The sequence below is a fragment of the Xanthomonas sp. WHRI 8932A genome (assembly GCF_035012785.1).
Taxonomy (GTDB): Bacteria; Pseudomonadota; Gammaproteobacteria; order Xanthomonadales; family Xanthomonadaceae; genus Xanthomonas.
In genome coordinates, this window is the sequence record NZ_JAYGQQ010000010.1 from 173,015 (window position 1) to 229,510 (window position 56,496).

Below are 56,496 nucleotides of genomic sequence, written 5' to 3' on the forward strand. Positions count from 1 at the left end.
GTGAAGCGCGAGCATGCAAATGGTAGGGCAGGGCAGCAAGAAGTAGATTATGGATTGCCATAGGTTTCACTGAATTTGGCTTTCATGGCGCTGCCAAATCGACATGTATGGACATACCGACACGTCAACTACAGTTGTCATCATAGTCGTGCCTTTTGCATTTCAAAGATCAAAGTTGGTTGTTCTAGACTGCTAACTTGCAAACACCAAGCTAGAGAATAAAGATATCGCAGAAGTAAAAAATCAAGCCATATCGGCGGCCAGCGCAGGCCAACCAGGTATGACCGATTGACTTCGTGTTCGATCGCACTGCCGAGGGTCGGGTGATCAAGTGTCTGGGGATCGTGGACGACGCGACACACGAAACAGTGGTCATCGAGGTGGAGCACGCAATTTCGGGCCGTGGCGTGACGCGTGCGCTGAACCGGCTGGCGCACGGTCGTGGTCATTCGTACCGACAACGGCAAGGAGTTTTGCGGCAAGGCCATGGTCGTCTGGGCGCATGCCTGTGGCGTGCAGTTGCGACTGATCCAGCCAGACAAACCGAACCAGAACGCCTACGTCGAATCCTTCAAACGCCGGCTACGCGACGAATGCCTCAACGAACAACCGTTCCCAACACTGCTGCATGCGCGCACCGAGATCAAACGCTGGCGATGCGAATACAACGAGCAACGACCCAAGAAGGCAATCGGCGGCATGACGCCGGCCGCTATGCCCAACATTTAGCAAACACCGATATCATCAACTCCAGACTCTAAACCCGACCACTACTCAGGGCGAGGCACGTCGTCGGTGGGTCACTGGAGGTCGCTGAACAATTGTGTTTCAGCGACACACCCAACTTCATCAGGTTGTTCCAGCGCGAGGTGGGCCGTACACCTGCAACGTTCCGTCAACGTCAGGCGCATGCGCGGGTTGCGTAGAGGCTGCAGAGGCGTCACTGCAGTGCTCGCATGCTCGCTACTGCTAGGCGCCTGCCTTCCACAGGCGCCCCGGCACACCTCAGACTACGTTGCAGCGCCCGGCCAGTCCGGAGAGCGCGATACCGCTGATCACCGCGGTCGGCGCAGCGCAGCCCGCGCCGATGATCGTGACGTCAAAGCCCGCTGCGTCCGGCGACAGTGCCGTATGCGTGATGCAGTGCTGGGTCATCATCCCTACCAGTCGAATGGCCGAGACATCCCGGGCCGCGAGTGTTGCGCCCAGCGTAGTGCCAAGGAAGCTGTCGGCTTGATGCTTTTCGATCACCGGGCAGCCCTCCAGCGCCTCCGCAATGGCGGGATGCAGCTCGGCACCTTGGGTGTCTCTCGCCATGAATGGACTATCGCTAGGCGCGATGTGCTGGATCCCCACGACTACGTCACCAGCCTGTTTGGCCTTCGCGACTGCGTCTAGCGCTGCGATCAGGGCCTGTTCGCTGTTTTCCAGCGTGAAGCGGCCGCCCGCGAAGTAGTCGTTCTGGATATCGACAACGATCAGTGCAATGTTCATGTTGTACTCGTTCAAAAGTTGAGGGTTTCGCCATCTTCAGGGATCAGCACGCTGTCCTGGATGGCTTTCTCACTTACGTAGCGGCGCAGGTCTGCGCGGGAGACGGTCATGTGATTCACCGCATCCATATGGACGGCGACGATCTTCGCCTTCGGCGCCAGCGCATGGACACGCGAGGTGTCAGCCACGCCCATGATGATGCCGGCATCAAAGCCCTTGATCCGCGCATCGCCCGTGTTGAGCACGATGACATCCGGGGTATAGCGCTTGATCGCGTCCTGTACGTCGTCGGTCCACACGGTATCGCCGGCGAGGTAGATGGTCGGCTCACCGGCCTTCTCGAACACAAAGCCGGTCACGCTGCCGAGCAGCTTTGCTAGCGGCTCCACCTGGAACATGGCTGCCGTGCCGTGTTGGTCGGCGATGCGCGAAATTTTTACCCCGCCAAAGGTGGCGTGCGCAGGGAGGATACGGACATCAGCGAACCCTTTGCCGCGCAGCAGGGCGGCGTCCGCCTCATGCTGGACGAACATCGGCATCTGCCGTGGGATCAGCGTTTCGGCGGCGGGGTCCCAGTGATCAAGATGGGTGTGGGTCAGCAGGACGGCATCCACATCTTTGAGCACCTGGCCCACATCGAAGGGGAGGTCGACGGTTGGATTGCGCAGTTCGCTGCGATAAGTGTCCGGGAAGCCGGGATAGGCGCCCTTGGCCGCCAGCATCGGGTCCACCAGCAGCACGGTGTCGCCATAGGTGATCTTGGCCGTGGCATTGCGGATCTGCTGGATCGAGGTGGTAGGGGATGCCGGGACTGCCGCGTTTGCGCTGGTCTGGATACCCAGAGCCAACACCGTGGCAAGTGCAAGGGACGGGAGTTTCATGTGGTTCTCTCAAGGTGAGCGGATGGCGCCCAGATTGAGGCGGACGCGAAGCTGTGTATAGTGGCCCGAAAGACCAACATAGATGATATCGGGCCATGGCCAGCCACTGTTCATCCCAGCAACGTAGCGGGCCCATCCGCGTCGTCGTGGTAGCGCCCGAAGGCGTCAGCACCTTCCAACTGTCGGTCCCGCTGACGATCTTCGACGTGCATGCAGATGACCCGCCGCTGTTCCAGCTGCGGATTGCCGCGGAGCGGAGAGGGGTCACGTTATCGGGTGGGCAGGTGGCGGTGATACCTCACGGCGGACTGGAACTGCTTGACCAGGCCGAGGTGGTGATCATCCCCGGCTGGGCCGATCTGGATCACGCACCGAGTGCCGCGCTGAGCGCCAAGCTGATCGCGGCCCACCAGCGTGGCACCCACGTCGTTGGCCTGTGTTATGGCGCCTATGCGCTTGCTTACGCAGGCTTGCTTGACGGACATGCCGCGTCAACGCACTGGCTCGCCGAAGCGGATTTCCACGCGCGCTTTCCGGCAGTCACGCTCGACATGAATGCCCTGTACGTCGACGAAGACCGTATTGTGACGTCGGCAGGCAGCGGGGCGGCATTGGATTGCTGCATGTATCTGGTCAGGAAGCTCTGCGGTGCGCGCGAGGCAAACCGTATCGCCCGCATGATGGTCCTGCCGCCGCACCGCGAAGGCGGCCAATCCCAATACATCGACCAGCCGATACCAGCCTCGCCGCAGGATGCACTGCTCAGCCGATTGTTGGACTACATGCGCGAAAACCTGCAGCGCGATCATTCGCTGGATGAACTCGCCGAACGTGTCGCCATGAGCCGGAGATCGTTTACCCGTCGCTTCCTCAAGACGACCGGCATGACGGTCGGCAGCTGGCTGGATGCCGAACGCCTGCGCAGGGCGAAGGATCTGCTCGAGTCCACCTCGCTGTCCATCGATCAGGTGGCGGAACGATCGGGGTACCGCACGGCCGTATCGTTCCGCCAAAGCTTCAACCGGGCATTCCAGGTGAGCCCGCGCGACTGGCGGCGCGCGTTCTCGCTGGACGGGTAGCGAGCGGGGGAGGCGAACCGTCAACTAGTAGACCTGAGCTGAAATGTCACGCTCAAGCCACTAAGGGGCTCGCATGTCTATGCGCGAAGACCTCACCGTACTGCTGCAGACGCTGGTGTCGAACGGATCAAGCGCTTCAGTCGTCTCGAGGCATAGGGGGCAGTAATGCGCATGCGCCACGCCGCTGGCAGGTGCGTTCTATGCGTTCGAGATTATGATCGGCGCATTTACGCTCGCTACCTTGGCGTTCGTCGCTATCGCAGCGCTTGCAGGCACCTTCGCTGCCGACCAGACGGGCATCCAGTCACATCTTCTGCAGCGGCATCCGTACTCGACGTCTCAGTAATCGGCTTTGCGCTTTAGGGACTGCTTGGATCTGTATGTGCACTGATTGGTATCGGGATTGTGCATAGAAGCGGTGCCCGGCTTCTGTAAGCGAAAGTCTGCACGTGCTGACTCGCCCAACGGTGAGCGCGCCAGGTTTGCCAAACTTGTGCGCAGCCAGGCGTAGACGCTGCGCGTGGTGACACCCAGTCGCTCGGCGACTTCTGCCACCTTGAATCCACGATCGGACACTTGCCGGACCGCTTCGATCTTGAACTCATCCGTATACCGCTTGCTGCTCATGGACACCGCCGAATCAGCCATTTTCCATGGCCTTGAGATGTCTAGGAAACCCTGGGCGTATCAGATGAAGGTGGACAAGGGGAGTAAGTTTTTGCCGGCAGAGCGATGGATAGGTGGGCGTATGAAAACGGAGTGGAGCTGGACCTCTTCTGGCGTGGCACAGCCACTGATAACGCCTTGGTGAAAAGCTTCAACGGACGGGGTAGGTCAGATGCTTTAAATGACAGCCACGCGTTTTCAAAGTTCATAACACGCCTCAAGACGGCTATGGAAATTCTTTGCGCTGCATAAGCATTGCGTAGACTCGGATTACAGGGGTGGTGCTAGCTGGCAAATGGCGCAGCCTCAGCTCTCGGTCATGCCAACGCATTGACTGATCCGCAACGCGTTTGAGATCGCCGAACCAGACGTCATGGTCGCGCTGGTAGTGCGCTCCGTCGAGTAGTCCATCGAGTAACGCAAAGCCACGCTCACGCGTGCCCCCGGCGGGTGCGTACTCAAGGTATCTGAGAGTCTCTATCAGTTGTGCACGTTGTATACGGCCGGTGCCATCGGAGGCCGCCGCCTCGCGCAGCGGGCCGGTCTCGATTTGATCAAGGAATTCCTTGGAAGCAGCGGCTAGCGCGGTGTCACGTAGTGGTTCCTGCCCGACATACCCGAGCAGCTGGGTCCGGACGTTATAACCCGCTTGCCGGATGAGAGACACCGCTGCATCCACTTCCGGCTCTTTCGATGGAGCTGGAGATGCGGGCTCGCTTATCCGATCATTGGGTAGCTCCGCGACGAAACGCTGTTCAAGCAGCCGATGATTGCCAGCCAGGCTCGCAGCACAACGAGGGGCCGACAAGTGCGCCTCAACATAGTCGCGATAGCTTGACCGCAGCTGCGAGTGGACACCAGGGATGCTTTCAACGCGTTGAAGAGCCAGTTGGATGTCCGACGCGACGCTCAGCTCGGTTGCAGTGAAACTGGCGTCATCGCCCCGCGCGCGTACCAGCATCTTCGTCAGGCGCTGCGCAATCGCGGCTTCAGTCGCCGTGGATCTCAGAGGTAATGCAATCACGGACTTTATCGCAGGCGCGATTTCAGCTTCGCTCCGGGCGCGATCAACCTGCCCAAGGAGCAGATCGGCGCTCTGGGAGGCATCGTTGACAGAGAGTGTCGGGAGGAGCGTGTAGATCGGCGTCGGGTCGTCTACATAGTCGCTCTCGCAGTTGGCAACAGCAGGCCTGGGCAACCCCGGCAACTCAGCGCCATTAGGGCGGGCAGGGCGATGCCCTGGCGACCGCCCTAGGTGATAAAGCCCGAGCGCAGGCTGTGACCGCCAAAGTCCCCGTTTAACCCCGCCTGCAAAGCGTCTTCGCCAATGCAGCGCAGGTCCTGGCAGTCAGCCGCCGCGATCTCGCTGCGTCGGCGCCCGCCACTGGCAAAACCAAACAACAGCAGTGCCTTGGTCTTGTCGACGCCGGCGGCCGCAGCGACGCGCTCATGGCGCTGAATCTGCCCGCACACCACCACGCCGACAGGCGCAAAAAACACGGCGCTAATGCCGCGACGCGGCATCACCCACGCTACCGGCTTCGGGCCTGTTCAGCCTCAGCCCCGGCCGCTGCGAGCGCCGGTGGGCGCTGGCGAATGCCGCCGTAGCTCAATCGCCGCCACAGCCACTCCACCGGGCCGATGCTGAAGCGCGCCAACCACCAGCGGCTGCTGATCACCTGCATAGCGAACAGCAGCACGCCCAGCGCCAGCGCCAGGTCGAGCGGCATCCGCCCGTACTGGCCCAGACCGAAGCCGTAGAAGATCCATGTGCAGACCAGCGACTGCAGCAGGTATTGGGTCAGCGCCATGCGACCGAGCGGCGCGAACACACCCAGCCACACGCGCCAGCGTGATCGCTGCAGCAGCAACAGGATGCCGGCCGCATAGCCCAGGGTCAGCGCGAACTTGGCGAAGAAGAAGGTCGCCTTAATCAAGACACGCAGCGGCTGCAGCGCAAGCTGATTCACCCAGGCATGCAGCGCCTCCTGCGGCACTGCGTTGGCCACCAGCCCGAAGCTGAAGCAGAGCACGAAGACCTGCCGCAGCCGGCGCCGATGCGCGTCCGGCGCCGAAAGCCATCCGCTCTTCCAGGCCGCAACGCCGACGATGAAGAACGGCGCCAGGATGACGAAGCGATTGGCGATACGCATCGGGCCGACCACATGCAGCGTTTCCCACCATCGGTATTGCAGGGCGTCGAGCCACCCACCTTGCCCGTAGTGCTGGAGACCAAGGGTGTAGGTTTGCGCCGGCGGCAGATCCGTTGCAAGCGCCTGCATCGGACCGGCAATCACCGCCGAGACGATCAGCACAACCGGGATCGTCCACAACACCCGGCCGGCCGACAGCCGCAGGAAGGGCAGAACCATCAAGCTGATCAGTGCGTAGTCGAGCAGGATGTCGACGTTCCACAACAAGAACGTGTGCACGCTGCCCAGCAGGGCGAGCACCGCGCTGCGACGCAGCGCAAACGGCCAGCGCGACTGACCATTTTCGGACGCACGATCGGCTTGGATGGCGAGACCAGCACCGAACAGGATCGACAGCAGCGCCGCCGCCTTGTTCTCCAACAGCACCCTAACGAGGTCGCCGGCCAAGCCACCGAAGTCTCCCAGCGGATAGGCGACCCCGGCTTCCCGCGCCAAATCGGCACCGCAGAAGTAACCGATATTGACCAGCAGCACGCCGAACAAGGCCAGACCGCGCAGCACATCCAACTGCAACAACCGTTCGCCGCGAGCGACCGGGTCTTGCGACGCAACTTCCGCAGACATAACTACTCTCTCAGTAAGACACTGACTCAGTTCGCCGGCGCGATGCCGAGCACCCGCGCCGCCATGTTTTTTGCCCGCGTGGCGGGGGTCGGATTTCCTTCGCGAACCGCGGTGACCACGGCCCCGTCGAACAGCAGCATGAGATCGCCGGCTGCGCTTTCGTCCAGCCCGGCCGCTCGCAACAAACGGGCGAAGTAGGCCTCGAAGCGGTGCTTGTGCGCAGCCGCAGCCCGATGCAGTGCGTGGCTGGGCGGCGGCGTCTCGGCGATGGTGTTGAGGAAGGCGCAACCGCGGTAGTCGGGGCTGGCCAGGCGCATCGCCAAGGCGTCGAACACTGCCAGCGGCCGCAGATTTGCATCGGGCGCCAAGCGCTCGACCTCCTGCTCGAACCAGGCGCAGAGTCGTTCGTCGCGCCGCTCCAGCACTGCCAACGCCAGACCTTCCTTCGACCGAAAGTGCCGATAGAAGCTCATGCGGGCGACTTCCGCGGTGCTGATGATGGCGTCCACGCCGACCGCCTGAATCCCCTGCCGATAGAAGAGATTGGTAGCGACATCAAGGATGCGCTCGCGAACCTTGCTCATGATCACTCCGGCGGTGGATTCGCCGCGGATGATATAGACCGATCTGTATCATTTCAAGTAGAGCGCAGACCCACGACATCGCCGGGAGCAGACGTGGCATCGCGTTTGGCTTGGCTGGCCCGGCGCCTGAACTCAGGCGGGTGCCATGCTGGCGGCAAAGGTCCAGGCCTTGGCGTGGATCGTGCTGATCCTAGCCATCACGGAGTACGCGAGGCCGGGCCAAACGTTTGATCGGAGTGCAGTGGCCGGAAGGGATGCTCAGGGTTGCGAAGCGATCAGTAGGAACCTCCTGAAGTTCCCTCTTTCGGGCGAGGTCTCGCAGCACTTTCTGAACTTCTTCTTCTGGCCACTCCTCGACCTTGCCGGTCGAGGAGTGGCCTCTTGGGCTTAGACATCCGTTTGCTCGGCGATCTCTGGGGCGTCGTCGACCTCGATGCCTAGGTAGCGCACGGTGCTTTCTGAGGGTTGGCAGGGAATCGTTACAAACACGGCCAGATCTTCGCTAACCGGTTGATGGACAGGTGAAATTCCGCCCTCGGCCGCACTTCTGGGCCCGGCCCTCCCCGGAAGCTGTGGCACCATTCAACCATGGCCACCACCTACTATTTTTTAGACACCGAGTGGGCCGATGTAACCGGCAGCGAGCTGGTGAGCCTGGCGCTCGTGAACGAGGACGGTGATCGCCACTTTTATGCCGAGCGAGCCGATCTGCCCGAAAGCCCTACCGATTTCGTTCGTCAAAGCGTCTACCCGCTGCTAGACCGCGGCAGCGCGGCCCTGCCGGATGCCGCCCTGACGACCGAACTGCGCGCCTTCCTCAGCGAGGCCGACGCGCCGGCTGTGATGGCGGATTTCCCGAACGACCTTCAGCTGCTGAGGTATGCCTTGGATGGGTTTGAGCTCCCTGATGACCAGGTTGCTGCGTGCGGCCCCCGGCCGGCCCCAGTGATGACGCGCATGTCCAAGGAAGGCCTTCCGGGATTGCTGGTGGAAGATTGGTTCGCGGCCCATCCGGAACATAGGGCCAGGCGCCACCATGCCTTGGTGGATGCGCAGGCCTTGCGGATGGCTTGGCTGGTGGCGACCGACCGCATCCCTGCTCCGGCGTGGGCCCACTCCTACCGTCGCGCCCGGGCATAGCGCCATGGCGTCCATCCCCGGTATGCTTGCCCCATGAACCGCCTGAGCCAGCTCGACCCTCGAATACCGGCGTGATCGCATCGATCGATCACGCCCCTGTTGCTCATGTTGGTCAGAGCGCCGGCCTTATACCCCGGTGAGAGCACGCGCCAGATAAGCGCGTACACGTCGGTTCGATTCCGACCAGGGGCACCACCGTCAACGACGGAAGAACCGCTCCACTTGCGCGCCATGGCAGCGCTTGTACTTGCTGCCGCTGCCACACAGGCACGGCGTATGTTCGCGCAGTCCCGCACCGAGTGACTGACCCAGAAAGTCTCTGGCCTGCAGAAGAGGCTGGATTTCATTGGCCGGAACGCTCACTTCGCCATACTGAGATGCGCGCTCGCCACGGTTCATCACCCGTACGATCGCTTCGGACATCTGGATGAAGTGCTTGATCAGCAGGTCATCGCGTAATGGCATGCGGACGTTGTCGATGGCCAGGCCCTCGTAGCGTCTTCGCGGATCCGGCACAAAGAGAATGCGTGTCTCACCTTCAGGCTTTGGCGTGATGTCGACCATTTCCCCTGCGGGACTGACCCACACGGCATGGAATTCTGCCTCAACCAGCACGTGCGGCCATTCCCACAGCTGCCACCCGCACAGCATCTGACCACCGTCGCGCGCGACCTTGGCCTGCACGTTGGGAAAGCACTCGTGCACGATCGCGTCGGCTTCCGGCTGTACATCGAGATACACCGGTTCTGCGCCGCGCACGACCGAATCGGTTAAGCGCCGCACCGCACGGGTGATTTCAGGGGGCGTGGTGGTGACTACGCTCATGGCAAAGCTCCTTGCGATCGTTGCGCCGGGTGTTCTCTTCGCAGGCTATGGCGCCGGCGTCTCTTCCGATGAGATCCGCTTGGCGCCTTTGCCGCCGGCACTGGCCGGCTGTAGTTGGGCCAACAGCGGCTCCAAGGTGCTCAGGCGCACGGTGGCGCGCAGCGTTTCCGCCTCGGCCTGCTCGCGTCGTTCGCGCTCCTGGGCCAGCTCGGTTCTGGCTTGTGCGAGGTCTTGCCGAGCGGTGTCCAAACTCTGAGCGTCTTGGCCCCAGCGCACCTGCAGCGCCTGGTGTTCGGCCGCCGTCAGGCGCAGCGTATCGAGCTCGCCCTGTTGCGTCTGGATGGTCTGACGCAGCTGCGCCACCTCCTTTTCCAGTCGAGTATGACGCTCAAGCCACTGGCCGTTTTCCCGGTTGAGCTGCACAAGATCATGGTTCTTGGCGGTCAATGCCTCGTTGGCCTGGCGCAGGCCGACCTGTAGTTCCTGCACTTGGTGCTCGTGCCGGCGTTGCTCCTGCTCGCGCTGGTCTTTGACCGATGTGCGGTAGTGCTCAAGGGCTTCCCTGGCATGCTCATGCTTCTGCTCCAGGGAGCGCGCGTGGCTTTCGTGCTCTGCCAGCCGCGCCGTGAGGCCGGCAATGCGCTCCTCCAGCTGGGCCAGTTCGGTGGTGCGGCTGGCCACTTCGCCCCTGGCCACTTCACTCGCCTGGCGTTCTGTCTGTAGCAGCGTCTCGGTGCGCTGAAGCTGCGCGCTGAGATTGCCGGTCTCCTGCCGGGCCTGCTCCAAGGCTTGGGTGCGCTCGTGCAGCTCGGCCTGGAACCGCTCTTGCGCTTGAGCGACCACGGTTTCGGCCTCGGCATGCAGCCGCTCGGCCAGACGAGCCACCAGGTCCTGCAGGGCGTCGCTGACGGCAATCTTGGCGCCTACGCCTTGCCCGTCCTCCTCTTCCAGCTCCTTCAGGTAGCGGTGGATGGTGGTTTTGGACCCCGTGTTGCCCAGCGCCACGCGGACGGCGTCTACCGAGGGGTTCTTGCCTTCGGCCCGGAGGCTGTCCCGGGCACGTTGCACATCGCTTTTGTACAAGCCAGACCGAGCCATGCGTCCTCTCCGGTTATTTCGTAATGTATTACATACCATGTAATTACGTACTACTCAACGCCAAAGAAGGCCGAGCCAGCGACCAAAACATCAAGCGGGATAATATTGAATTATCCCGCGTGACAGGCGTTTCCGCCATTTCGAGCCGTCAAAGCAGTACGAAACCGCCCAAGGCCGGCGATCGCTGGGTAGTATGGCCCAGAGCGGAAAGGAGACCAGCCAGGGTGCGGCCAGGCTCCGCCACCGAGCCCGTTGGTCATCAAAGGACTGTGCATGCCGATCGAACGTATCGTCATCGACAACTTCAAGTCGTTTCGGCATCTGGACCTGCCGCTCAACGCCCACATGAACCTGGTGGTGGGCGACAACGAGGTCGGCAAGTCCACCCTGCTGGAGGCCATCCACGCGGTGGTCACCGGGCAGTTGCATGGGCGCAATCTTGCCTACGAGCTAACGCCTCACCTGTTTCACCAGCCCACGGTGCGGGAGTACTTGGCGACGCTTGCTGCAGGGACGCCGGCATCGCCGCCGCGGATTTCCATCGAAGCCTATCTGGGCGGCGACGCCGCGCTGGCCTCGTTGCGCGGCACCAACAACTCGCTGCGCCAAGACACCGCCGGCATCCGGTTGCTGGTTGAGCTCAACGACGACTACCGCGAGGAGTTCAGCGCCTACCTGCAGCAGCACCGGGGCGCGGTCAGCCTGCCGGTGGAGTACTACACGGTGCGCTGGTACTCCTTCGCCAACAATGGCGTCACCGCCCGCAGTATTCCCTTTGACTCCACCATCATCGACACGCACGGCATCAAGACTCTGTCCGGTGCCGATCGCTATATCGCCGGCATCATCGAGCAGGCACTGACGCCAGCGCAACGCGTCTCGCTGTCGCTGAGCTTCCGCCGCATGCGGCAGAGTTTTTCCGAAGAAGCCGATGTGGCAGCGATCAACGCCTACCTCACTGAGCACACCGGGGACATCAGCCACCGGGCGCTCACGGTGGGGGTGGACACATCGCCGCGCTCAACGTGGGAAACCAGCTTGTCACCGTACTTGGATGAGCTCCCGTTCACCCAAGCCGGCAAGGGTGAACAGAGCGCGGTGAAGATGAAGCTGGCGATGCACGCGGCCGGGGCGGCCCACGTGCTGCTGATCGAGGAACCGGAGAACCATCTGTCCTTCTCCAGCATGACCCAGCTGATCGACAAGATTGCGGCGCTTTCCACCGCCCAGCAGGTGATCATCGCCACCCACAGCAGCTTTGTGTTGAACAAGCTGGGCGTGGACAACGTGATCCTGTTCAGCGCGCAGGGCCAGATGAAGCTGGACCAGCTGCCATCCGATACGCACGACTATTTCATGAAGCTGCCTGGCCATGACACGCTGCGGCTGATCCTGGCCAAACAGGCGATCCTGGTGGAAGGCCCGTCCGATGAGCTGATCGTGCAACGTGCCTACCGTGATCACCACGGCGTGGCGCCATTGGCCCATGGCGTGGACATCATCTCGGTCAAGTCGTTGGCGTTTAAACGCTTCTTACAGATTGCGGATCGGCTGAGAATTCAAGCCAAGGTGATCACCGACAACGATGGTGATATCGCCGTTGTGCAGGAACGCTATGCCGACTATCCCAACGCCATCTACTACGATTCCGACGAAAGCGCCCCGTCGCTGGAAGAGCAGCTGATAAAAGCCAATTCCGTGGCCAAGCTCAACACTGTGCTGGACAAGTCATTCGCCGATGAGGTGGCGTTGCTCAAGTACATGAAAGGCCACAAGACTGATACGGCCCTGGCGATCTTCAACAGCCCGCACTCGATCAGGTTCCCGGACTATGTCCAGCGTGCCATCGCCTAACCGGGTACTGCTCTCAGCGGCAGGCTCTGGCAAGACCACGCTGCTGGTCCGGCAGGCCTTGGAGCGGCCGCTGCGCCGCATTGCGATCGTCACATACACGCTGGAAAACATTGAAGAGATCCGGCGCTCGTTTGAGGCCCATGCCGGCGCGGTCCCCGCGCATGTCACCCTGCACAGCTGGTATGGCTTTCTGCTGCGCGAGTGCATCCGTCCGTATCAGGCGGCACTGTGCCCTGAGCCTCGCATCGAAACGATCCTGTTCGTGGAAGGTGTCACCAACAACCGGGCCCCGCGCACCCAGGTCGCGCGACACTATTTGGCCGGTAACCGGATGTACTCCGACCGGGCGGCCGACTTTGCTGTGCGCTGCGATGAGCTGACCCAAGGTCAAGTGATGGCGCGCTTGGCGGCCATGTACGACGAGCTCTACATCGACGAGGTCCAGGACCTCGCCGGCTACGATCTGGATCTGGTCGAACTGCTGCTGAAGAGCGCTATCGCCATTACGTTGGTAGGTGATACGCGCCAAGCTACGTATGCCACCAACTATGCGCAAAGGCACAGTCAATATCGCGGGCCGAACCTGGCGGCGTTGTTCCAGATCTGGGAGTCGGACGGCTTATGCCAGCTCGACCACCGTCTCATCAGTCTGCGCTGCGTCCAAGCCCTGTGCGATATGGCCGACACGCTCTATCCGCAGATGCCCCGCACCGAATCAGGCAATGGCGAGGTCACGGGGCACGACGGCATCTACCTCGTCGCTCCCAGGGACGTTGCTGCGTACATGCAGGAGTTTGCCCCTACCGTGCTTCGGCATGACCGGCGGCAATCCTGCGACGGACTGCCTGCGGTGAACTTCGGGCAGTGCAAGGGCCGCACCTATCCCCGGGTACTAATCTTCCCCAACGGGCCGTTGACGCAGTACCTGCGCACGGCAGATGCGGCGCGTATCACTGCGCCACCGAAATACTACGTGGCCTTTACCCGGGCGCGGCAAAGCGTGGCATTTGTGTACGCCGGCGTGTGTACGCTGCCGGGGCATCAGCTCTATGTCCCTGCCAGGGCAAGCACATAGAGAAGCGTTGGAATTTTTTGGCATTGGCGGTCCTCGGGCCCAGAAATAATTGGCTTGATAGGTGGCGACACCCTCATGATTGCATCCTACAAGGATCGTTGTAGAATTGGCGAATGAACGATGACTCTGCCGTCTCAGCGCTGTCTGCTCTCGCCCACTCCGACCGCCTGGCCGCATTCAGGATGCTTGTCCGCGCAGGCCCCAACGGCATGCCGTCGGGTGAAATTGCCGAGGCGCTCGCGATTCCGCCACCGCGCATGAGCTTCCACCTTGCGACCTTGGAGCGGGCGAGCCTACTGCGCTCTTGGCGCGACGGGCGGCATGTCCTGTACGCCGCCAGCTACGAAGACATGCGTCAGCTTCTTGAATTCCTCACCGAGGACTGCTGTTCCGGGAATCCGGACATCTGCGGCGCCCTCAATAACCTCGTCACTCCTTGTACCGCGGAGACCTGCGCATGAGCTTTCCTCAGCCGTTTAACGTCCTGTTCCTATGCACCGGAAATTCAGCCCGCTCGATACTGGCCGAGAGCGTCCTTCGCAAGATCGGCGATGGCCGATTCAACGCGTTCTCTGCCGGCAGCCATCCCAAGGGAGAGGTCCACCCGTTGGCAATCGAAACGCTGCGTCAGGCCGACTATCCAGTCGAGGGGCTGCGCTCCAAGGCGTGGGACGAGTTCGCCGTGCCAGACGCCCCGACCATGGATTTCGTTTTTACCGTCTGTGACCAGGCAGCCGGCGAGGCCTGCCCACTGTGGCCAGGACAACCGATCACTGCGCATTGGGGCATCGAAGACCCGAGCCGAGAAGCGCGCGGGGACATGTGGCAGCGCGCCGCCTTTCGGCAGGCGCTGGTGTACATGGAGAACCGCATCAAGGCGTTCGTCGCACTTCCTATCCACACGCTAACCCGGACGAGCTTGGCCGCGCAGGTGGGCGAAATCGGGAAGTTCGAGGGCACCTCATCACCCCGACCCGACGTGGCTTGAGGCGATCATCATGACACTGACGGTTTACCATAACCCGGCCTGCGGCACGTCTCGGAATACCTTGGAAATGATGCGCCAGTCTGGTGAAGACCCGGTGGTCATCGAGTACCTGCAGGCGCCGCCCACGCGCGAGAAGCTGGTCGAGCTGCTCGCCGCGATGGGCATGTCCCCTCGTGAGCTCCTGCGCCAGAAGGGAACACCGTACGCTGAGCTGGGCTTGGATAATCCCGCGCTCACCAACGAACAACTGGTGGACGCGATGATGGCGCACCCGATCCTGATCAACCGTCCCATCGTTGTTTCCGACCGGGGCGTGGCGCTGTGCCGACCGTCCGAAAAGGTGCTCGCGCTGCTGGACAACCCGGTGTCCTCCTTCACCAAGGAAGACGGCGAAATCGTGACCGCAGCCGGGGCGTCGACGTGATTGATCGCATTGCCGTAGATCTGCCGAGCATCGACGCAACGCAACTTGCACCGATCGACGTTGACGCACTAGCTGGGCCCGGCGACCCAAGGCACCCACCGCGGATCCTCATCCTCTATGGATCGCTGCGGGAACGCTCTTATTCCCGGCTGCTGGCAGAAGAAGCCGGCCGACTCTTGCGCTGGTACGGCTGCGACGTGCGGATCTTCGATCCGCACGACTTACCACTGCCTGACGGAGCCACCCCGGATCATCCGAAGGTGAGTGAGCTGCGCGAACTCGCGTACTGGTGCGAAGGCATGGTTTGGGTCAGCCCCGAACGCCACGGCGCCATGACCGGAATCATGAAGGCGCAGATCGACTGGATTCCTCTGGTCGACGGCGCCAAGCGCCCAACACAGGGCAAAACCTTGGCGGTGATGCAGGTGTCCGGCGGCTCGCAGAGCTTCAACGCGGTAAACCAGCTGCGCGTACTCGGCCGGTGGATGCGCATGGTCACCATCCCGAACCAGTCCTCGGTGGCCAAGGCCTTCCAGGAATTTGATGAGGACGGGCGCATGAAGCCGTCTGCGTACTATCAGCGCGTTGCTGACGTATGCGAGGAGTTGGTGAAGTTCACCTGGCTGGTGCGTGGACGCTCAGCGTATCTGACCGATCGCTATTCCGAGCGTGTTGAGAGCGCCGAAGAACTGTCCAAGCGCGTGAATCAGCGCTCCATCTAACCCTTGTCGGAGCGCTTCATGCTTGCCCTCGCGATTTTCATCGTCACCCTTGTATTCGTCATCTGGCAGCCGCGCGGATTCGGTATCGGTTGGTCGGCACTCGCCGGCGCCGCAGTAGCGTTGACCACCGGCGTCGTCGGTTGGGGTGACGTCGCCACGGTGTGGGGGATAGTCTGGGATGCGACGTTCACCTTCGTCGCACTCATCATCATCTCGCTCATCCTAGACGCGGCCGGCTTCTTCGAATGGGCTGCCCTACATGTGGCCCGCTGGGGCGGCGGCAATGGTCGGAAGCTCTTTCCGCTGATCGTCTTGCTGGGCGCTGCGATCGCGGCAGTGTTCGCCAACGATGGCGCGGCTCTCCTGTTGACGCCGATTGTCCTGGCCATTCTGTTGCGCTTGAACTTCCCGCCTGCGAGTGCGCTGGCGTTCACTGTGGCATGCGGTTTCATCGCTGATACGGCCAGCCTGCCGCTCGTTGTCTCGAACTTGGTCAATATCGTCACCGCGAACTTCTTTGACGTCTCGTTCGGGCGCTACGCAGCGGTCATGGTGCCGGTGAATTTGGTGTCGGTCGGCGCCACGCTGATCGTTCTGTGGCTCTGGTTCCGCCGCGACATTCCTCGCACCTACCCGGTCCACGATCTTGAAGCACCGCATCAAGCGATCCGCGACAAGGCTGTCTTCCGCGCCGCTTTGCCCCTGCTCGCATTACTGCTCGTTGCCTACTTCGTAACCGGGCCGCTGGGCGTCCCGATCGCCTTGGTGACGGGTGTGGCTGCGCTGGTGCTGATGGCAATTGCAGGTCGCTGGGCGACAGGCGGCCGAGGCGCAACCATGGCCCTGACCAAGATTCTGCGCGGTGCGCCCTGGCAGATCGTGCTGTTCTCGGTTGGCATGTATCTTGTGGTTTATGGGCTTGGCAACGCCTGGCTGACAAAGGCGGCAAGTGCGGTGCTTGAGTGGCTGGCGGCGCAGGGAACCTTTGTGGCCACGATCGGTACCGGCTTCGCAGTGGCGGGCCTCGCTTCGATCATGAACAACATGCCCGCGACGCTGGTGGGCGCGCTGGCCATCGATGGGGCCAATCTTCCGGCCGCCACCCGCGAATTGATGATCTATGCCAACGTCGTGGGCAATGACCTTGGCCCCAAGCTCACTCCGATTGGGTCGCTCGCGACCCTGCTGTGGCTGCACGTCCTCGCCGGCAAGGGCCAACGGATCACGTGGGGACAGTACATGAAGGTAGGGCTAATCCTCACGCCCCCGGTCCTGTTGGCCACGCTCGTCGCCCTCTGGATTTGGCTGCCGCTCGCTCAATGACCCCGTCGGCGCACAGGGCCGCAGGCGATCACATCTTCTTCAAGGGTGCCGCGGTGGGGGGCGGCGGCACCGGACCCGGATCGTTGAAGCACAGCATGACCTGATCGATGCCGAATTGGTCGGCCAGCACGCGGGCGGTCACCGCGTGCACCAAGTCCAAGTCAACTGAGGGGGCAGCGACGGTGATGGTGGCCGCGATCGCACGGCCATCTTCTTTGCCGGGGACCAGGCGTAGGTCGTCTACCGCCTTCACACCCGGGTCGGTAAACATCGCCGCGCGGACCTGTTCCAGGTTGATCTCGTTCATGATTTCGAGGACTCCAAGGCAGTGCGATCGCCGCGGGGAGCTCGGTCGCGATGCAGCCAACGATAGAGCACCGGCAGCACCAACAAGGTCAATGCGGTGGATGACACAATCCCCCCGATGACGACAGTGGCCAGCGGGCGCTGCACCTCCGATCCGGCGCCGACATTCAAGGCCATGGGCAGGAAGCCCAGCGAGGCTACCAGGGCGGTCATCAGCACCGGCCGCAGGCGTCCAAGGGCGCCGTCCCGGACAGCGTCGTCCAGAAGATCGCCCTGTTCGCGCAGACGGCGGATGAAGGCGATCATGACCAGGCCGTTGAGTACGGCCACGCCCGACAGTGCGATGAAGCCCACGCCGGCCGAGATCGACAGGGGAATCCCGCGCAGAGCCAGTGCCAGCACACCGCCGGTCAGCGCCAGTGGCACACCACTGAACACGATGGTCGCATCCTTGGCCGAACCGAAGGCCATGAACAGCAGGGCGAAGATCAACGCCAGTGTCACCGGAACGACCACCCCCAGGCGTTGGGTGGCCGAGATCAGCTGCTCGAATGTGCCGCCGTAGTCGATCCAGTAGCCCTCAGGAAGCGTGACATCTTGGCCGATGCGCGTGCGCAGCTCGCCGACGAACCCACCCAGATCGCGCTCGCGTACGTTGGCGGTAATCACCACGCGCCGCTTACCGTTTTCGCGATTGATCTGATTGGGCCCGCGTTCCACCTGGATCTTCGCCACTTCCCGCAGCGGCACCGTACGAGGGCCGCCATTGGCGCCGGTGGCCAGGCGGCTGGACTCGTCCACGCTGGCGCTTTCCGGCAGTGGAATGGGCAGATCTGCCAGCACAGCCGGGTCTTGGCGCTGCGATTCGGGCAGGCGCACGACCAAGTCGAAGCGGCGATCGCCCTCGATCAGCTGGCCGGCGACACTGCCCCCAATGGCGGTGGCCACCGTTTCCTGCACGTCGCCCGGATTCAGGCCATACCGTGCCAATGCCGCCGGATCTGGCGTGATGGTGAGCAATGGCAGGCCGGAGACCTGCTCGGCCTTGACGTCCTCGGCGCCGGGGACGCTGCGCATGACCCGCTCGACCCGGCTGGCCAGACGGGTCAGCTGGTCGAGGTTGTCACCGTAAACCTTGACCGCCACGTCCGAGCGGACGCCGGAGATTAGCTCGTTGGTGCGCATCTGGATGGGCTGGGTGAACTCGTAATTGCTGCCCGGAATTTCCTTGGCAGCCGCCTCCAGCTCTTCCACCAACTCGGCCTTGGGCTTGCGCGGGTCGGGCCACTGGTCGCGGGGCTTGAGCATCAGGAAGGTGTCGGCCATCGACGGCGGCATCGGGTCGGTGGCCACCTCGGCGGTGCCGATTTTGGAGAAGATGTTGGCCACTTCCGGGAACTGGGCCAAGCGCTTCTCCAGCGTTTCCTGCATGGCCACCGACTGCTCCAAGCTGGTGCCGGGAATACGCATGGGCTGCAAGGTGATGTCGCCCTCATCCAGGCTCGGCACGAACTCCGAGCCCAAGCGGGTGGCCAGCACGCCGCAGCCCACCACCAGCACGGCCGCGCCTGCCAGCACCACGACACGGCGCCGCAGCGCCCAATCCAACAGCGGGGTGTAGCGGGCGCGCGACCAGCGCATCAGGCGGTTGTCGTGCTCAGCCACGCGGCCGCGCAGGAAGGTGGCGATCGCTGCCGGCACGAAGGTCAGCGACAACACCATGGCACCGGTCAGGGCCAGCACCACCGTGATCGCCATCGGGTGGAACATTTTTCCTTCCACCCCGGACAGCGCGAAGATCGGCAGGTAGACCGCCGCGATGATGCCCAGGCCAAACAGGCTGGGACGGATCACCTCAGCGGTGGCCGAGGCCGTCAGGTCATAGCGCTCTTCATCATTGAGCTGGCGGCCCAGCGCGTGCTGCGCCTCGCCGAACCGGCGCAGACAGTTCTCGATGATGATCACCGCCCCGTCCACGATCAGACCGAAGTCCAGCGCGCCCAGGCTCATCAGGTTGCCCGACACGCCGCCACGCACCATGCCGATGATGGTGAACAGCATCGCCAACGGAATCACTGCGGCGGTGATCAGCGAAGCGCGCACATTGCCCAGCAGCAGGAACAGCACCACCACCACCAGCAGTGCGCCCTCGATCAGGTTCTTGGATACCGTGCCGATGGTGCGGTCCACCAGCGCGGTGCGGTCATAGACGGCCTTGGCATGCACGCCCGGGGGCAGGCTGGCGTTGGCGGCGTCCAGCTTGGCTGCGGCCGCCTGGGAGACTTCCCGGCTGTTGGCGCCGAACAACATGAAAGCGGTGCCGACCACGACCTCGTGGCCATTCTGGGTGGCCGCGCCCGTGCGCAGCTCCTTGCCTTCGCCCACGCCGGCGACATCGCGCACCCGGATGGGCACGCCATCGCGCCGGTCCAGCACGATGTTGCCGATCGCCTCCAGATTGGCCAGCTGGCCGGGCACACGCACCAGGAATTGCTGCCCATTGCGCTCGATGTAGCCGGCGCCAATGTTCTGGTTGTTGCGCATGACCGCCGCGACCACGTCGTTCAACGTGAAGCCCAGCGCCACCAGCTGAGCCGGATCTGGCGTGATGTGGATCTGCCGCTCGAAGCCGCCGATGGTGTTGACCTCGGTGACGCCGGGCGTGGTGCGCAGCTGCGGGCGGATCACCCAGTCCTGCAGGGTGCGCAGGTCCGTGGCCGTGTACGGTGTGCCGTCGGGCTTGCGAGCGTCGGGCTCGGCCTCCACGGTGTACATGAAGATCTCGCCCAGCCCGGTGGAGATGGGGCCCATCTCCGGATCCAATCCTTCGGGCAGCTGGGAGGCGATCTGCTGTAGCCGTTCGGCGACCTGCTGGCGGGCAAAGTACAGGTCGGTGCCGTCCTTGAACACGACGGTGACCTGGGAGAGCCCGTAGCGCGACAGCGAGCGGCTATAGTCCAGCTTGGGCAGGCCGGCCATGGCCGTTTCGATGGCGAAGGTCACCCGTTGCTCGGCCTCCAGCGGCGAGTAGCCCGGGGCCTGGGTGTTGATCTGGACCTGGACGTTGGTAATGTCCGGTGTGGCGTCGATGGAGAGGTGACGGTAGCTCCACACGCCCAACGCAACCAGCGCAGCGGTGAGCACCAGCGTCAGCCAGCGATGGCGGATGGACAGCCCAATGAGGCGTTCGAGCATGGCGGGCCTCAATGGTCTTCTTCGACGGTGGATTTTTCGATGTCGGCCTTGATCAGGAAGCTCTGGGCCACCACTACCTGTTCACCGGCCTTCAGCCCTTCCAGCACTTCGGCACGTTCGGCATCGCGGCGCCCCAGCTTGACCGGCCGGGTGTGGTAGGTCTCGCCTTGCTGCACGTAGACCACGTCCTGGTCTTCGGCGGTCTGCAGCGCGGTGATCGGCACCACCAGCGCCGCCGATTGGCGATCCACGGTGACCCGCGCCTTCACCGCCGAACCCGGCCGCCACAGGCCATCGGTGTTGGCCACGGTGGCGCGCGCAATGGTGCTTTGGCTGGCGGTGGCGGTGCCGGGCAGGACGCGCTCCAATGTGGTCTGCGCCGTGACGCCATCGCTCAAGCGGGTGATCGTCACCGGTACGCCGGCACCGATGTGCTGGACGTCGGCGCCGAAGATGTGCAGGTCCACCCACAGGGTGGACAGGTCGGCGACCTCGAACAGTGGCGCGCCCTCAGCCGCCGCCATGCCCACAGCGGCCGTACGCGCCATCACCACGCCACTGATCGGCGCGGTGACGGTATAGGTGGTCAGGCTCAGATTGCTCTCTACCGTGGCCAGTGCCTGGCCGGCACGCACCTGATCACCCACGCCCGCACGCACGGAGCGGACCGGCCCGGGGAAGCGTGCAGTGACCTGCGCGATGCGCCCGTCAATCGGGGTCAGCAGACCTTGGACCTCATGCTCGTCAGCAATCTCACCAGGACCCGCCGGCGCGGCCTGGATACCCGCCGCCTGCGCAGCCTTGGCGGCAATCTTGGTTTCCAGCGGCGCCTCCTCGTGCTCGCCGTGCTCTTCGCCCTCAGCGGCGTGGCCGCCTTCGGAGGCTTCATCGGGCGCCGACGCATTGCAGGCCGCCAGCATCAGGGCCATGCCCAGTGCGGTCCAGGAAAAGCGATTCATGGGGTCTCTCCGGTGGAAGCGGCCGCCGGCGGCGTGACAAGCGCCTGGCCGGTCAGTCGTTGAATTTCGATCAGGGCGCGCTGCGCATCGAGCGCCACGTCCAGCTGCTGCTGGGCCATGGCCGTGCGTTCGGACTGCAGCTGTGCCCATTCCAGATAGCTGATCGCGCCGGCGCGATAGGCGCGCTCGGCAGCCTGCTCGGCCCGGGCCAGCTTCGGCAGTACGTCTCCTTGCAGCCGCGCCACTTCGGCCTGCGCCACGGTGTAACGGCCATGGGCCTCGACCAGCGTGGAGTACAGCGACAGGCCCTTGGCCTCGCGCTCGATCGTCAGGACCTCCAGCTCGGCTTCGCCGGCGCGAATCTCCGGCTGTGCGCGGCTGCGGCTGCCCAGCGGCATGGACAGGCTGGCCACCAGCGCGGTGTCGTCGGACTCCTGCAGGCGGCGCACACCGAGCTGCCAGGACAGGTCCGGCGAGGCCGCCGAACGCGCCAGCTGCAGTCGTGCCTGCGCGATCCGATGGGCGTCGGCAAACTGCGCCAATTCCGGAGTCCGCTCCAGCTCCTCGGCCAACGTCTGCATGGACGCGATCGCCGGCAAGACCATGGGATCGGCCGCGGCCACCTCGAAGTTTGGAGCACGTTCGCCCCACAGTGCGGCCAGATGCTGACGAGCGGCGATTCGCTGCTGATCGGCCCGATCACGGGTCAGCTCGGCCCGCGCCAGCGCTGCCTGCGCGGTGAGTACCACCGATTCGGGCGAAGCACCGGCCTGCAGGCGCTGCCGGGCGGCCGCCACGGTCCGCTGGCGCTGGCCGACATCCACGTCCGCCAGCCGGCGTTGACGGTCGGCGCCAACGACGGCCAGATAGCGCTGCGCCGTCTCGGCGAGCAGGTCCAGCCGGCCGGTCTCCCGGTGCACGGCCAGCGCATCAATCCGGCTTTGGGCCAGGGTTCGGCGCGCATCGAGCTTGCCGCCGCGCTCCAGGACCGAGCTCAGGCTCAAGGTCAGCTCGGCGCTGTCCAGACCACGGGCCACGCCCGTGCCCAATGCATTTTCGACCTCGGCACCGACCGTCCACGGTGGGCGCTGCATGGCCTGATCGCGCTCGGCAGCGAGCACGGTGGCCCGCGCATCGACCAGGCGCAGCTCGGGGTGGGTTTGGGCCACACGCGCGAACGCGTCGTCCAAAGTCATCAATTCGGCCGCCGCCGCCGGCGTCGTCACCGCGCCGCCCAACAGCAGCCATGCGGCTATAGCCGCCAATCGCACATGCATGGAAGTACTCCGAAGGTTCTCGATATCGACAGGGCGCCGGCGCATGCCGGCCGACCTCACCCTGCGATCGGCGGTCGGAACGGCGCGATCAGGTGCGCGGGCGGATACCGGGGCGTATCGGCGTCCAGCGCGTGCAAATACCGGCCGATGTCCGCCACGGCCAGCAGGATCTCAGGGGCCGGCGCGGCTTGGCTGCAACACAGCACCAGCTGCTGAAGCCGATGCAGGGCGACGTCTACGCCACGCTCGGCAGCTGGTGGCGCCACTGCCGGGCCACGGTCGGCAGCGGCCAGATGGGTCTGGGCATGCAGCTCGCCGACCAGTGCCAGCACCGGCTGCGCCACCAGGCCCACGGCCAAGTGCGCCAGCAGGAGCCAGCGCAGGCCAGAACCCAGCCGGCCAAGCCTGGTCATGCAGCCGTCTTGCGCGCGTCGGCACGTGCCCGGCGGGCATCACCCAAGATCTCGAAGGCTTCCTTGATCACATACAGGCCGATCAGGGCGCCGATCACGAAATCTGGGTACGGGCTGGCCAGCCACCACACCAGGAGGCCGGCCAGGATCACGCCAACATTGGCGACCACATCAGCCCGGGTGAACAGCCAGGTCGCCCGCAGATGCACCTCGCCGGACTTCAGCGGCGCCAGCATGCGCAGTACCGTCACGTTTACCACCAGCGACAGCAGGGCGGTGCCAATCATCCAGCCGCTGACCGGCTCGGCACCGAACATTACGCGGCGGCCGACCTCGACCAACACGCCCACACCCAGCACAAGCAGCACGCTGCCGCTGACCCACGCGGCATTGGCCTTGAAGCGCGCCGTGCGCCCGATAGCGACCAAGCCAATGGCATAGGCGGTGGCATCGGACAGCATGTCCAGAGCGTCGGCCAGTAGGCCAGTGGAATGAGCAACCCAGCCGGCGATGCCGCCGATCACGGCCATCGCCGCGTTCAACGCTAGGGCGATCCAGAGGACGCGCCGCTCCTGCGCGTTCTTAGCCTCGTGGTGGCAGCCGCAATCACTCATCGGAACATCTCCATTCGCAGGGTAGCCGGGCCCGGGCGGGCCGCTGGCATGACACAGCCGGTGAGGGTAAAGTCCGTAGCTACTACGGAGTCAAGCGTACTACGAATGAAAATCAGTGAGGCTGCCGACGCCAGCGGGTGCCATCTGGAGACCATCCGCTATTACGAGCGGATCGGCCTGCTGCCGCGCCCGGGGCGCACGGGGAACGGCTACCGGGTCTATGGCCCGGCCGACATCGAGCGGCTGCGCTTCATTGCGCGTGGCCGGGATCTGGGTTTCAGTCTGGAAGAGGTCCGCAGCCTGCTGCAGCTGGCCGGCGATGAGGAGCTTTCGTGCGGGGACGTGGATCGGCTGGCCCGCAGCCATCTGACCGACGTGCGGGCGCGCATGGCTGACCTTCAGCGCATGGCCAGCGAGCTGGAACGGGTGATTGCCAGTTGCCACGGCGGTCAGCGGGCTGAATGCACCATCCTGTCAACGCTGCGGCAGCCGGCCTCGGTGGAGGCCACGCGCCAGTGACCGAACTGGACCGCTACCTCGATGCGGCCACGCGCCAGAACACGGTGCGCAGCTATGCGTCGGCGCTGCGGCACTTTGAGGTTGAGTGGCAAGGCCACCTCCCAGCGACACCGGACAGCGTGGCGCGGTACCTGGCCGCCTATGCGCAGACCCTGGCCACCAGCACCCTTCGCCACCGGCTGGCCGCCATTGCCTCTTGGCACCGCGACCACGGCTTTGTCGACCCGACCCGGGCGCCGCTGGTGCGCAAGGTGCTCAAAGGCATCCAGACCCTGCACCCGGGCCAGGTCAAGCAAGCCGCGCCGCTCCAGATTCGGCGGCTGGTCGAGCTCGATGACTGGTTGGCTGCCGCGATCGCGGCGGCGCATGCCCGGGGCGACGGAGTGGCGGCGCTGCGCCATCAACGCGACCGAGCGTTAGTGCTGCTCGGATTCTGGCGTGGCTTCCGCGGCGATGAACTGCTGCGTCTGGACGTGGCCCATCTCACGCTGGTGCCGGGACAGGGGATGACCTGCTTCCTTCCGCGCAGCAAGGGCGATCGGCAGGCGGCCGGCGTCACCTACAAGGTGCCGGCGTTGTCGCGATTGTGTCCGGTGGAGGCGACCCAGGTGTGGCTGCAGGCGGCCGACCTGCAAGAAGGGCCGGTATTTCGGGCGGTCAGCCAATGGGGCCAGGTGAGCGCCGAAGGCCTCCATCCCAACAGTTTGGTGCGCCTGCTGCGCGAGTTGCTGTCCAGTGCTGGTTTTGCCGATGCTGGGCTCCACAGCAGCCATTCGCTGCGCCGCGGCTTTGCCAGCTGGGCCAACGACCAAGGCTGGGACATGAAGGCGCTGATGGAGTACGTGGGCTGGCGCGATGTGCAGTCGGCCATGCGTTATCTGGACGGGCGTGACCCGTTCGCCCGGGATCGCATTGAAGCGAGCCTGCCCAGCCCAACCTCGCCAGCTCCGACGATGGCGCTGCCGGCGCCCGAGGGAAAATCTGCCCTGCAGCTGCGCCTGCGCATGGTGCTGACCCCGTTTGCCCGCGCCGGCCGCGGCGCGGCCAAGGCCCGGGGGCGAATCGAAGAGATCTGCTTGGCCCCGTTCCAGGCGGTGCGGCTGAACACCGCCAGCAGCGAGTACCGGTTGACTGCTCCCACCGATCCCGACCGGGATCTGGATGAAATCCTGGCCACGTTGCTCGATGACATGCACCGCATGGCCGATACGCACCAGTGTTTCCTGGAAGCGTCTCTCAATACAGACGATGGCCGGCACTGGGATTGATCCCCTCATAACCTTCGGATCCAATGGCTACCCTTCACGAGACCGCCTACCCGCGACTGAAGCCTGATCCCACCGCCAAGGAACTGGAGGAGATCTACACCCCGACCGCCGCTGAGATTGCATTCGCCAAGCAGCTGACCACCCAGCCGGGACCGCAGCTGGCGGTACTGATTCATCTCAAGCTCTTCCAGCGCCTGGGTTACTTCACGGTGTTGGCCGAAGTGCCCGAGCGGATCCGGAAGCACATCGCCAAGGCCGCCCGACTCGGGCGCGTATTGGACACCGACCAGCTCGAACGCTACGACGCCTCCGGCAGCCAGCGCCGGCATATGCCGCAGCTTCGGAAGTTCATTGGGGTACGTCCCTTGGACAAATCAGGCTTGGCCTGGCTGGACATGGTGGCCACCGGAGCAGCCCAGACCAAGCACACCATCCCGGACATCGTGAACGTCCTGCTCGAAGAGCTGGTGCACCACCGCTACGAACTGCCAGGCTTCCGCACCCTGGAGCTGGCCGCCATTGGCGCGCGTGAGACGGTCAATCTGGGGTACTACCGCAGCATCAGTCACGCGCTGACGCCCGCAACGCGCACGCTCATTGACGAATTGCTGCGCGCACCGGAAGGCTCCAGATTTACTGGCTGGCACTCACTCAAGCGCGAGCCTGGCCGGCCGACCAACAAGGAAGTTCGTTTTTATCTGCAGCACATCCGCATGCTGCAGCAGCTGGCCGACCAGCTGCCTCCCATCGATGTGCCGGTGCCCAAGCTCAAGCAATTCCGTGCAATGGCTCGCGCTTATGACGCCAGCGAGCTGGCCGAATTGGCTCCGGACAAGCGCTATGCGTTGGCCACCATCTTCATTCGTGCCCAGCATGCCAAGACGCTGGATGACGCAGCCGAGCTGTTCATCAAGCAGGTGCGCGGGCTGGAGAACACGGCCCAGCAGAAGCTGCTGGCCTACCAGCTCGAACATGCCAAGCGGGCCGATTTCCTGATCGGCCAGCTCAAGGAAATCCTGCAGGCCTATCAGCTCGACGGCAGCGACAGTCAGCGCGTGGACGCGATCGATAACAGTCTGGAAGCGGAAGTGTCGACCTTGCTGGCCGAATGCGAAGAACATATGGCCTATGCAGGGAAAAACTACCTGCCTTTCATGCTGCAGCCCTACGGCGCGGTCAGGCCGCTGCTGTTCAATGGGCTGGAGCTGATGAATCTACGGGCAACCAGCCACGATGCCGGCATGGAGCCGTTGATCGCAGCCGTGCTGTCACTGCGCAACCAACGGCGTGAGTTGATCGAAGTTGCTTCCCTCGGCCTGGACCCGGAGAAGGATTTTGACTGGATGTCCAAGCTCTGGCGTCAGCACGTGTTTGGCAAGCGGGCCAGCGCGGCAGGCGCCGGCTGGATGCACCGTAAGTACTTCGAGCTGGCCGTGCTGGTGCAGGTCAAAGATGAGCTGAAGTCCGGAGATCTCTTCATTCCCAGCAGCGAACGGTTTGATGACTACCGCGAGCAGCTGGTCGATGAAGCCACCTTGGCCCAGGAGCTGGAAGCCTATGGCCAGGTGTCAGGCCTGCCCACCGACGCCGAGTCGTTCGTGGCAGGGTTGCGCGCACAATTGACCTCCCTGGCCGACGAGGTCGACGCGCGTTTCCCGGAGAACGTGCATGCGGACATCCTGGAGGGGCGCCTGGTGCTGCGGAAGGGGCAACGCGCCGAAGTCTCCAGCGCGATTACCACCGTGGACCGCCTCATCGCCGAACGGCTCCCGGAGTCCAGCATCGTCGATGTCCTGATCGACGCCAGCCGATGGCTGGATCTGCACCGATTCTTCCGTCCGATCGCCGGCACTGAGAGCCAGATTGAAGATCTCCCTCGACGGGTGATCACCACGCTGTTTTGCTATGGCTGCAACTTGGGTCCGACGCAGACGGCGCGGTCGATCAAGGGCTTCAGCCGTCGCCAGGTCGCTTGGCTCAACCTCAAATACGTGACCGAAGATGTCCTGGAGAAGGCCATCGTGGAGGTCATCAATACCTACAACAAATTTGACCTGCCGGGCTATTGGGGCAGCGGCAAGAGCGCGTCTGCAGATGGCACCAAGTGGAGCGTGTACGAAGACAACCTGCTGTCGGAGTACCACATCCGCTACGGCGGCTATGGCGGCATCGGCTACTACCACGTGTCCGATAAATACGTGGCGTTGTTCAGCCACTTCATTCCCTGTGGCGTGCACGAGGGCATCTACATCCTGGACGGCCTGTTGGCCAACACTTCCGACATCCAGCCTGAGATCGTCCATGGCGACACGCAGGCGCAAAGCTATCCGGTCTTCGGCCTGGCCCACATGCTGGGCATCCAGCTGATGCCCCGGATCCGGAACATCAAGGACCTGACGTTCTTCCGGCCCGAATCGGGCAGGGCCTATAAGAACATCCAGGCACTGTTCGGGGACAGCATCGACTGGCAACTGATCGCCACCCATCTCCACGACATGCTGCGGGTGGTGATCTCAATCCGTTTGGGGAAGATCACCGCGTCCTCGATCCTGCGCCGGCTGGGCACCTACAGCCGGAAGAACAAGCTGTACTTCGCCTTCCGGGAACTTGGCAAGGCCGTCCGAACGCTGTTCTTGCTGCGCTACATCGATGACAACGAGATTCGGAAAACGATCCATGCTGCGACCAACAAGAGCGAGGAGTACAACGGCTTCGTAAAATGGGTGTTCTTTGGCAGCCAGGGAATCATTGCTGAGAACGTCCAACACGAGCAGCGCAAGATCATCAAGTACAGCCAGCTGGTCGCAAACATGATCATCCTCCACAACGTGGAGGGCATGAGCCGGACCTTGGCTGAGATGCGGAAGGAGGGGATTGAACTGACGCCCGAGATCCTGGCCGGCCTGTCGCCTTATCGGACCAGCCACATCAATCGCTTCGGCGATTACCACTTGGATCTTGAAAGGGAAGTAGCGCCGCTGAGCTATGCCGCCAAAGTCCTTGAACGGCCCCCATAGACGGGGGAGATCCGCCACCGGGGCAAGGCAATTATCATTGCGTTTCAATCAATTAGCTGGTTTTTGGCCCTGTACGTAACGATTCCCTGCCGACCCTCTTTCTAGCTTCGTATGCCCCAGCAATAGCTGGACCGCCCTGAGGTTTCGTGTCCTGCGGTAGATCAGCGAATTGAAACGATGCCGTGGACTGCTGAGGTGTTCGATCAGCGTCCGGTTGTCGCTGATCCGCAGGTATTCTGCATGTCCAGCGTGCCCACAGCCTCAGATCCGCGCGAGGCGTCCTGTACCTGTATGACAGAGCAGGGCACGCGGTACGATCTTCCACAGCCTATGTGCCGCACGCTTGCGCGCAATGGCGCTCCTTACAACCCCCGTACAAGGACGTGCGCCAGCAGCAGCAACAACAGCAGGCGCAGACCGGGCAGGTGGGTCATCAGAATCAGCCTGTGCAGCTCGCAGGATCTGTCATTGCAAAGGGCACACGTGACGTCGGCACATTCCCCGAGTCGAAGCCTTACGCTACTGCTACTAGCGTTCCTTCGACCCCACGGGCCGGTGAGTTCGGCATGGTTCGTCACCACGCGCCGATGTAGATCGGCCGCGCAGCTTTTGGGGCATTGTATTCCGACCGACCAGCAAGGTGGTCTGCAGTCGAGGTTGTAGGTGTCAGTCATGCAGCGATTTCGTTTCGCTAGGGGAACGATTCGGCAGGCAAGTCTTGATCCAAAGCCAGATCCAGCGGAGCCGCGCCCTTGCCGAACGCAACACCTGACTTCGCATAATGTATATTATGTCAGGACATCTCGGTTTTAGGGCTAGCATTCCTCTACTGGGCTGGGTGTGCTGACAGCCTTGCCATCACTGTTGACGTCCCGCATGAACTCTGGCGCCTTCTTGCCCTACATGCTCCTGACCGACTTTCCACGTCACACGGCTGCGTAAAATAGCCCCATCAGAAAAACAAGATGTCCCACGTAATAGAAATAAAACGCACTGCGGGTGCGCGGAATGGGAATGTTTATGCGTGCAAGCAACAGCAGAGGCAACGCCAATAGCGCCCAGAACGTATCGCTAAAGAAGCAGATTAGCGACACCGGCAGTACAAGCAACACCAGCGCAGAGATTCCTTTCGATAATCTCCATTGCCAAGGATTGCGCCAGAACACCCAGCCGCCCAGCACGACGGCCACGCCAGCCCATCGATAATCGACCGCTGCCGGTACAAGTAATACGCACACTGCCAAAAACACCCATTGACGTCGTTCGATTGCCAGGATGCACACAGCCGCCAACGCAAACGACAACAGCACATTCAGCGGGAATACGCGTTGAAATGCGATCGCCACCACAGGCGTTGCAACGATGCCCCACAGAAACAAGCGCTTGACCGATTTTTCGATATCGGCGTTAGGCTGGGCAAGGTTGTAGGCCAGAACCAGCGCAAACAACGGAAAGGCCACGCGCCCCAATTCGGCAACGCCCGGAACGTAACCCAGCCCCAGAATCTTCAAGGCGTGATCGCCCGTCATGAAGACGGCAGCCAGCCATTTCAAAAACTCACGGCCGCCACTGGTCATTGAGACCTTTCGCCTTGGTCGCCGCAAACGCCGTGGCACCCACCCACCAGCTGGAGGCGCATTGACGCACGGTGTTGATGCAAGCGCGTGCCCCGCTTCGCTCCATCGAGCTGTGCTGGACGCTCATCGTGCAGCACCCTCATTCGCCCTCACGGCGCACCGCCCCCTTGTCCTCCTGCAACTCCCGCTTGAACGGTATATCCGGCGGCGGTCGCGCGGTGGCGGGCTGATCGTTGAGGTTGGGGTCGCTCAGGCCGCAGCCGCCGCCGAATTGCAGCAACGACACGACGCAGCTGATCTTGGTGGTGGTGCCCGGGATCGGGATCTCGATCTTCTTCAGGCCGCGGCGTACCCATTCCTGCAGCAGCGACTGGTTCGGCATCCAGTACTTATCCAGCGAGGTCGGCGTGTAGCCGTACGGCGGGCGCTTGAGCCAGGTGCCGCCTTGGGCGATCTGGTCGCGGGTCCAGGTGTCGGTGTCGCTGCCGGGTGGCCCGCGGTCGCCGGCTCCCTTGCCGGCATCGCCTGCCCCCGCCACGCGCACGCTGCCGTCACTATTGAACATTCCATCGCGCTGGCCGTTGGCACCAGTGGTCTCACCACGACGGTTGCGGTCGGATTTGCTCCAGTCGTCGGCATTGGCAGCGACGTCCCAGCCGCCGCTGCGGTCCGCCGCTGCTGGCCCGGCAGCGGTATTGGTCGCGGGCTTGGTTGACGAAGATGCTGCGTCAGCGCTGTTGCTGGACTGCTCGGATTTGGCCGGGGACGCTGTTGCCTGCGGCGCGGATGTAGCGGGTGCCGACTGCGGAACGGAGGCGTTCGCTGTCGATGTAGGCGGTGCCGACGTCGGTGCGGCAGTTGCCGGTGCGGTTGGCGGCACAGGCGCCGGCGTAGATGCCGGCTCCGGCACGTTGGGCAGTTCCGCGGCGCGCACCGCCACCTCGGGCATGCGCACGGTTGGAGTGACTTCCCTGGGACGCATAGTCGGTGCTGCAACCTGCGGCCGGTCCGGCACTACGACTTCGCGCTCGCGCACGGCAGGTGCATCGGCAGATCGCACGGCGACGGCTGCAGCCGGGCGCTGCAATTCGCGCAGCTGCGGCCGGTCGGTCACGGTCTGGATCTCGCGCTGACGCACCTCCACTTGCGGCGCGGTCGGCGTCATCGCTCGCGGCGCCACGGTGATGCTGGGCGGTGGAGGAACCACAAACTCGTTGGTGGCGACCGCAGTTTCGGTCACCTGCAGCGGTGATTCGATCGTCACTTCCGGCACCTGCACCGTCACTTGCGGCACCTCCGGTGTCACCGGCTCGCTAGCAGCGGCGGCAACCGGCTCCGGCGTGCTTTCCTGTGTCTGCGCAGCGCTGGTTGCATCGACAGGCTCGGCGGCAGCCTGCGGCGGTACCGATGCGGGCGTCGTCGGTTGTGCAGACTCACCGGGTGCCGCACCCGCACTGGCCTGCTGCGCGGCGGCAGCGTCGGCAGACGCTGCCTGTGCCGCCGCCGAAGGTTCTGCTTGCCCTCCCCCCTGCTCCGCTGCGCCGTCGCCGATGAAGGTCATGCGCACACGCGACTCTTCGCCCGGTTTGGTGTCGTCCGGCGCCCAACGCACGGTGACCACCCAGATCAGCAGCGCGATGAAGCCGATGTGGATCAACAGACTTCCCAGCAGCGCGAGCCAGTGTTGCCGACGCTGATCGGTCGGGCGTGGCTCCCAGTGCTGCCACCACAAGCTGCGAAATGCCTGGAACGGCGTCAGCGTCGCGGCAGTGCCTGCGCCATGCGCAACTGACGGACGTGCCAACAGCACATCCATCACCTGATCGTCGTTGAACGGTGCCGCCGCGTCGTCGCGGTTGCGCATCCAGATCGCCCACCCGTATGGCAGGCCGGTGCGCCGATCCAGAATGAGCTTGGCCGGCATGCGCGCGCGCAGCGCCTGCAGCAGATCGGCAGCCGTTGTCACCGGTGACGCGGAATCAGGCCGCGCTGTCGCGCGGAATGTACGGTGCGTCGCCGGTGGCGTGGTCGGTGGCATCGCGCACCGCAATCACGCCGGGTACGCGTCCCATCAAGGTCTTTTCGATGCCCTGCTTCAGCGTGACATCGGCCATGCCGCAGCCGTGGCAACCGCCGCCGAAGCGCAGCAGCACCACGCCGTCGGCCGAGACTTCCTGCACGGCCACACGTCCACCGTGCGATGCCAGCTGCGGGTTGATCTCGTTTTCCACCACCCAGCGCACGCGCTCCACCATCGAGGCAGAATCCGCTGGTGCTTCGCCCTTGATCTTGGGCGCCTTGATGGTCAACTGCTGGTTGCCGGTGGACTGGGTGACGTAGTCGACCTCGGCACCATCCACCCACGGCACGCTGGCGGCGGCGACATATAACGTGAAGCCGTCGCAGTCGATGGCCCACTCGTCGCCGCTCAGGTCCGCGGGCTCTGCGAACTCAAGCCTGGCATCTGCGCGAGGGGTCCCTGGGTCCACCGCGCTCAGGCGAACGCCCATGCCGGGCACGCCTTCGCGTTCGATGAGCTTGCGGAAATAGGTTTGGGCTTTGTCGGATATCTGGATCATGCGGGTTATTCTACCGCTCAAAGCGCCCTCGCTCATGGAACACCGTGATCCTGGTGGGTGCGCCGTCCGCCACCCCTGCGAGAGCGTCATGACCGATCTGATTCCCCTGGAGCAGGCCCATTGCCTTCCGCGCAAGGGTAGCGACCACAAGCTTGGCGAGGCCCGCCTGGCCGAACTGCTGCCGCAGATACCCGGCTGGGAGCTGGCCGAGGCCGGCATGGCCATCACGCGCACCTTCCGCTTTGCGGACTATTACCGCACCCTCGCCTTCGTGAATGCGCTGGCCTGGATTGCCCATCGCGAAGACCACCACCCCGATCTGGGTGTGCATTACGACCGGGTGGTGGTGCGTTATTCCACCCACGATGTGGGCGGGCTGAGCGAAAACGACTTCATCTGCGCGGCCAAGACCGCGCAACTCTACGATCAGGGAGTCACTGCATGAGCATTTCTCGCGCTGCCTTCGCCGGCCTGTGTCTGGCGGCCGGCCTCAGCGGCTGCGGCAAGTCGTCGCAACAGGCTGCCGCGCCTGCGGTGGCCCCCACAGAGCTTGCCGCGTTGAAGACGCCGCCGCCGGAGTACGCACCGGAGTTGGCTTGCGCCGGGGTCGGTGGCACCACCGTGCTCAGGGTCGTCGTCGGTACCGAAGGCACACCGACAGACGTGGCGGTGACCCAGAGCAGCGGCCAGCCGGTGCTGGACGAGGCTGCACAAAAGCGTGTGCGCGAATGGAAGTTCAAGGCGGCCACCCGCAATGGCCAGGCCGTGCCACAGACCATCCAGGTGCCGGTCGCCTTCAAGCCGCCGGTGCCGCGTCCGGACGAATGCTTCGCCATCGAAGAACGCGCGCGCCGCGGCGGTTGAGCGCAGCCGTCAGCGTGCTGCAACGGCTCTGAGCGGCGACGGGCAAGGCGCGCGACACCGCGATGCATCGCTCATCGACACCGCTCGCCTTGGCCGGTGGTTGCATATGAACCTGCGGCTGTCTTCGACACCACGCCTTCGTCATCCATGCCTGACCATCCTGCTGCCGTCAGTGGTCGCGTGATTGCGCTGACCACACCAGGATTGCTTCCCACTCCACGAGGTCTTCGCATCGCATGCTTGAGGTGTCATCACAAAACGTCTGGACCGCGCTGGCGGTCACCTTGGCCGCGGGACTTGCCACCGGCCTCGGCAGTCTCATGGTGGTGTTCGCCAAAAAGCCCAATCCGCGCCTGTTGGCGTTCGGGTTGGCATTTGCCGGTGGCGCGATGGTGTACGTGTCGTTGTCGGAGATCCTCAACAAGTCGATCGCCGCATTTTCCAACGCCTACAACGACAAGCTGGGCTTTACCTTCGGCACGCTGACCTTTCTGGGCGGCATGCTGCTGATCATGGTGATCGACCGCCTGGTGCCCAACCCGCACCAGAGCCTGTCCACCGACGACCCGCAATTTCGCGACGACAACCGCGCCTACATCCGTCGTGTCGGCCTGATGACTGCCATCGCGATCACCGCGCATAACTTTCCGGAAGGGCTGGCGACGTTTTTCGCCACGCTGGAAAGCCCGGCAGTGGGCATGCCGTTGGCATTCGCTATCGCCATCCACAATATTCCCGAAGGCATCGCGATCGCGGTGCCGGTGTACTTCGCCACGCGCAACAAGTTCTATGCCTTCGGCGCCAGCCTGCTGAGCGGCCTGGCCGAACCGATCGGCGCCGGCATCGGCTATCTGGCGCTGTCCAACGTGTTATCCGAAGCGGTGTTCGGCACGGTGTTCGGGTTGATCTCCGGGGTGATGGTGTTCCTGGCGCTGGACGAACTGTTGCCGGCGGCAAAGCGCTACGCACAAGGCCACGAAACGGTCTACGGCTTGGTATCGGGTATGGCCACGCTGGCGATCAGTCTGGTGTTGTTCCGCTTCGCAGCGCCGTGAGGCGTGGCGCGCCGATTACGTGCAACAACCGGCGTTGCTTGTTGTGAGAGCTGAGGCTTTTCGCATGCAAGCTTGGCCCGGGTCCACGCTGCTAGGCAACGTGTGCGCGTGCCCAAATACTGCCCTGACGTTGTGACGCAAAGGTGGTCTTGCGCACGCTCTGCGGCGCTGCGATTCTTCAGCACGCAGTCCTCCTGAACGCTGCCGTGCCCGGCCATTACCGGCACCACGTCAGCAAGCTTCCAGACATCGAATGCGGCGCATCGTACGCGCGTCATCAACGCGCACACAGCGAGGTGCCGTATGCAACCATGGTCACAGGGGCGCATTGGCTTGGCGCTGGCAATCGCATCCAGCGGCGCCTTGGCACTGGTCGGCTGCCAACGCACCGTACCTTCGGCAACCGCAGCGGCTCCAGTCGAACCACCCGCCTCCACAGCCCCCGCCTACACGCCGCCGACGGCCGATCAGCTGTATCGGTTGGTCGCTCCGATCGCCCTTTTTCCGGACAAGCTGTTGGCCCAGACCCTGGCGGCCTCGGTCTACCCGGATCAGGTGCTCACCGCGCAGGACTGGCTGCACAGCAATCGCAACTTGGCGGCCACTGACCGCGCGCAGGCCACGGTGTCGCAGCCGTGGGATCCCAGCGTCAAGGCATTGACCGCCTTCCCCGATGTGGTGGACCAGCTGGCCGGCAATCTCGATTGGACCCGCGCGCTCGGCGATGCGTACGCGCATGACCCCAACGATGTCCTCAACGCGGTGCAGATCATGCGCCAGCGCGCTCAAGCCAGCGGCCACCTGCGCAGCACGCCGCAACAGCAGGTCCAGGTGGCGCGGCATGTGGTGGTCACGCCGATCCTGGATGGCGAACGTGTTCCGCCGCCGTCGCAAGTCATCACCATCGAACCCGCGCAGCCAGAGGTGGTGTACGTGCCGCGCTACGACCCGGGTGTGGTCTACGGCACGCCGGTCGATGTCTATCGCGACTATCGCTATCGCCCGGTGCGCTGGTACGACCAGGGCGACGTGGTAACCACCGGGGTGGTGTCGTTTGGCATCGGTGTGTTGGTCGGCAGGGCGCTGGAACACCACCACGGCTGGTTCGGCTGGGCCGCACCGGCACCGGCGTGGCACCACTGGGGTTGGAACAGCTGGGGCGTGGACTGGAACGCACCGCCGGCCGCACCGCATTACGTGGTGTACCAGAACCACGTCTATGCACCGCGCACCACCATCATCAACAACCGCAGCACTTATATCGACGCGCGCTCGTACGTGCGGCAGAACCAGCGGTATGGCCCCAACAGCACTGCGGCATCCGCACTGGCTCCCGGATTGGCGCCGACAGGGCTGCCGGTCAACAGCGCGGCCTTGCCGATCGCCGCGGCAGCAGGTGCGCAGTCGCTCAGAAACCTGCAGCGCCCCAATCGCGTAGCGCCCTCGCCCGCCAACGCTCCACGTCCGCCCGACTATGCGCACTTGTCAGCGCCGCATTTTGACCGGCAGATGCTGCAGCCTGGCCGCCCAGTGGCAACGCGTGCTGCAGCGACGATGCCGGCAAATATGCCGTCGCAGGCGCAGACAACGTTACGCGCAACGAATATCCCCGCACCGATGCTCGCCTCTGGCGCGCATTCGGCGGTCCGCATATCCGCGGCACCGGTTGCACAACAGCGCATGGCGCAATTACAGCCGCTGCATCAGGCGAGCACTGCGGCCCGCATGCCGGCGTTCGAAGCGACCCGTCAAGCACCTCCAGCAGTCACGGCACACGCTGCGTTTGCGAGCCGCGACCCACACGATGTCAGTCATCGTGCGCCAACAGCGGCGCAATTCCAGTTTCCACAGATGCACGAGCAGCAGCGGACTGCGTCACCTCAGCAAGCTGCCTTGGCGCCACCGCAACGGATGGAACGTGCGCAGTCACTGCCGCCGCGCCAGGAGCCGCGGCCTATCGCACAGGCCCAGCCGCAACAGCACCCGCAGCGCATGGTTTCCTTCGCACCTCCGCGCCCTACTCCTGCCCACCCGGCAGAAATGCATGCGCAACGTCCGCCCGCTCGTGCACAGGCACCGCAGCATCGCGACCACCATCACGACAGCTAAGCGCGGCTGACAGAGCTTCGACGTAGTGGCCGGCTGTGACGGCCGCCGCCCTGGGACTCTCACCAAGCCGAGACCGCAGCACCGCCGATGTCCTGCTGAACGATGGGCATCACGTGCCAGGTACGCGAAACGAGCGCGCGCAGCCTGAAATAGCTATGTCAGCGCCCCAGCCGATCCAGCGCCTCGGCCAGCTCCGGGGCCAGTGGAGCGCTCAGCACGTAAGGAGTCTTGCCCGCATCCAAGGCGAACTCCAGCGAGGCCGCATGCAGGAATAGCCGCTTCAGACCCAGCTGATCGCGCAGGCGCTTGTTGACCTCGGCCTCGCCATATTTATCGTCGCCGGCGACCGGGTGGCCCAGGTGCTGGGCATGTACGCGGATCTGATGAGTGCGGCCGGTTTCGATGCGCACTTCGCAATACGAGTGCCCGCCGCGCCGTTCCAGCAGCTTGAAGTGGCTGAGCGACGGCTTGCCGATGGCATTGACCTGCACATGCCGCTCGCCGCCCTGACGCAGGCCGATATGCAGCGGCGCGTCGACGGTCATGACGCCGTCCGGCATCCGCCCCACCAGCAAGGTCAGGTAGCGTTTGGTGATGCCGCGCCCTTCGACACGATCGTCCTCACGCATCAGCGCCTGCAATTCGGTCAGCGCGGAGCGTTTCTTGGCCACGATCAATAGACCGGATGTATCGCGATCTAGCCGGTGCACCAGTTCCAGGGTCTGGTTCGGGCGGAGCGCGCGCAAGGTCTCGATCGCGCCAAAGCTGATGCCGCTACCGCCATGGCTGGCGACGCCGGTCGGCTTGTTGAGTGCCAGCAGACGCGCGTCCTCGAACACGATCGCCGCCTCCAGCCGCGCCATAAACGAAGACGGCGGCGCTGCCTTGTCGCCTTCCTCGTTGACGCGCACCGGTGGAATGCGCACTTCTTCGCCGCCTTCGAGCTTGCGCTCGGCCTTGGCACGCCCGCCATTCACCCGCACCTGGCCACTGCGGACCAGCTTGTAGATCAGGCTGCGCGGCGCACCCTTGAGCTGGCCGAGCAGAAAATTATCCAGCCGCTGCCCAGCGCGGTCTTCCGGAACTTTGAGAATACGCACGCCCACACGGTCGGCGGGCGGCTTGGGGGGCTGGGGGTCGGTCATCCGGCTCTTTATTCTGTTACACTCGGCGAGCGAGATAAGGGTTTGATTTCGTTGGAAGTTGATAGGCCAGAAGCCTGACTTCCGATGATTCCGGCACAGTGCGCGACCACCGCCCCAGGGGCGGCCATGTTAGCGGCTCACCGGCCTACCCGGCCATCGCCGGCGGTTTTTGACCGTTGCGCTGAACATGTCCCGTGCGCTGCCCCGGTCCGTCCGGACGCGGCTGCCGGCCCTGAAACACCTATAAAACTTAAAGACAAGCGCTCCCGCGGCCTGCCGTGGTGTTGCAGCGCTGGAAACCCTGGTCAGGCCTGTCCGCGCGTTGCGCGAAGGGCCGACAAGCTGTTCCAGAGGCGAAACGTCACGGCGTTCCGCGCGGTAGAGCGCGTGAGGAACGCAACAATGAAGCGAATGCTGATCAACGCAACGCAGGCAGAAGAACTGCGCGTGGCGATTGTGGACGGCCAGACCCTGTACGACATCGACATCGAACAGCCGTCCAAGGAACAAAAGAAGTCCAACATCTACAAGGGCCGTATCACCCGGCTTGAGCCCTCTCTAGAAGCGGCGTTCGTGGACTATGGCGCCGAGCGCCATGGCTTCCTGCCGTTGAAGGAAATCTCCCGCGATTACTTCCAAGCCGGCGTCGACCACAACAAGTCGACCATTCGCGAGCTGTTGCGTGAAGGCCAGGAAATCGTGGTGCAGGTCGACAAGGAAGAGCGTGGCAACAAGGGCGCCGCCCTGACCACGTTCATTTCGCTGGCCGGCCGCTACATGGTGCTGATGCCCAATTCGCCGAGCGCCGGTGGCGTGTCGCGTCGGATCGAAGGCGAAGACCGTGCCGCGCTGAAGGAAGCGCTGGACAAGCTCGATATCCCCGACGACATGGGCGTGATCATCCGCACCGCCGGTGTCGGCCGTGACGCCGAAGAACTGCAGTGGGATCTGGATTACCTGCTGCAGACCTGGAAGGCGATCGCCGAGGCTGCGCTGAGCAAGCCGGCCGCGTTTCTGATCTATCAGGAATCGCGCCTGATCATCCGCGCACTGCGCGACTACCTGCGCGCCGACGTCGGCGAAATCCTGGTCGATACGCCGGAGCTGTATGCCGACGCCCAGGAATTCATGAAGCAGGTGATGCCGCAGAGCCTGCGCAAGCTCAAGCACTACACCGACGACATTCCGCTGTTCAACCGCTTCCAGATCGAATCGCAGATCGAAGGCGCTTACGAGCGCAACGTGCGGCTGCCGTCGGGCGGCTCAATCGTGGTCGACCAGACCGAAGCGCTCACCGCCGTCGACGTGAACTCCTCGCGCGCCACCAAGGGCAGCGATATCGAAGAGACCGCGTTCCAGACCAACCTGGAAGCGGCCGAAGAAGTCGCACGCCAGCTGCGCCTGCGCGACCTCGGCGGCCTGGTGGTGATCGACTTCATCGACATGGCGTCGACCAAGCACCAGCGCGAAGTCGAAAACAAGCTGCAGAACGCGCTCAAGTACGACCGTGCGCGCGTGCAGCTGGGCCGCATCTCGCGCTTCGGCCTGATGGAAATGAGCCGTCAGCGCCTGCGTCCGAGCCTGGGCGAGTCCAGTCAGATCGTCTGCCCGCTATGCGATGGCCATGGCCGCATGCGTAGCGTGGAATCGCTGTCGTTGTCGATCATCCGCGTGGCCGAAGAACACGCCATGAAGGAAAACACTGGACAGGTACTGGTCCAGGCCCCGGTGGAGATCGCCAATTACCTGCTCAACGAGAAGCGCAGCGCGCTGCGTGAGATCGAGCAGCGTCACGATTCGCCGATCATCATCGTCGCCGACGAGCAGTTGCGCACGCCGCACTACGAAGTCACCCGCCTGCGCGAAAACGAGCTCGGCGAAGACAGCGGCAAGCCCAGCTACCAGCGCGGCACGCCGCGCAAGTTGCCGGTGCATGCGCTGACCAAGGCACAGCTGAACATTCCGGCAGCACCTGCGGTGACCTCGATCAAGCCGAGCCAGCCGGCTCCGGTGCGTGAAGAGGCCCCTGCCCCGGTCGCGCCGACTCCCGCACCGGCCCCGGTCGTGACCGTGCCGATTCCGGCACCCGTCACCGGTGTGGTTGGCTGGCTGAAGCGCATCTTCGGTGGTGTCGAGCCGGTTGCTCCTGCAGCCGAGTCGAACCAGCGTCCGCGCCAGAACGATGCAGGCCGCAATAATCGAAACGAGCGCGGCGAGCGTGGCGGTCAACGTCGCGATGGTCGCGATGCCCGCAACGGCAACGGTGGCAATCAGCAGCGCGGCAACGGCAACGGTGTCAACAAGGAGCGTCGCGACGAGCGCCGTCAGCCGGCCAATGGCCAGAACGGCCAGGCCGCACAAGCTGGCGCCCAGGCCCAGCAGCAGGTGCAGGCACCCAAGCCACCGCGCAACGAAGCACAGGCACCGAAGCAACAGCAGCAACAGCAGCAGCAGCAACCACAGCAGCAGAAGCCCAAGCAGCAGAACCAGACGCCGCGTCCGCCACGTGCACCTGCACAGCAGGACGGCGTGCCGTCCGAGCGGCAGCCGCGCCCGGCGCGTCAGGATGAGGAAGGCACAGCTTCGGCACAGACGCTGACGTCGACCGCAGCAACGGCAACCACCTCGACTGTCGTTGCGGCCATTGCCGACACCGCTGCACCTGCCAACACGCAAAGCACCGCGAATGAAGCCAATCAGGCCCACCCGGTCGACGTTGTGGTGAGCGAGTCCACCGCCGATCACGGCGTCGACGCGAGTGCGGATGGCCAGACCCAGGACGCGTCGGGCGACGATGCGGCCAATGGCGAAGGTGGAAGCCGTCGTCGTCGCGGCCGTCGTGGCGGTCGTCGTCGTCGTCGTGGCGCCGGTGCAAATGGTGAAGGCGGCAGCAACGCCGATGGTCTGGAAACGGACGATCTGGACGGTGATTCAGACGGCGATCTCGATGGTGACAACGAGGGCGACGAAGCCGGTACGCAGAACTCGGCATCCGCCGCTCCGCGTGCAGGCCAGCCGGAGTTCGACTTCGACGATGACGCACCGGCCCCGGCCGCCCGTACCAGGCCCGAGACCACTGCAGCGGTAGCGCCGAAACCGCGTCCAGTTCCCAAGGAACGTGCGGAACTGCAATCGGACAGCGACATGACGTCGACCACCGCGCCGGTCTCGAACGCTGCATCGTCGTTCGCACAGCAGGCATCGGCACCGGTTGCCGATGCAGCGGACCGAGCACGTGATGGAGCGACAGTGGCGGCTGCGCCGGCGGCACAGCCGACCGTTGCTGCTCCGGCAACTGCACCGTCCCCGGTTGTCCCGACAGCTGCGGCTTCTGCACCTGCCCCGGTCGTCACGCACGCTCAGGTTGCTGACGCGACCTCGGGTGACGCTCCGGCTGCGGTTGCATCGACCGCTGCCGCCCACACGGCAGCGGCTGCGATACCTGCAACTGCAACGCCCAACGCTGAGGCAGCCCACGCTGCACCGGTTGCGGTTACCAAGCCTGTCGAGCCCTCTGCCCCAACCGCGTCGGTGGTCGAAGCGTCGGTGGTCACGCCGGCCAAGCCGGTGCCCAACGCATTGGCCGACACTGCGGCTGCGGCACCGTCGGCCGATGCACAGGCACGTGCTGTTCCAGCGGTCGCTGCAACGCCTGCGGTGCAATCGGAGTCCGTCACGCGTGCGGTGCAATCCGAGCCCGTGAAGTCGGCACCAGCAACGCCTGTTACCGAGCAGCAGACGCCTGCAGCAACGGCAACATCTGCGGCACCGGCCGCCGTGGTCACAGCCGCGGCGCCGCATGCCGAGCAGACCAAGGGGGGCAAGCCTTCGGTCGATGTCGCTGTGACATCCACCGCCACGGTCCCGCAGTCCGCCGCAGCATCGGACGATGCGCCGGCAGCTCCGGTGCGCAAGCCGTATGCCCCGGTGCAGACGACCATGCTGGACGCGCTGGCTCCCAAGGCCGACGCAACACCTGCGTCGTCGGCGGCTGCAACGTCGGTACCGCACAAGGCGCCAGAGCAGTCGACGCCAGCAGCACCGCAGGCAGCTGTACAGGTGCAGGAACAGGCGGCCGACAAGCCGAAGCCGACCGTGGTCGTCTCCGAAGCCGCCAAGCCTGCAGCGCCCTCAGCTGACGCCGGCACTGCGTCGGCACAGGAAGACGACAGCAACAAGCCGCGCGACGATCACTGATCTTTGCAACGCCTGGTCGATCTGGCCCGAATTGCTCGGGCCAGATCTACGTCAAACACGGCGGCCTTCGGGCCGCTTTGTTTTTGTGCGCAATTCGCCACGACAACACCGATGCAACGCGGCGAACTGGATGCATTCCCGACTCACGCAAGTGTTCAACGCAGCGTCGATTGCCTGGTGCTCGCAAGGACGTGTTGTCCCGTCGCTCTGCAGACAGGACCAGTCTGCCCCTGATCAAGTAGGCAAAGACAGGGTTCAACGGGAACGGCCTCGGCTTTATCGGGCGGTTTCAACGCTGCCTCGCATCAACGCGATCAAGAAATCCGGCAACCGGCAAAGCAAATAACGACTGCACATGGAGCGTCAATACAGCACCTGCGCAGCAGCCAGACACGCGCGGTTCCTGGTCAGCATCGGACGTGCACTGCGCGGCGAACAGGTCGGTGCGCCGCATGTCGATCAAGCGACGCTTGCAACCGCGCAGTTCGGCTGGCTGCAGTAGAGCAGTCGGTCCAGTTAGTTTCAGTCGCCTACGCCGGCCACAGGCTCGTCACACTGGCCCGCGGTGAGGCGGCGCTCACCGTTCTCACGCTATCCGCCCAGTCGGGGTCCTGCCTCACTTACCTGACGATTGCTCGCTACGGCTCGTTAGTCACATGGACTGCCATGCATAAACAGCGAACAGGCGCATAGGCACTCAGGTCCACCGAATCACTCAACAACGCTCAGCCAACGCGCAGAGGCGACTGCTGAGGGTGAAAAGCGCTACATCGTGCGAGCAGGATCGGTCAGGCCGTATTGATTCGCCAGGCGTGCGAGAGCGATGTTGTCCTGGATACCGACTTTTTCGAACAAGCGCGCCTTGTGCGTATTGATGGTCTTGGCACTGAGATTCAGCCGCTTGGCGATGTCTTCCTGCCGCAGACCTTGCGTCAGCAACAAGGCGACTTCCAGCTCGCGCGGCGACAAGGCGTCGAATGGCGAGCTGCCACCCTCCAGATTGGACAGCGCAAGATTCTGCGCAATCGTGTTGCCCAGATAACGCCGCCCCAATGCGACTTCGCGTACCGCGCGTAACAACTCATGCGCGTCGCCGCCCTTACCCACATAGCCGGACGCGCCCGCTTCGAGCAGACGCTTCGGCAACGGGCCATCTTCCAGCACCGAGACGATGATCACACGCGTGCCGTAATCGCCCTTGACGATGCGCTCGGTGATTTCCAGGCCACTGACACCGGGCAAGTGCAGATCGCACAGCACGATATCCGGCTTGAGCTGACGAACCTGCGGCAATGCCGCTTCGCCGCTCTCTGCCTCACCCACGACATCGACGTCCACTTCCTTGGACAGGATCATCTTCATGCCGGTACGCACGAGTGCATGATCGTCGATCAGAAAAACTCTGATGGTCATCCTTGTTGTCCTCGCTGTGCGGCTGGCTGGTGCAGCCTAGCTCCGTGAATAATTCAGGGCAAGCACGATGCGACGTATTACATTCAAGTTAGAGCGAAAAGCGCGCTCTTTTGCATGTAACCACACGTGCCTGGTGTGCCATTGCAATGTGTTTGCATGATGCAAGCGCCCGCAGGACCGGCTGCATCGGGCAATACAGCCGCGTCCGGTCAGACTTTTCCCGGTTCTGTGGTCCGCGCATCGTCCACCAGCGGGCGCAATGCAGGATCCAGTGCGACGCGCTCGTCGAACACAAAACAGCGGCCGTCATAGCCTTCGCCACCGACTTCTTCGAAATAGCCAAGAATTCCGCCCTCCAGCTGCAGCACGTTATCCATGCCGTCGGCCTGCATCCATAGCGCAGCCTTCTCGCAACGGATGCCGCCGGTGCAGAAGCTCACCACCGTCGCATCGGCCAAGGCTGCACGATGCGATGCAAGTGCTGCGGGCAACTCGGTGAACTTGTCGATCGGCAAGGTCAACGCGCCCTGGAACGTGCCATAGGCCACTTCCTGCGCGTTACGCGTATCCAACAGCACCAACGGGCGACCCTGGTCATCTCGTCCGTTGCGCATCCACTCGCGCAGCACAGCAGGCGTCACCGTCGGCGCACGGCCTTGCAGCGGCGATGCATCGTCACGACGGAAGCTGATGATCTCCGGCTTGACCCTGACCTTGAGCCGCGCAAACGGCTGCTGCGTGCTCTGGCTGTACTTGATGCGCATCTGCGCAAACCGTAGGTCGGCCTGCAGCCAGCGATAAAACGCACCAATCCGCTCGGCGTCGCCCGCGAGAAACAGATTGATGCCCTCTTCGGCCACCAGCACAGAGCCCTTCAGCAGTTGCTGCTCGGCGTGTAGCAGCACGCTGTCTGCCAGCTGCTGCGGGTCCTGGACGGTGACGAATTGATACGCCGCGGTATTGGTGATCATCCGGGTATTTTAGGGTGCCCGACCCCGGGTAGCGAGCTTGTCGAACGATCCATCGCCCTGCAGGCAGCGAGCGCAGACCGTGCTGACTCAATGCGCGTCAGGACAACAGGTGTTCGGATGTGCCCCGCTCCCGCCACCATCGCCGGTCACGGCGCTGAACGCCGTCAGCCGCGCAGCAGCAGAAACGGCAGCAACACCAACGATGCGACGATCAGCATCCCCAGCAGCGTGACGATCACGAAGACAGGGCGCTTGCGCAGCAATGCGCCGAACGTTTCTGCGGTGCCCGCAGCAATCGCTTCCTGGCGTTGCGCGCGCGCAAGCGCCCCACGCTGGGCTTGATACGCATCCAGTATCGCCTTGGCGCGCGGGTACTCGGCATCGTCGCTGAGCCAGAGACCGCCAGCGGAAATACCCCAGTTGCTGGGCCGGGTCTCGTAGATCTGCACCAGGTGTTCGCGCAGCAATGCCCGCACCTCATCGGCCTCGTCGTCGGGAACATTGCGCAGATTGAGCAGCAGCTTGGCCATGGCGCGATGATAACGGGAGCCAGGTGCGATAATGGCGCCCTTCCTTCATGGACCACCCCATGCGCCTTCTGTTGACGCTCTGTACCGCCTTGTTGCTCGCCAGCTGTGCACCTGCCCTGCCGCCGTCCGGTGGCACGATCGCCAGCTTCGAGCGGATCGACCGCACTGTCGGCACCGGCGCGGAAGCCACTCCGGGCGTGATGGTCACCGTGCACTACACCGGCTGGCTGTACGACGAAAAAGCTGCCGACAAGCATGGCAAGAAATTCGATAGCTCGCTTGATCGCGCAGAACCGTTCCAGTTCGTGCTGGGAGGTCGCCAGGTGATCCGCGGTTGGGACGAGGGTGTTGCCGGCATGCGCGTGGGCGGCAAGCGCACCTTGATGATTCCGCCTGAGTACGGTTACGGCGACAACGGCGCGGGCGGTGTGATCCCGCCGGGCGCATCGCTGGTGTTCGATGTGGAGCTGCTCGGCGTACAGCCGCGCTGAGTGACTGAGCAATGATGGACGCACACAAACCGCGGCTGGCGGTCATTGGCGGCGGGCCTGCGGGGCTGATGGCGGCAGAAGTCGCGTGCGCTGCCGGGATCGCTGTCGATCTCTACGAAGCCAAGGGTTCGGTAGGACGCAAGTTTCTGATTGCCGGCAAGGGCGGGCTGAATCTCACTCACTCCGACCCAATGCCGCTGTTTGCGCAGCGCTACCGCGAGCGCACGCAGGAAGTGGCATCGTGGCTGCAGGACTTCGATGCGGACGCCTTGCGTACCTGGGCGCGCGATCTGGGTGTGGAAACCTATGTCGGCAGCTCGGGGCGGGTGTTCCCGATTGATCGCAAAGCTGCGCCGCTGCTGCGTGGCTGGGTGCGCCGACTCAAGGACCAGGGCGTCAACTTCCATGTGCAACATCGCTGGCTGGGATGGAGCGACGAAGGCGCGCTGCAGTTCGCAACGGCGGCAGGCGACATCGCACGTCATACCGATGCGGTGGTGCTGGCACTGGGCGGCGGCAGTTGGCCACAGCTTGGCTCGGATGGGCGATGGCAGGCACCGCTGCAGCAGCGCGGCATCGCCGTTGCGCCACTGGTGCCCGCCAACTGCGGTTTCGATATCGACTGGAGCGAGCACTTTGTGCAACGGCATGCAGGCGCGCCGCTCAAGCCGGTCGTCGCGCACTGGCGCGATGGCGCCGGCGTGCAGCACGCATTGCAGGGCGAATGCGTTGCGACCGAAAGCGGAATCGAAGGCAGTTTGATCTACGCGATCGCCGCAGAGTTGCGCAACCAGATCGATGCACATGGCGAGGCCGAGCTCGGCCTGGATCTCGTGCCCGGACGCACGTTGGAACGGGTAAGCGCCGAGTTGGCTCTGCCGCGCAAAGGGCGCAGTTTCAGCGAGCATTTGCGTCGCCAGGTCGGCATCGAAGGCGTCAAGGCCGCACTGCTGTACGAACACCTGGGCAAACAGGCCGGCGACGATCTTGCGCGGGTTGCACGGACGCTCAAGCGCCTGCCACTGCGGCTGCTAAGGACGCGTCCGCTGGCCGAGGCAATCAGTTCAGCCGGTGGCGTGCGATTGGAAGCGCTGGACGCGCAGCTGATGGCGCGCGCACAACCGGGCGTGTTCTGTGCCGGCGAAATGCTCGATTGGGAAGCGCCAACCGGTGGCTATCTGCTGACCGCATGTTTTGCCAGCGGACGACGCGCCGCACTTGGCGCCGTCGACTGGCTGCAACACCGGCACGAACGCACTACAGGCGGTCGCTGACGGCCGCACGCGGCCACACCGACTTGACGTCGTACACCACCGCGCCCGGCTTGCCGAGCGCTGCGATGCGCTCGACGTCGTAGTCGCGATACTGCGCATGCGCGACTGCCAGGACGACCGCATCGTAGGTCCCCTCGTCCGGCGACTCGCAGAGCTGCACCCCGCCATGCTGTAACGCGTCGGCAGGGTCTGCCCACGGGTCGCAGGTATCGACGTGCACGCCGGCCGCCTGCAGCAACTGCACCAATTCCAGCGCACGGCTATTGCGCAAGTCCGGGCAGTTTTCCTTGAAGGCGGCGCCCAGCACCAACACCCGCGCTTGTGCCAGCGTTACGCCGCGCAGCGCCAACATGCCGCAGACGCGCTCGGCGACATGCCGGCCGACACGGTTATTGACCTGACGCGCGGTGTGGATCAGGTCTGGGTGGTACCCCACGCTTTCGGATTTGTGCAGCAGGTAATACGGATCCACCCCGATGCAGTGGCCGCCGACCAGACCGGGCCGGAACGGCAGAAAATTCCACTTGGTTCCGGCCGCTTCGAGCACGTCGAGCGTGTCGATTCCGAGTTTGTCGAAGATCAGCGCCAGCTCGTTGACCAGCGCGATATTGACATCGCGCTGGATGTTTTCCACCACCTTGGCCGCTTCTGCCACGCGCATCGACGACGCGCGCCAGGTGCCTGCGGTGATGATGCTGGCGTACAGCGCATCGACTGTGTCGGCAGCCTGAGGCGTCGAGCCGGAGGTGATCTTACGAATATCACGCAGACGCCGCTGACGGTCGCCCGGATTGACGCGCTCGGGGCTATAGCCGCAGAAAAAATCTTGGTTGAAGCGCAAACCGGAGCTAGCTTCGAGCAGCGGTACGCAGACTTCTTCGGTGGTGCCCGGATACACGGTGGATTCGTAGATCACCAGATCGCCGGGCTTGAGCGCGGCGGCGATCAGTGCCGTGGCGCTGCGCAACGGCTCCAGGTCCGGCTGCTCGAAGCTGTCGATCGGGGTCGGCACAGTGACGATGAAGATGCTGCAGCTCGCCAGGTCAGTGGCGGTTGCGCTGTAGCGCAACTGCGTTGCCGCTGCCAACTCGGCGGCGTCCAACTCCAGCGTGGCATCGTGACCGTCGTGCAGTTGCACGACCCGCTGCGTATCGATGTCGAAGCCCAGGGTGTCGCGGTGCTCGCCGAACGCAACGGCCAACGGCAAGCCCACATAGCCGAGCCCGATGACGGCAATGCGTGCCTGCTGCAGGGGGAGAAGCGTGTTGCCGGACATGCAGTTCCTTGGGATTGTGCGCGGTTGATTGCCGCGCGGTATTGCGGCGGCAGCATAGCGCACGCGGCATGTCTCGGGCCGTCGGCAGGATCGTCGTTTAGAGATTCACAATCGCCGCGCAATCAGGCACGCTATCGCAATGCCCGGGTGGCGAAATTGGTAGACGCAAGGGACTTAAAATCCCTCAGCTGCAAGGCTATGCGGGTTCGACCCCCGCCCCGGGCACACTCTGACAAGCAAATCTGCCACCAGACGCGATGATATGTCGTCGTCCGATAGGCTCTGCCACGCCGCGATGAGCTGGCTGCTGTGCAGTCAGCCTGTTCGGAGCAACGTTGCCTTCCGCAAGCACAGCCCCGCGAACAGTTGTTTGGGGTGCGCGAGCATGCGGTGAGGCCTGCTTCATGCACTGAAACGTGTCCGCAGCTCCCATCGCGGCGCTTGCCCGCCAAACGCTATTGCAGGCGTCGCACTGCCAGCAGTCGGCGTATACGCTCCGAACTTGGCCAGGCCGCTTTCGCGCTTCTAGGGATTCGCAGCCTGTGAGACGTTGGCTGTGTAGCGATCAGCTCCCGAGCAGTTGCCGCTGAATGAGGCGGTGGCGCATCTCCGATCATCTCGATTCGCCAGTTCTTGCCAGATAGCGATCGCACGGGCCTCAGCCTGGCACGGGCCTAAGTGTGTATCTGATCGTCTGCGTGCCGACACCGCATGCCGCGCATACGCGGGCGCCTACCACGCAAACGCACAGATGCTCTGCCGTCCTGCAGACATTTTCTTGGCCGCCAACTCACATGAATGGCAGTCTGATCATTCGAGAACGTTCTTGATGATGCGGCAAACAAAAACCCCGGATATCGTGGGATATCCGGGGTTTGAATTTGGAGCGGGAAACGAGACTCGAACTCGCGACCTCAACCTTGGCAAGGTTGCGCTCTACCAACTGAGCTATTCCCGCATGAAACTAAATTGTACAGCTTGTCACTTCGTTACGCTAGCCCCGCTATCGTTGCCGATGCGAAATAGCGACTGCATATGGAGGCCTGGGCCGGAATTGAACCGGCGTACGCGGATTTGCAGTCCGCTGCATAACCACTCTACCACCAGGCCGAAACATCAAACCCAAGGCATCCTGCCTTGAAACAACGAGACCTCGGACAGGGGGCCTTGTCTAAATCTGGAGCGGGAAACGAGACTCGAACTCGCGACCTCAACCTTGGCAAGGTTGCGCTCTACCAACTGAGCTATTCCCGCTTGGGAGGCGAAATTCTACAGCGAACAGGATAGCTGTCAACTGTTGCTTTCGATTTTTTTCGGCTTGTTGCTGATCGCCGCTTTTTCGTCGGCGCGCAGACTCGGCCATGCCGCCTGCAGATACTGAAAACCGGACCACAACGTCAGCAGCGCAGCGATCGCCAGTGTCCAATAGCCGGCACGGAAGATCAGATTGCCCAGCCAGATTTGATGCGTGGGCATCTGGCCGGGAGTGACCGAATACAGCAGGCAAAGCAGCGCGACCATCTGCGCCGTGGTCTTGATCTTGCCGATCGCTGCAACGCGCACCTTGGCGCGCTGGCCGATCTCTGCCATCCACTCACGCAATGCGGAGACTGCGATCTCGCGGCCTACGATGACGGCCGCCCAGAACGCCATCCACGGCGTGGGATGCCCCTGCACGATGAGGAACAAGGCGACGGCGACCATCAACTTGTCGGCAACCGGATCGAGGAACGCGCCGAACGCGGAATACTGGTGATACCGCCGCGCGACCCAGCCATCCAGCCAGTCGGTGATGGCGGCCAGCGCGAACACACCGGCCGAAGCGAAGTTCGTCCAGGTGTATGGCAGGTAGAAGACCACGACCAACACCGGGATCATCAGGATCCTCAGCAGTGTCAGCCACGTGGGGATGGTCAACTTCATTACGGACTCGACTCGCCTGCCGCATCGGGAAGCGCCAGCCCGTGCAGGTTAGCGTAGATTCGCGCAGCAAGTGCGGCATTGACCCCGTCCACCCGCGCAATCTCGGCTTCGCCGGCCGCCTTGAGACCGACCAGGCCACCGAAATGCTTGAGCAGGCTCGCGCGGCGGCGTGGTCCGATGCCAGGGATATCCTCGAGCTTGCTGGTCATGCGCGCTTTCTGGCGGCGCCCGCGATGGCCGGTGATCGCAAAGCGGTGCGCTTCGTCACGGACCTGCTGGATGAATTGCAGCGCGGGCGAGGCTGCGCCCGGTCGCAGTTCGCGGCCGTCGGCCATGATCAGCGCCTCGTGCCCTGCCCTGCGCTCCTCGCCCTTGGCCACGCCGACCAGCACGACGTTCTCCACGCCAAGGTCGGCCAATGCGGCCTGCGCCTGCGCCAGCTGGCCGGCGCCGCCGTCGATCAGCAGCACATCGGGGAGGACGCCGTTTTCTTCCACTGCACGCCGAAACCGCCGTTCGATCGCCTGACGCATCGCCGCGTAATCGTCGCCCGGCGTGATGCCGGAAATATTGAAGCGGCGATACTGGCCGCGCACCGGGCCGCTGGCGTCGAACACCACGCACGACGCCACCGTGGCCTCGCCCATGGTGTGACTGATATCGAAGCATTCCACGCGCTTGACCTGCTCGGCCAAGCCCAGCATCTCGCGCAAGGCTTCGCTGCGTGCGTGCTGCGCGCTCTGGCTGGTGAGCTCGGTCACCAGGGTCAGCTGCGCGTTGCGGGTCGCCAGCAACAAGTAGCCGGCGCGCTCGCCACGCACGTTCCACTTGAGCGCTACCTTGTGCTCGGCGGCAGTGCTGAGCGCGGCCTCGATCAGTTCGGCGTCGGGAATCTCGCGATCCAGCAAGATCTCGCGCGGCGGCGAATGTTCGGCGTAGTACTGCGAGACGAAGGCCGCCAGGATTTCGTCGGCGCTGTCTTCGCCGTTGGTCTTGGGAAAGAACGAGCGCGTGCCCAGGTTGCGGCCGTCGCGGAAGCTCAGCAGCAACACGCAAGCCTGACTGGACTGGGTGGCGCAAGCCAGCACATCCAGATCGGCGGCGCGGCCGTCGACGTACTGGCGGTTCTGCATACCGCGCAGCGACGACAGCAAATCGCGCAGACGCGCGGCACGCTCGAATTCAAGCGCTTCGCTGGCTTGCTGCATCGACTGCATGATCTCTTCGCCGAGCTGATCGCTCTTGCCTTCGAGAAACATGGTGGCGCGGCGTACCGATTCGGCGTAATCGGGCGCGGCCACCAGATCCACACACGGGCCGCTGCAACGGCCGATCTGATACTGCAGGCACGGCCGCGAGCGGTTGCGAAACACGCTGTCTTCGCAACTGCGCAGCTTGAACAGCTTGTGCATCAGGCTCAGCGTCTCGCGCACGCCGGTCACGCCGGTGTAGGGGCCGAAATAGCGCCCCTGCACCGCACGCGGGCCGCGGTGCAGCGCGATACGCGGCCAGTCTTCGCGCGTCAGCAGGACGTACGGATAACTCTTGTCGTCGCGCAACGACACGTTGTAGCGCGGCGACAAGGATTTGATCAGCTGGTTTTCCAGCAGCAGCGCTTCGGCCTCGCTGCGGGTCACGGTGACGTCCATACGCGCGACCTGCGACAGCATCGAGGTCAGCCGCGCATTCTTTGGCGTGCCGTTGAAATAGCTGCCCACACGCTTACGCAAGGCGCCGGCCTTGCCGACGTACAGCAAGGTGTCGTCGCTCGCATACATGCGGTAAACGCCGGGCGCGGTGCTCAGTCGCGCAGCAAACGCTTTTCCATCGAAGTCGGCTTGGGGCCTTGCGCTCATTCTTCTATCGCAACATCACTCAGTGCGCCGCTTGCAAGGTCGTAACGCAAAACGGCATGGGCATCGGTTTCGGCAATCCAGACTGCGCCGGCGGCGACGGCAAGCCCGGCCGGGCCGTGCAGACGTCGCGGTAGTTCGACCGTGGTGAGTTCGCCGCCGCCCAGACGCAGGCAGCGCAGCCGTCCGTTACCGGTGTCGGCAATCCACAGCATCGGCGAATCGGCGCCCAGTGCGATGGCTTGCGGAAATTGCAGGCGCGCGGTGCCGCGGGGGCCGTCTTCATCACCGAACTGCCAGATGCCCTGCCCGCCCACCAAGGTCTGCACCAGATCGCCGCGCAGCTGCATGGTGCGGATCGAGGAGCCCAACCCATCGCACACGTAGGCAACCTGCTGCACCGCCGCCAGCCCTGCCGGTTGCGCGAAGGCCGCCAGATGACCGCTGCCGTCGCGAATTTCAAGGGACCCGGTGCCGGCACGCGCGCTCAGTGCAGCGCGTCCCAGGTCGTAACTCCAGATGCGGTTGTCGCCGGCCATGGCGATCAGCACCTGGTTGTCGGCAATGGCCAGACCTTGCGGATAGTTCAGTGCAGACGCACCGGCAAAGGCCAACGGCCCTTCCACCGGCTCGCCTGAGCGACCGGTGCCGCACAAGGTGTCCACCTGCCCGCTGCGCAGGTTGATGCGACGCAATGCGTGATTGCCGGTATCGGCGACGTACAGCTGATCGCGCTCCAGCGCCAGACCCTGGGGACGACGAAAGGCCGCTTCGCCGGTACCGCCATCGATGAGATCAGCATTGCCGTGGCCGAATTGCCGCAGCACCCGGCCGCCATGCGTGCATTCCAGCACGCGGTGGTGCCCGGTATCGGCGATATACAGACGGTCTTCGGTGGCAGCCAGGCCGGTCGGAAAGCGCAGCGCCAGCCGCTGTTCGGGGTCGCGTTCTGCAATGACTTGCAGGTCGGCGTCGGAGGGCGGTTGCTGGCCTTCGCACAATGCGGCCAACGCCTTGTCCAGATCAGCGGTGACACCCACCAGGCGCTGGCGTTCGCGGCCATAGGCATCCAGCAACACCAGCGTAGGCCAGGATTCGATACCGAAGCGGCGCCAGGTTTCCCAGTCCTTGTCGAGCAGGATCGGCGCGCTGACGCCGTGCCCGCGCAGTTGCTTGAGCGAGCGTTGTGGCAGGCGTTCGCTATCGAAGCGCGGCACCTGCACCACGATCACCTGCAGCCGCCCGGGGCTACGCGCCTGCCATTGCGCAAGCTCGGCAAGACGCTCGGCGCACCACACCGAGCTGGCGTTGACGAACGCCAGCACGAGCGCGCGGCCGCGATGCTCCTGCAAGGTGGATGGCCTGGCATTGAGCCAGGTGGGAAATTCCGGCAGTTCCTGGGTGAGCTGGGCAGTCATGCGGTAATTATGCCCAAGCGCGATTAGCCGCGGGTGAGTCTGGCGACCGTCTGTCGCGCCGCGGTATCGACCAGTTGCCAGACCTCCTCGAAATCCTTGCTGCCGCCGGTGTACGGGTCCGGGATGTCGTCGCGCGCGTCCACGCCGGCCCACGGCAACCACAGCGCGACCTTGTCGCGTTGCGCTGATGGCGCCAGACGCTGCAGATCGCGCAGATTGTTGCCGTCTGCGCACAGCAGCCAATCGAAGTGGTCGAAATCCTCGTCGCGCACCTGACGTGCGCGCAGGCCGGAGATATCCACGCCGTGTCCGCGCGCGCAACGGATGGCGCGCGGGTCGGGCGGATCGCCGGCATGCCAATCGCCGGTACCGGCCGAGTCGACCTCGATGCGGCGCGACACGCGTGCCTCGTCCAGCCGCGCGCGCAAGGCGCCCTCGCCCATCGGCGAACGACAGATATTGCCCAGGCACACGATCAAGACCTTCATGCCGATGCCACCCGCGCTTGCGCACGTGCCAGATCGTCCGGCGTATCGATGCCCGGCGGAAATTGCTCGGGCGTCAGCGCAACGGCGATGCGGTGACCGGCTTCCATCGCGCGCAGCTGTTCCAGCGACTCGATGCGTTCCAGCAGGCCGGGCGGCATCGCCGCGAACTGCTGCAGAAACCCGGCGCGATAGGCGTAGATGCCGATATGACGCAGCCATTGCCCCTCCTCGGGCAAGCGGTCGCGCTGACTGGCGAAGCTGTCCCGGTGCCAGGGAATCGGCGCACGGCTGAAATACAGTGCATCCCCGCTCGCGCTGCGCACCAGCTTGACCACATTGGGATCGAACAGATCGTGCGCGCTATCCACCTGCGCGGCCAACGTAGCCATCTCCGCGCCGGAGCGCAGCAGCAGCTCGGCGACCGCGCGAATGCCGGCAGCCGGCGCAAACGGTTCGTCGCCTTGCAGATTCACCACGCAGGTGTCCGCGTCCCAGCCGGCGATGCGCGCGCATTCGGCCAGGCGATCGGTGCCGGAGACATGGTCGCTTCCGGTCATCGCCACGTGCACACCGGGCACGCCCTCGATCGCGTCTGAAATTCGTACGTCATCGGTCGCGACCCATACCTCGCGTGCGCCTGCCAATAGCGCCCGCTCGGCCACGTGCTGAATCATTGGACGATCGCCGATCAACTGCAGCGGCTTGCCCGGTAGGCGTGTGGACGCGTAGCGCGCCGGAATGGCGACGACGAAATCGGCAGACAGGGTGTTGGTCATGTGGTTGCGCTCTCGGCAGCAAGGAGTGTTGGAACGGCGGGACGGTCTAGCATGTATCGCACTCTTGCATCAGCAGCGCCGGCGAAAACTGCCGCGCTGCGACGGCTACAGCACAGCATGGCGCCAGCAATCGTGTAGCCACTGTCGCTGGTGCGGCCGCGCAAGGATGCAGCCCTCGTGCTGGAACAGGAGCGGCGAACACCACTGCTGTGCTCAGCGCCAGGCCGGCGCGTGCCGGTACCCGGTGCGGTTTGTCCCACGCGTACAGTGCGGTTCTGAGCGCGCGGCCCGTCCCACCTGACGCCTGCTCGCACCGTGTTGTTAGCCGCTTCACGCGCGTCGCGTGCCTGCGCAGTGTCTCAGCAAGCCAATCGCTGCCCGGTCTCAAGTGGCATTGGCGATCGGGCGAACCCCAGGGGCGACGCGCAACCGCTCCTGCATGCGCAGCGAGCGCCGCACGACACACCGCCAAGATCAAACGCCCTGCCGGCTGGCCAACTTGTCCAGCCGATCCAGCAGACTCACCCAGAACGCAGCCGGCAACTCCGCCTTGAGCGGCACGCTATACAGCCACTCGTCGGCGAACGGCCGGCACTTCACCGCATCCTTTTCGGTCATCAACACTGGCAGGCGGCTACCGAAACTGAAATCTGCGGAGCGATACACATGATGATCGGGAAAGGCATGCGGGACGACGCCGATCCCGCGGGCGCGCAACATGGCAAAAAAGCGCTCCGGGTGCGCGATACCGGCCACGGCGTGCACGCGCTGGCCGGCCAGCATGCTCAGCGGTTGCGCCCGTTTGCCGTCCATTGGCTGCACGCTGTCAATGCTCAGGCGCATCTGCCATTCGCCGAAACCGGCGTCGTCCATTGTTTGTGGCGCTGTGGTGGCGCTGGCCTGGCCCAGATTAACCACGCGGAAGTCGCAATCGTGTGCGCGCGCGGCCGGTTCGCGTAGCGGTCCGGCCGGTAGCAGGCGGCCATTGCCATAGCGGCGCTGTCCGTCGACCACTTCGATTTCCACGTCGCGTGCCAGCCGGTAATGCTGTAACCCGTCATCGCAGACGATGATGTCGCACCCCGCCTCGACCAGTGCGCGCGCGGCGGCGACACGGTCGCTATCCACGCGCACGCGTGCGCCGGTTTTCCAGGCGATCAACACAGGCTCGTCGCCGCCAAGTGCGACTGCCGTGTCCGCATCGACCCACCGGGCAGTGCCGGAATCATCGCGGCCATAGCCGCGGCTGGCGACGCCGGGGGTCCAGCCGGCTTCTTGCAGCTTGGAAACCAAGGCAATGGTCAGCGGAGTCTTGCCGGTGCCACCGGCAGTGACATTGCCGACCACGATCACCGGCACCGGCACGCCATGCCGCTTGCGCCAGCCGCGGCGGTACAAGCCGCGCCGCAGCGCGATGGCGGCGCCGTAGATGGGTGCCAATAAACGCGCCGGTAGCGGTATCGGCGCATTGTCGTACCAATACCCCGGCGTGCGGGTGCCGCGCTTGCTCATGCCTGACGTTCGCGAAACTGCATGCCGTGCAGATGCGAATACAGCCCGCCCTGCGCCAGCAATTCGGTGTGCGTGCCGCGCTCGACGATGCGGCCCTGGTCCATCACCAGCACCTGATCGGCATGCTCGATGGTGGACAGCCGGTGCGCGATCACCAGCGTGGTACGGTCCGGCATCAGTTTGTGCAAGGCATCCTGCACCAGTCGCTCGGACTCGTTGTCCAGCGCCGCAGTGGCTTCGTCCAGGATCAGGATCGGCGCATCCTTGAGCATCGCGCGTGCGATCGCCAGCCGCTGGCGCTGCCCTCCGGACAGCCGCCCGCCCTTGGTGCCGACGTGCGACTGCAGACCCTCGGGCAATTGCGCCACGAACTCCATCGCATTGGCGCCAAGGATCGCGCGCTCCAGTTGGCCGGCATCTGCCGTGCGCATTTCGCCATAGGCCACGTTGTCGGCGATGCTGCCGTCGAACAGCATGACCTGCTGGCCGACCAGCGCGATCTGGCGACGCAGATCGGCCAACGAATACGCCTGCACCGGGTGACCGT

The 56,496-nt window shown here is 64.0% G+C and carries 50 protein-coding genes, 5 tRNA genes, 1 other RNA gene and 3 pseudogenes (1 of these 59 running past the window's edge); 26 read left to right on the forward strand and 33 right to left on the reverse strand.

Annotated features, from left to right (window positions below; translation table 11 throughout):
- Window positions 1–257: 257 nt before the first annotated feature.
- Window positions 258–761, forward strand: a pseudogene (locus VC212_RS17250) (integrase core domain-containing protein); the annotation flags it as partial.
- A 244-nt stretch (window positions 762–1,005) separates the two neighbouring features.
- Here the strand turns inward: VC212_RS17250 and VC212_RS17255 are convergent.
- Window positions 1,006–1,494: a cysteine hydrolase family protein gene (locus tag VC212_RS17255; RefSeq protein ID WP_323526468.1), complete on the reverse strand. Its 489-nt coding sequence runs from the start codon at window positions 1,492–1,494 to the stop codon at window positions 1,006–1,008.
- An 11-nt stretch (window positions 1,495–1,505) separates the two neighbouring features.
- A complete protein-coding gene (locus VC212_RS17260) occupies window positions 1,506–2,375 on the reverse strand; it encodes an MBL fold metallo-hydrolase (protein WP_323526469.1) in 870 nt (289 codons plus the stop codon).
- Window positions 2,376–2,470: 95 nt separating this feature from the next.
- Between VC212_RS17260 and VC212_RS17265 the strand changes: the two genes are divergently transcribed.
- Window positions 2,471–3,454, forward strand: coding sequence for a helix-turn-helix domain-containing protein (locus VC212_RS17265; RefSeq protein WP_323526470.1), 984 nt, complete (start codon window positions 2,471–2,473; stop codon window positions 3,452–3,454).
- Between the two features lie 214 nt (window positions 3,455–3,668).
- A complete protein-coding gene (locus VC212_RS17270; RefSeq protein WP_323526471.1) occupies window positions 3,669–3,800 on the forward strand; it encodes a hypothetical protein in 132 nt (43 codons plus the stop codon).
- A 149-nt stretch (window positions 3,801–3,949) separates the two neighbouring features.
- Here the strand turns inward: VC212_RS17270 and VC212_RS17275 are convergent.
- Window positions 3,950–4,081: pseudogene (locus VC212_RS17275) on the reverse strand (transposase); the annotation flags it as partial.
- A gap of 70 nt (window positions 4,082–4,151) precedes the next feature.
- On the opposite strand from VC212_RS17275, the pseudogene VC212_RS17280 reads away from it, so the two are divergent.
- A pseudogene (locus VC212_RS17280) lies at window positions 4,152–4,303 on the forward strand (IS3 family transposase); the annotation flags it as partial.
- Between the two features lie 43 nt (window positions 4,304–4,346).
- Here VC212_RS17280 and VC212_RS17285 read toward each other — a convergent pair.
- The 4 genes from VC212_RS17285 to VC212_RS17300 all read right to left on the reverse strand — a co-directional run bounded on the left by VC212_RS17285 (window position 4,347) and on the right by VC212_RS17300 (window position 7,481).
- Window positions 4,347–5,327, reverse strand: a complete 981-nt coding sequence (locus tag VC212_RS17285) for a hypothetical protein (protein ID WP_323526472.1) — start codon at window positions 5,325–5,327, stop codon at window positions 4,347–4,349.
- A 44-nt stretch (window positions 5,328–5,371) separates the two neighbouring features.
- Window positions 5,372–5,644: a hypothetical protein gene (locus VC212_RS17290; protein ID WP_323526515.1), complete on the reverse strand. Its 273-nt coding sequence runs from the start codon at window positions 5,642–5,644 to the stop codon at window positions 5,372–5,374.
- Between the two features lie 8 nt (window positions 5,645–5,652).
- The gene (locus VC212_RS17295) at window positions 5,653–6,807 is read right to left on the reverse strand and encodes a DUF418 domain-containing protein (RefSeq protein WP_323526511.1); all 1,155 of its coding nucleotides are present in this window, start codon (window positions 6,805–6,807) and stop codon (window positions 5,653–5,655) included.
- A 116-nt stretch (window positions 6,808–6,923) separates the two neighbouring features.
- Window positions 6,924–7,481, reverse strand: coding sequence for a TetR/AcrR family transcriptional regulator (locus tag VC212_RS17300; RefSeq protein WP_053069772.1), 558 nt, complete (start codon window positions 7,479–7,481; stop codon window positions 6,924–6,926).
- Window positions 7,482–8,069: 588 nt separating this feature from the next.
- Between VC212_RS17300 and VC212_RS17305 the strand changes: the two genes are divergently transcribed.
- Entirely contained in the window at window positions 8,070–8,621 is a 552-nt protein-coding gene (locus VC212_RS17305; RefSeq protein WP_323526473.1) for a hypothetical protein, read from the forward strand.
- A gap of 92 nt (window positions 8,622–8,713) precedes the next feature.
- Window positions 8,714–8,816, forward strand: a tRNA-Ile gene (locus VC212_RS17310).
- Between the two features lie 3 nt (window positions 8,817–8,819).
- Here VC212_RS17310 and VC212_RS17315 read toward each other — a convergent pair.
- The gene (locus VC212_RS17315; protein ID WP_323526474.1) at window positions 8,820–9,446 is read right to left on the reverse strand and encodes an SEC-C domain-containing protein; all 627 of its coding nucleotides are present in this window, start codon (window positions 9,444–9,446) and stop codon (window positions 8,820–8,822) included.
- Window positions 9,447–9,491: 45 nt separating this feature from the next.
- Window positions 9,492–10,544, reverse strand: coding sequence for a DNA-binding protein (locus tag VC212_RS17320; protein ID WP_323526475.1), 1,053 nt, complete (start codon window positions 10,542–10,544; stop codon window positions 9,492–9,494).
- A 273-nt stretch (window positions 10,545–10,817) separates the two neighbouring features.
- Between VC212_RS17320 and VC212_RS17325 the strand changes: the two genes are divergently transcribed.
- The 7 genes from VC212_RS17325 to VC212_RS17355 all read left to right on the forward strand — a co-directional run bounded on the left by VC212_RS17325 (window position 10,818) and on the right by VC212_RS17355 (window position 16,930).
- Window positions 10,818–12,398, forward strand: coding sequence for an AAA family ATPase (locus VC212_RS17325; RefSeq protein WP_064539823.1), 1,581 nt, complete (start codon window positions 10,818–10,820; stop codon window positions 12,396–12,398).
- Window positions 12,376–13,473: a UvrD-helicase domain-containing protein gene (locus tag VC212_RS17330; protein WP_064539825.1), complete on the forward strand. Its 1,098-nt coding sequence runs from the start codon at window positions 12,376–12,378 to the stop codon at window positions 13,471–13,473. The genes VC212_RS17325 and VC212_RS17330 overlap by 23 nt, the downstream gene beginning before the upstream one ends.
- A 113-nt stretch (window positions 13,474–13,586) precedes the next feature.
- Window positions 13,587–13,934 (forward strand): metalloregulator ArsR/SmtB family transcription factor, encoded by a 348-nt coding sequence (locus tag VC212_RS17335; protein ID WP_064539828.1) that lies wholly within the window; start codon window positions 13,587–13,589, stop codon window positions 13,932–13,934.
- On the forward strand, window positions 13,931–14,461 hold the full coding sequence (locus VC212_RS17340; protein ID WP_064539830.1) for an arsenate reductase ArsC: 531 nt from the start codon (window positions 13,931–13,933) through the stop codon (window positions 14,459–14,461). Before VC212_RS17335 ends, VC212_RS17340 begins: the two co-directional genes overlap by 4 nt.
- Window positions 14,462–14,471: 10 nt before the next feature.
- A complete protein-coding gene (arsC, locus tag VC212_RS17345; RefSeq protein ID WP_081275031.1) occupies window positions 14,472–14,885 on the forward strand; it encodes an arsenate reductase (glutaredoxin) in 414 nt (137 codons plus the stop codon).
- Window positions 14,882–15,607: an arsenical resistance protein ArsH gene (arsH, locus tag VC212_RS17350; RefSeq protein WP_068832866.1), complete on the forward strand. Its 726-nt coding sequence runs from the start codon at window positions 14,882–14,884 to the stop codon at window positions 15,605–15,607. The genes arsC and arsH overlap by 4 nt, the downstream gene beginning before the upstream one ends.
- Before the next feature lie 18 nt (window positions 15,608–15,625).
- Window positions 15,626–16,930, forward strand: coding sequence for an arsenic transporter (locus VC212_RS17355; protein ID WP_064539994.1), 1,305 nt, complete (start codon window positions 15,626–15,628; stop codon window positions 16,928–16,930).
- A 28-nt stretch (window positions 16,931–16,958) separates the two neighbouring features.
- Here the strand turns inward: VC212_RS17355 and VC212_RS17360 are convergent, their stop codons facing one another.
- From VC212_RS17360 to VC212_RS17385, 6 genes are read right to left on the reverse strand one after another with little or no spacing between them, the layout of a single operon-like run.
- Window positions 16,959–17,237 carry a hypothetical protein gene (locus VC212_RS17360; protein ID WP_005996620.1) on the reverse strand — a complete coding sequence of 93 codons (279 nt, stop codon included), beginning with the start codon at window positions 17,235–17,237 and terminating at the stop codon, window positions 16,959–16,961.
- Complete coding sequence (locus tag VC212_RS17365; protein WP_323526476.1) at window positions 17,234–20,431, reverse strand: CusA/CzcA family heavy metal efflux RND transporter; 3,198 nt, start codon at window positions 20,429–20,431, stop codon at window positions 17,234–17,236. Before VC212_RS17365 ends, VC212_RS17360 begins: the two co-directional genes overlap by 4 nt.
- Window positions 20,432–20,439: 8 nt before the next feature.
- Entirely contained in the window at window positions 20,440–21,390 is a 951-nt protein-coding gene (locus VC212_RS17370; protein WP_323526477.1) for an efflux RND transporter periplasmic adaptor subunit, read from the reverse strand.
- Window positions 21,387–22,667: a TolC family protein gene (locus VC212_RS17375; RefSeq protein WP_323526512.1), complete on the reverse strand. Its 1,281-nt coding sequence runs from the start codon at window positions 22,665–22,667 to the stop codon at window positions 21,387–21,389. The genes VC212_RS17370 and VC212_RS17375 overlap by 4 nt, the downstream gene beginning before the upstream one ends.
- Before the next feature lie 56 nt (window positions 22,668–22,723).
- Window positions 22,724–23,080, reverse strand: coding sequence for a hypothetical protein (locus VC212_RS17380; RefSeq protein WP_057681760.1), 357 nt, complete (start codon window positions 23,078–23,080; stop codon window positions 22,724–22,726).
- Entirely contained in the window at window positions 23,077–23,694 is a 618-nt protein-coding gene (locus VC212_RS17385) for a cation transporter (RefSeq protein ID WP_057681761.1), read from the reverse strand. The genes VC212_RS17380 and VC212_RS17385 overlap by 4 nt, the downstream gene beginning before the upstream one ends.
- Before the next feature lie 105 nt (window positions 23,695–23,799).
- Here VC212_RS17385 and VC212_RS17390 point away from each other — a divergent pair, with 105 nt between their 5' ends.
- Genes VC212_RS17390 through VC212_RS17400 form a run of 3 tightly spaced genes read left to right on the forward strand, consistent with a single transcriptional unit; the run spans window position 23,800 to window position 28,498 of the window.
- Window positions 23,800–24,213, forward strand: a complete 414-nt coding sequence (locus VC212_RS17390; protein ID WP_070206137.1) for a helix-turn-helix domain-containing protein — start codon at window positions 23,800–23,802, stop codon at window positions 24,211–24,213.
- Window positions 24,210–25,481 carry a site-specific integrase gene (locus VC212_RS17395; RefSeq protein ID WP_323526479.1) on the forward strand — a complete coding sequence of 424 codons (1,272 nt, stop codon included), beginning with the start codon at window positions 24,210–24,212 and terminating at the stop codon, window positions 25,479–25,481. The genes VC212_RS17390 and VC212_RS17395 overlap by 4 nt, the downstream gene beginning before the upstream one ends.
- Window positions 25,482–25,504: 23 nt before the next feature.
- Entirely contained in the window at window positions 25,505–28,498 is a 2,994-nt protein-coding gene (locus VC212_RS17400) for a Tn3 family transposase (protein ID WP_323526480.1), read from the forward strand.
- A 926-nt stretch (window positions 28,499–29,424) separates the two neighbouring features.
- Here the strand turns inward: VC212_RS17400 and VC212_RS17405 are convergent.
- From VC212_RS17405 to VC212_RS17415, 3 genes are all read right to left on the reverse strand, one after another.
- Window positions 29,425–30,075, reverse strand: coding sequence for a TraX family protein (locus VC212_RS17405; protein WP_323526481.1), 651 nt, complete (start codon window positions 30,073–30,075; stop codon window positions 29,425–29,427).
- Window positions 30,076–30,214: 139 nt separating this feature from the next.
- Window positions 30,215–32,041 carry a transmembrane repetitive protein gene (locus tag VC212_RS17410; RefSeq protein ID WP_323526482.1) on the reverse strand — a complete coding sequence of 609 codons (1,827 nt, stop codon included), beginning with the start codon at window positions 32,039–32,041 and terminating at the stop codon, window positions 30,215–30,217.
- A gap of 13 nt (window positions 32,042–32,054) precedes the next feature.
- Window positions 32,055–32,654, reverse strand: coding sequence for an NfuA family Fe-S biogenesis protein (locus VC212_RS17415; protein ID WP_055854241.1), 600 nt, complete (start codon window positions 32,652–32,654; stop codon window positions 32,055–32,057).
- 88 nt (window positions 32,655–32,742) lie between these two features.
- On the opposite strand from VC212_RS17415, the gene VC212_RS17420 reads away from it, so the two are divergent.
- From VC212_RS17420 to VC212_RS17435, 4 genes are all read left to right on the forward strand, one after another.
- Window positions 32,743–33,099 (forward strand): 4a-hydroxytetrahydrobiopterin dehydratase, encoded by a 357-nt coding sequence (locus VC212_RS17420; protein WP_055854238.1) that lies wholly within the window; start codon window positions 32,743–32,745, stop codon window positions 33,097–33,099.
- A complete protein-coding gene (locus tag VC212_RS17425; protein WP_323526483.1) occupies window positions 33,096–33,518 on the forward strand; it encodes an energy transducer TonB in 423 nt (140 codons plus the stop codon). The genes VC212_RS17420 and VC212_RS17425 overlap by 4 nt, the downstream gene beginning before the upstream one ends.
- A gap of 236 nt (window positions 33,519–33,754) precedes the next feature.
- Entirely contained in the window at window positions 33,755–34,573 is an 819-nt protein-coding gene (zupT, locus tag VC212_RS17430; protein WP_055854232.1) for a zinc transporter ZupT, read from the forward strand.
- Between the two features lie 303 nt (window positions 34,574–34,876).
- A complete protein-coding gene (locus VC212_RS17435) occupies window positions 34,877–36,682 on the forward strand; it encodes a DUF3300 domain-containing protein (RefSeq protein WP_323526484.1) in 1,806 nt (601 codons plus the stop codon).
- A 158-nt stretch (window positions 36,683–36,840) separates the two neighbouring features.
- Here the strand turns inward: VC212_RS17435 and VC212_RS17440 are convergent, their stop codons facing one another.
- On the reverse strand, window positions 36,841–37,827 hold the full coding sequence (locus tag VC212_RS17440; protein ID WP_055854226.1) for an RluA family pseudouridine synthase: 987 nt from the start codon (window positions 37,825–37,827) through the stop codon (window positions 36,841–36,843).
- Between the two features lie 411 nt (window positions 37,828–38,238).
- Between VC212_RS17440 and VC212_RS17445 the strand changes: the two genes are divergently transcribed.
- Together VC212_RS17445 and VC212_RS17450 are read left to right on the forward strand one after the other, a co-directional pair.
- A complete protein-coding gene (locus tag VC212_RS17445; protein WP_323526513.1) occupies window positions 38,239–42,024 on the forward strand; it encodes an Rne/Rng family ribonuclease in 3,786 nt (1,261 codons plus the stop codon).
- Between the two features lie 355 nt (window positions 42,025–42,379).
- Window positions 42,380–42,526, forward strand: coding sequence for a hypothetical protein (locus tag VC212_RS17450; protein WP_323526485.1), 147 nt, complete (start codon window positions 42,380–42,382; stop codon window positions 42,524–42,526).
- Between the two features lie 263 nt (window positions 42,527–42,789).
- Here the strand turns inward: VC212_RS17450 and VC212_RS17455 are convergent, their stop codons facing one another.
- From VC212_RS17455 to VC212_RS17465, 3 genes are all read right to left on the reverse strand, one after another.
- Window positions 42,790–43,437, reverse strand: coding sequence for a response regulator (locus VC212_RS17455; RefSeq protein WP_055854221.1), 648 nt, complete (start codon window positions 43,435–43,437; stop codon window positions 42,790–42,792).
- A gap of 209 nt (window positions 43,438–43,646) precedes the next feature.
- Window positions 43,647–44,408, reverse strand: coding sequence for a sulfurtransferase (locus VC212_RS17460; RefSeq protein ID WP_323526486.1), 762 nt, complete (start codon window positions 44,406–44,408; stop codon window positions 43,647–43,649).
- A 164-nt stretch (window positions 44,409–44,572) separates the two neighbouring features.
- Entirely contained in the window at window positions 44,573–44,938 is a 366-nt protein-coding gene (locus VC212_RS17465) for a DUF6164 family protein (RefSeq protein WP_323526487.1), read from the reverse strand.
- A gap of 59 nt (window positions 44,939–44,997) precedes the next feature.
- Between VC212_RS17465 and VC212_RS17470 the strand changes: the two genes are divergently transcribed.
- Together VC212_RS17470 and VC212_RS17475 are read left to right on the forward strand one after the other, a co-directional pair.
- Window positions 44,998–45,429, forward strand: a complete 432-nt coding sequence (locus VC212_RS17470) for an FKBP-type peptidyl-prolyl cis-trans isomerase (protein WP_323526488.1) — start codon at window positions 44,998–45,000, stop codon at window positions 45,427–45,429.
- An 11-nt stretch (window positions 45,430–45,440) separates the two neighbouring features.
- Window positions 45,441–46,703, forward strand: coding sequence for a TIGR03862 family flavoprotein (locus VC212_RS17475; RefSeq protein ID WP_323526489.1), 1,263 nt, complete (start codon window positions 45,441–45,443; stop codon window positions 46,701–46,703).
- Here the strand turns inward: VC212_RS17475 and VC212_RS17480 are convergent.
- Window positions 46,687–47,979 carry a nucleotide sugar dehydrogenase gene (locus tag VC212_RS17480; RefSeq protein ID WP_323526490.1) on the reverse strand — a complete coding sequence of 431 codons (1,293 nt, stop codon included), beginning with the start codon at window positions 47,977–47,979 and terminating at the stop codon, window positions 46,687–46,689. The genes VC212_RS17475 and VC212_RS17480 overlap by 17 nt on opposite strands.
- A gap of 141 nt (window positions 47,980–48,120) precedes the next feature.
- Between VC212_RS17480 and VC212_RS17485 the strand changes: the two genes are divergently transcribed.
- Window positions 48,121–48,204: transfer RNA gene (locus VC212_RS17485), tRNA-Leu, on the forward strand.
- A 657-nt stretch (window positions 48,205–48,861) separates the two neighbouring features.
- Here VC212_RS17485 and VC212_RS17490 read toward each other — a convergent pair.
- The 8 genes from VC212_RS17490 to kdsB form a co-directional block, all read right to left on the reverse strand.
- Window positions 48,862–48,937 (reverse strand) — tRNA-Gly (locus VC212_RS17490).
- A gap of 78 nt (window positions 48,938–49,015) precedes the next feature.
- Window positions 49,016–49,089 (reverse strand) — tRNA-Cys (locus VC212_RS17495).
- A gap of 68 nt (window positions 49,090–49,157) precedes the next feature.
- Window positions 49,158–49,233: transfer RNA gene (locus tag VC212_RS17500), tRNA-Gly, on the reverse strand.
- Between the two features lie 36 nt (window positions 49,234–49,269).
- Window positions 49,270–49,902 (reverse strand): CDP-diacylglycerol--glycerol-3-phosphate 3-phosphatidyltransferase, encoded by a 633-nt coding sequence (gene pgsA / locus VC212_RS17505; RefSeq protein WP_104615655.1) that lies wholly within the window; start codon window positions 49,900–49,902, stop codon window positions 49,270–49,272.
- On the reverse strand, window positions 49,902–51,758 hold the full coding sequence (uvrC, locus tag VC212_RS17510; protein WP_323526491.1) for an excinuclease ABC subunit UvrC: 1,857 nt from the start codon (window positions 51,756–51,758) through the stop codon (window positions 49,902–49,904). The genes pgsA and uvrC overlap by 1 nt, the downstream gene beginning before the upstream one ends.
- Window positions 51,755–53,173 carry a hypothetical protein gene (locus tag VC212_RS17515; RefSeq protein ID WP_323526492.1) on the reverse strand — a complete coding sequence of 473 codons (1,419 nt, stop codon included), beginning with the start codon at window positions 53,171–53,173 and terminating at the stop codon, window positions 51,755–51,757. The genes uvrC and VC212_RS17515 overlap by 4 nt, the downstream gene beginning before the upstream one ends.
- Before the next feature lie 23 nt (window positions 53,174–53,196).
- Window positions 53,197–53,661 carry a low molecular weight protein-tyrosine-phosphatase gene (locus VC212_RS17520; RefSeq protein ID WP_323526493.1) on the reverse strand — a complete coding sequence of 155 codons (465 nt, stop codon included), beginning with the start codon at window positions 53,659–53,661 and terminating at the stop codon, window positions 53,197–53,199.
- On the reverse strand, window positions 53,658–54,437 hold the full coding sequence (gene kdsB / locus VC212_RS17525) for a 3-deoxy-manno-octulosonate cytidylyltransferase (RefSeq protein WP_323526494.1): 780 nt from the start codon (window positions 54,435–54,437) through the stop codon (window positions 53,658–53,660). The genes VC212_RS17520 and kdsB overlap by 4 nt, the downstream gene beginning before the upstream one ends.
- Before the next feature lie 251 nt (window positions 54,438–54,688).
- Between kdsB and VC212_RS17530 the strand changes: the two genes are divergently transcribed.
- Window positions 54,689–54,764: non-coding RNA, sX9 sRNA (locus tag VC212_RS17530), on the forward strand.
- Between the two features lie 147 nt (window positions 54,765–54,911).
- On the opposite strand, the gene lpxK is transcribed toward VC212_RS17530, so the two are convergent.
- On the reverse strand, window positions 54,912–55,949 hold the full coding sequence (gene lpxK, locus VC212_RS17535) for a tetraacyldisaccharide 4'-kinase (RefSeq protein ID WP_323526495.1): 1,038 nt from the start codon (window positions 55,947–55,949) through the stop codon (window positions 54,912–54,914).
- Window positions 55,946–56,496 carry the 3' portion of a lipid A export permease/ATP-binding protein MsbA gene (gene msbA / locus VC212_RS17540; protein ID WP_115513076.1) on the reverse strand. It continues 1,219 nt past the right edge of the window, so only the last 551 of its 1,770 coding nucleotides appear in the window; its start codon lies beyond the right edge, outside the window — the gene reads right to left on this strand; it ends in the stop codon at window positions 55,946–55,948. The genes lpxK and msbA overlap by 4 nt, the downstream gene beginning before the upstream one ends.

Excerpts from the sequence above, each read along its gene's own strand:
- VC212_RS17265 (WP_323526470.1), top strand. The coding sequence starts at position 2,471 with ATGGCCAGCCACTGTTCATCCCAGCAACGTAGCGGGCCCATCCGCGTC.
- VC212_RS17360 (WP_005996620.1), bottom strand. The coding sequence starts at position 17,237 with ATGAACGAGATCAACCTGGAACAGGTCCGCGCGGCGATGTTTACCGAC.
- VC212_RS17375 (WP_323526512.1), bottom strand. The coding sequence starts at position 22,667 with ATGCATGTGCGATTGGCGGCTATAGCCGCATGGCTGCTGTTGGGCGGC.
- arsC (WP_081275031.1), top strand. The coding sequence starts at position 14,472 with ATGACACTGACGGTTTACCATAACCCGGCCTGCGGCACGTCTCGGAAT.
- VC212_RS17385 (WP_057681761.1), bottom strand. The coding sequence starts at position 23,694 with ATGAGTGATTGCGGCTGCCACCACGAGGCTAAGAACGCGCAGGAGCGG.
- VC212_RS17405 (WP_323526481.1), bottom strand. The coding sequence starts at position 30,075 with ATGACCAGTGGCGGCCGTGAGTTTTTGAAATGGCTGGCTGCCGTCTTC.
- VC212_RS17515 (WP_323526492.1), bottom strand. The coding sequence starts at position 53,173 with ATGACTGCCCAGCTCACCCAGGAACTGCCGGAATTTCCCACCTGGCTC.
- VC212_RS17305 (WP_323526473.1), top strand. The coding sequence starts at position 8,070 with ATGGCCACCACCTACTATTTTTTAGACACCGAGTGGGCCGATGTAACC.
- VC212_RS17330 (WP_064539825.1), top strand. The coding sequence starts at position 12,376 with ATGTCCAGCGTGCCATCGCCTAACCGGGTACTGCTCTCAGCGGCAGGC.
- VC212_RS17380 (WP_057681760.1), bottom strand. The coding sequence starts at position 23,080 with ATGACCAGGCTTGGCCGGCTGGGTTCTGGCCTGCGCTGGCTCCTGCTG.
- VC212_RS17425 (WP_323526483.1), top strand. The coding sequence starts at position 33,096 with ATGAGCATTTCTCGCGCTGCCTTCGCCGGCCTGTGTCTGGCGGCCGGC.
- VC212_RS17465 (WP_323526487.1), bottom strand. The coding sequence starts at position 44,938 with ATGGCCAAGCTGCTGCTCAATCTGCGCAATGTTCCCGACGACGAGGCC.
- VC212_RS17435 (WP_323526484.1), top strand. The coding sequence starts at position 34,877 with ATGCAACCATGGTCACAGGGGCGCATTGGCTTGGCGCTGGCAATCGCA.
- VC212_RS17365 (WP_323526476.1), bottom strand. The coding sequence starts at position 20,431 with ATGCTCGAACGCCTCATTGGGCTGTCCATCCGCCATCGCTGGCTGACG.
- VC212_RS17440 (WP_055854226.1), bottom strand. The coding sequence starts at position 37,827 with ATGACCGACCCCCAGCCCCCCAAGCCGCCCGCCGACCGTGTGGGCGTG.
- VC212_RS17480 (WP_323526490.1), bottom strand. The coding sequence starts at position 47,979 with ATGTCCGGCAACACGCTTCTCCCCCTGCAGCAGGCACGCATTGCCGTC.
- VC212_RS17340 (WP_064539830.1), top strand. The coding sequence starts at position 13,931 with ATGAGCTTTCCTCAGCCGTTTAACGTCCTGTTCCTATGCACCGGAAAT.
- VC212_RS17260 (WP_323526469.1), bottom strand. The coding sequence starts at position 2,375 with ATGAAACTCCCGTCCCTTGCACTTGCCACGGTGTTGGCTCTGGGTATC.
- kdsB (WP_323526494.1), bottom strand. The coding sequence starts at position 54,437 with ATGACCAACACCCTGTCTGCCGATTTCGTCGTCGCCATTCCGGCGCGC.
- VC212_RS17470 (WP_323526488.1), top strand. The coding sequence starts at position 44,998 with ATGCGCCTTCTGTTGACGCTCTGTACCGCCTTGTTGCTCGCCAGCTGT.
- VC212_RS17520 (WP_323526493.1), bottom strand. The coding sequence starts at position 53,661 with ATGAAGGTCTTGATCGTGTGCCTGGGCAATATCTGTCGTTCGCCGATG.
- VC212_RS17355 (WP_064539994.1), top strand. The coding sequence starts at position 15,626 with ATGCTTGCCCTCGCGATTTTCATCGTCACCCTTGTATTCGTCATCTGG.
- VC212_RS17415 (WP_055854241.1), bottom strand. The coding sequence starts at position 32,654 with ATGATCCAGATATCCGACAAAGCCCAAACCTATTTCCGCAAGCTCATC.
- VC212_RS17460 (WP_323526486.1), bottom strand. The coding sequence starts at position 44,408 with ATGATCACCAATACCGCGGCGTATCAATTCGTCACCGTCCAGGACCCG.
- VC212_RS17390 (WP_070206137.1), top strand. The coding sequence starts at position 23,800 with ATGAAAATCAGTGAGGCTGCCGACGCCAGCGGGTGCCATCTGGAGACC.
- zupT (WP_055854232.1), top strand. The coding sequence starts at position 33,755 with ATGCTTGAGGTGTCATCACAAAACGTCTGGACCGCGCTGGCGGTCACC.
- VC212_RS17270 (WP_323526471.1), top strand. The coding sequence starts at position 3,669 with ATGATCGGCGCATTTACGCTCGCTACCTTGGCGTTCGTCGCTATCGCA.
- VC212_RS17315 (WP_323526474.1), bottom strand. The coding sequence starts at position 9,446 with ATGAGCGTAGTCACCACCACGCCCCCTGAAATCACCCGTGCGGTGCGG.
- VC212_RS17320 (WP_323526475.1), bottom strand. The coding sequence starts at position 10,544 with ATGGCTCGGTCTGGCTTGTACAAAAGCGATGTGCAACGTGCCCGGGAC.
- VC212_RS17255 (WP_323526468.1), bottom strand. The coding sequence starts at position 1,494 with ATGAACATTGCACTGATCGTTGTCGATATCCAGAACGACTACTTCGCG.
- pgsA (WP_104615655.1), bottom strand. The coding sequence starts at position 49,902 with ATGAAGTTGACCATCCCCACGTGGCTGACACTGCTGAGGATCCTGATG.
- VC212_RS17450 (WP_323526485.1), top strand. The coding sequence starts at position 42,380 with ATGGAGCGTCAATACAGCACCTGCGCAGCAGCCAGACACGCGCGGTTC.
- uvrC (WP_323526491.1), bottom strand. The coding sequence starts at position 51,758 with ATGAGCGCAAGGCCCCAAGCCGACTTCGATGGAAAAGCGTTTGCTGCG.
- VC212_RS17300 (WP_053069772.1), bottom strand. The coding sequence starts at position 7,481 with ATGAGCAAGGTTCGCGAGCGCATCCTTGATGTCGCTACCAATCTCTTC.
- VC212_RS17445 (WP_323526513.1), top strand. The coding sequence starts at position 38,239 with ATGCTGATCAACGCAACGCAGGCAGAAGAACTGCGCGTGGCGATTGTG.
- VC212_RS17475 (WP_323526489.1), top strand. The coding sequence starts at position 45,441 with ATGATGGACGCACACAAACCGCGGCTGGCGGTCATTGGCGGCGGGCCT.
- VC212_RS17335 (WP_064539828.1), top strand. The coding sequence starts at position 13,587 with ATGAACGATGACTCTGCCGTCTCAGCGCTGTCTGCTCTCGCCCACTCC.
- VC212_RS17420 (WP_055854238.1), top strand. The coding sequence starts at position 32,743 with ATGACCGATCTGATTCCCCTGGAGCAGGCCCATTGCCTTCCGCGCAAG.
- VC212_RS17370 (WP_323526477.1), bottom strand. The coding sequence starts at position 21,390 with ATGAATCGCTTTTCCTGGACCGCACTGGGCATGGCCCTGATGCTGGCG.
- VC212_RS17325 (WP_064539823.1), top strand. The coding sequence starts at position 10,818 with ATGCCGATCGAACGTATCGTCATCGACAACTTCAAGTCGTTTCGGCAT.
- VC212_RS17290 (WP_323526515.1), bottom strand. The coding sequence starts at position 5,644 with ATGCCGCGTCGCGGCATTAGCGCCGTGTTTTTTGCGCCTGTCGGCGTG.
- VC212_RS17400 (WP_323526480.1), top strand. The coding sequence starts at position 25,505 with ATGGCTACCCTTCACGAGACCGCCTACCCGCGACTGAAGCCTGATCCC.
- lpxK (WP_323526495.1), bottom strand. The coding sequence starts at position 55,949 with ATGAGCAAGCGCGGCACCCGCACGCCGGGGTATTGGTACGACAATGCG.
- VC212_RS17455 (WP_055854221.1), bottom strand. The coding sequence starts at position 43,437 with ATGACCATCAGAGTTTTTCTGATCGACGATCATGCACTCGTGCGTACC.